This window comes from Marinomonas vaga (genome assembly GCF_055388305.1).
Genome location: NZ_AP043903.1, coordinates 1,253,464 through 1,311,134, shown reverse-complemented (window position 1 = coordinate 1,311,134; position 57,671 = coordinate 1,253,464). Strand labels below are relative to the sequence as shown.

Here is a 57,671-nt window from a genome sequence, read left to right as displayed (position 1 = left end):
CTGGGTCGCCCTTTTCGATTTTTAGGGTACCCGCTTGCTTTGCAATCACCATGCCTTCTACTCCAGGTACCGCCACATATAGCAAGGTGGCTTCCCCCAAAGACTCAATAAAAGACACTTCCCCAGCCAACATCGCCCCCTCGTCCTCAGCCACAACGTCCAGATGCTCGGGACGAACACCAAAGAAAGCCGTCTTACCCTGCTCTGAACTCTCGGTGGAAATCGGTACAGTGACAGTCTGCTCTGATGCCAAGGTCACAAGGGTTTCACTGCCCGTAGAAGCGATCTGACAAGGCAGGATATTCATGGCTGGAGAGCCAATAAACTTCGCCACAAACACGTTTTCAGGACGTTCATACAAAGCGAGCGGTGAGCCTACTTGCTCGATGTTGCCAGCGGATAACAGCACGATTCGATCCGCCAAGGTCATGGCTTCCACCTGATCATGGGTCACATAAATCATGGTGCTGTCCGGCATGCTTTCTTTTAAGTTAGCAATCTCCATACGGGTTGCCACACGCAAAGCTGCGTCTAGGTTCGACAAGGGCTCATCAAACAAAAAGACTTTAGGACGGCGCACAATCGCACGACCAATGGCCACCCGTTGACGCTGACCGCCGGATAAGGCTTTGGGTAAACGGTCCAAAAACGGCGTCAATTGCAGCATTTCTGCTGCTTTACGCACCTGTTTGTCGATTTCCGCTTTGTCTTCTTTGGCGATCTGTAAGCTGAACGCCATGTTGTCGTATACCGTCATGTGCGGATACAGGGCATAACTTTGGAACACCATAGCGATACCGCGTAGAGAAGGCGGCACATCGTTCACCACAGTCCCGTCGATCTCCAAGGTGCCACCGGAGATTTCTTCCAGACCGGAAATCATGCGCAACAAGGTGGATTTACCACAGCCAGAAGGCCCAACAAAAACGATAAATTCGCCCTGTTTAATATCTAAATTGATGTCTCGCATGACCTCCACTTGGTTTGCGTAGACCTTTTTAACATTGGTTAGCTTTACATCTGCCATGTCTATTGCCTCTTTTCGCGAGCGCTCTGGGCGCTTCGCCATTCAAATTCGACGTTATTTAACGGATCCAGCCAATAAGCCACGTACCAGATAACGCTGTAATCCAAAGAACACACATAAAGGAACTATGATGGTGATAAACGCCGAAGCGGTGAGAATCTCCCAGTTGCCACCACGGGAGCCCAACAATTCACGCAGCTGTCCCGTCATTACCAGCTGATCTTCGTTGTTCCCCAAAAACACCATCGCAATCAGCAAATCGTTCCATACCCAAAGGAATTGGAAAATGGCAAAAGACGCCAACGCAGGGAACGACAGAGGTAAAATAATTTTGCGGAAAATGTCGAAATCCGAGGCACCATCTACCCGAGCAGATTCAATAATCTCGCTCGGCAAACCAGCGATATAATTGCGTAGGAGATAAATAGCCAAGGGCAAACCAAACCCCGTATGGGCAAGCCAGATCCCCACATAGGTTTTCGCTCCTACCCCTAAAAACTCCCCGATTACATTGTAGGTTTTCAACAGGGGAATCAGAGACATTTGTAATGGCACTACCAACAGTCCCACCACCGCAGCGATCAAGAGCGCACGACCGGGGAACTTCATCCACGCCAAGGCATAAGCCGCAAACGCTGCGATCAGAATAGGGATAATGGTCGCAGGGATGGTCACCGTCAGGGAGTTAATAAACGACTTGCCTAACCCTTCTGCTCCCAACACCTCACGATAGTTATCCAGGGTGAAACGGGGTGGCACTTCTGCCGTATAGAAAATCCGCTGACCACGGCGACCACTCATTTCTTCTTCCGAAGAAATTAAATAATCCCCGTTCGCCATCACCTGTAGCTGAATACCACGCTTCAGTGCCACGGTTTCCCCTGCAGCATAAGCCTCTGGCTCTAACGAGCTGCTACCGAAGCGAGTGATTTTCGCAGAATGATCTGAGCCATCGCCAAGCACATTGCCTCGAATCACCCAAAGATTGCCTTCTTGGGTTTGCGCCTCTGCTGAGGCGGCACGCTCCACGAGACGTTGCTCTGAGGTTGCTAGCGCCGTCCACCAGCCTGATGTAGACAACTGATCTTTATCGCGAATGGAAGAGACAAACAGCCCCAAAGTAGGGATGGTCCAAATAATCACCAATAGCAATACCGTCACATGGACCACTGCGGTTAAGGCAGAGCCTTTCTTTGAGATCACCATATTAGCGGCCCTCCATTTCAGCGTTGGCACGCTTGATGTTCCAAACCATGATAGGGATGACCAGCACCATGATGACAATGGCTACGACCGCGCCACGACCAAAGTCACCGCCCCCGCGGAACATCCAATCAAACATCTGGTTCGCCAGCACCTGTGTCCCCCACTGACCGTTGGTCATGGCCAATACAATGTCGAATACCTTGAGTACCAGAATGGTTATGGTGGTCCATACCACAGCGATAGTGCCCCAGATTTGCGGCACCATGATCTTAAAGAAAATCTGCACTCCGCTGGCACCGTCCAACACCGCGGCTTCGATGGTTTCGTCAGGAATTCCCCGTAGCGCCGCAGACAAAATCACCATGGCAAATCCCGTTTGGATCCACACCAAGATGATCATCAAAAAGAAATTGTTCCAAAATGGAATCGTAATCCACGCCTGAGGCTCGCCACCAAAGGCCACCACCACAGCGTTTAACAAACCGATCTGTGGGTCATCGCCACTGCGGTAGTCGTAGATGAATTTCCAGATCACCGATGCCCCGATAAAGGAAATCGCCATAGGCATAAAGATCAAACTCTTGGCGATGTTGCCCCACCAGACGCGATCGGTCATGGTGGCGATGACTAAACCGAAGAAGGTCGCCATGGTAGGCACAAAGATCAGCCATAACATGTTGTTTTTGAACGACTCAAAAAACTCGTCACTGCCAAACAACCACACATAATTGCTAACACCGACGAAGGCTTCCCCAGTGCGATCGTAAAAAGACAAGCGAAACGAATCGATTACCGGATAAAACAAATAGAAGGTTAAGATCAGTACCGCTGGCCCAAGAAACAACCAAGGTCGAATGCGGTTACTGATACGAAGGTTACGAGCCACCACTTCTGGGGGGCGGTTCTTCCCTGGAAATATCATGTCTAATAAGGCATTAGAGCCATAAAAGTATGCTGCGCACGCAAGCACGCCTAAGATCATGGTCACTAACGCTGTCGCGAGCTGTCCCATTGTCTCTCCAATACATCGCAAAAGAGGTTGTGAAAGGGTTAATCAGAAGCTTGGAGGCTCTTCAGAGCCTCCAAGGTATGGCGTGCTATTTCAGCGCATCCCAAGTTTTCTGGATGCTATCAGCCACATCTTTAGCGTCCTCACCACCGGCATAATCGACCATGCCCGTCCAGAAGGAACCAGCGCCGATCTTACCTGGCATGAGGTCCGAGCCATCAAAACGGAAGGTCGTGGCGTCATGAAGGATTTCCCCTTGTTTACGAGCGGTTTCGGTCACGTAAATGTCTGGGTTAACCTTGCCATGGGGAGACAGGAAGCCTGTTTGCGCCATCCACAGTTCATGGGCGATGGGTGAACGTAGGAAGTCGATGAAGGCACGGGCACCTTTAGAATCCGCCGTAATGGCTGCCAAGGTACCAGCACCCAATACGGGATTACCTAGATCTTTGGCTTCATAAGATGGGAAGTAGAAGAAATCCGCATCCAAGCCCACTTCCACCTCTTCTGGGAAGAAGGCTGGAATGAAAGACGCTTGGCGATGCATGTAACATTTTGGAGGGGACGCGAATAAGCCTTTAGGGCTATCACGGAAGTCCGTAGAAGCCACAGCCCCTGCGCCACCATCCACGTAATCGTCATTGCGGGCAAACCAGCCGAACTCATTGATGGTTTCTACAATACGAGGGTCGTTGAATTTCACCTCATTGGTCACCCACTTATCGTACACATCCGCTGGCTGCAAGCGTAGTAACAAGTCTTCAACCCAGTCTGTTGCCGGCCACCCAGTAGCCGCGCCGGAACCAAGACCAATACACCAAGGAGTGCCGCCATCAGCCACAATCTGTTGCGTCAGAGCCTTCAGCTCTTCCATAGTTTCAGGCACGTCATAGCCTGCATCATCAAAGTTGTCTGGAGAGTACCAGACCAGAGATTTCAGGTCCGCACGGTAGAAGATACCGTAAAAGTCTTGCTTGCCTGATGCGTTAGTGAAGGTTGCTAAATCTACCCAGGATTGTCCCGCGGCATAGTCATCTTGAATGCCCTTCTTAACCGTATCAGACAGAGGTGTTAGGAAGCCTTTAGACGCCAAGTCAGCCGCTAACCCCGGTTGCGGGAAGATGGCAATGTTAGGGGCACTCCCAGCTTGGGAGTCGATCACAATCTGCTGTTCAAAGGAGTCCGAGCCAGCGTAACTTACGTCTGCGCCAGTGGCTTTTTCGAAGTAGGCAATGACTTTATCAAAATGCTCTTTTTCTTGGCCCATCTAAGGACCAAACACCGAGATAGACTCGCCTTTAAGGTTAGTAGATTTCAGCGCTTCATAGCTGTCCCAGTGAAAACGCGTGTCTTCACCTGGGGAAAACAGCAAGCCATGATCGGCTGCTTGTGCAAAGGGTGCAGATAGGGTCAGGGCGATGGCCGCAGACAATAGAGACTTATTCATTTCCACTCCTTGTTGGCCATGAGTGACATGACCATTATTGTTATTCTCAGCTAGGACTGAACGACTTTGGCAACTCTTAAAACGCTTCTTTAAGGATTAAGAATTGAGGAAATTATTGTCAAAGAATGAGCCCACATCAAGGTCACTTCATTCTTAAATTCGACTTAAATACAGTACAACTCTAGAACAAGTCTCAGAAAATGCGATCAAAGAAGTGATTCTTATTAACTTAAGAACTGCTTAATAAATACCCAAAATCTCTAAAATTCATCTAAAAAGATCAATTTAGTAGGACAATAAAGGAAGCGTTCGCAGCCTATAAGACCAGGAAACACGTGGCGGGAATACAAGGGGAAAACAAAAAAGCCCGCTGAGAAATCAGGCGGGCTTAGGCAGAAAGACCATCGAAGTGGCTTCTTAATCGTTTAACAATTATTTAGAGCGATGCCAATCGCGTGTTGGCCTGTTCAAGATTTGGAAGGGATGGGTAGGCACCTACTTTGGTCACCGCATCGGCACCACAAGCCACTGCAAAACGGATACAGGCTTCCAGCTCCTCTTGTGAGAAATTTTGTAGTGACCCTCGGTCTCCGCCACGCTCCGCCAATTGATACAACAAGCCCCCCACGAACGCATCACCTGCTGCCGTGGTGTCTTTCACATCCACTTTAGGTGCCACAACCTGACCTTGTCCTTGACTGCCCGCGTAGTAGCGCACTGGCTCGCCACCATCGGTTAATACGAACAAAGACACGCCTTTGGACAACAGCTCATCAATCAATGCAAAAGGATCTTCTGCCAACACAGCAAGCTCCTCTAAGCTGGCCTTGATCACGTCCCCCTGCTCCATCCAATTGATCACACGAGCCTTATCTACTACATGGTCTGGCCAAAGGTTAATACGTAGGTTTACATCAATGCTGACAATCCAATTGGCGGCTTTTGCATGTTCAATACCTGCCAAAGTGGCTTGTGTCACTGCCGCTTCCGTAAGGGTATTTGAGCAAGTGTGGAATACCCCGGTTGGCTCACTGAACCAGGCTGCTTGAAAGTCGTCCGCACGGAACAACATGTCTGCAGATGGATTACGGTAGAATTCGAAGCTGCGTTCACCTGTGCTGTCTAAGCTCACAAACGCTAATGCGGTTTTGGCTTCTTTGGTCATCAACATACTGTCAGTGGCCACACCATATTGCTCTAAAGAGGCTTTCAGGAAGTGACCAAACGCATCATCACCCACCTGACCTGCAAAGTGGCTATTGCCACCTAAACGCGCCACTGCAACCGCTACGTTGGCTGGCGCACCACCAGGAAACTTGGTAAACGTCTCAAGACCGTCAAGGCCGGTTTCGCCATTAGAAAGGAAGTCGATTAGGGCTTCACCAAAAGCCATTACCTTAGTCGTCATCGTGGATATCTCGCTATTATTGTTACGAACAATTAATCAGTATGGTCATTTAAGAGCGCTACCGCTAGCTTCTACTATTCGGTTACACTGCTCTTTTAAAACCTCAGAACTGTATTATCTACTTCATTGGTTAACAAACGGTTTCTTGCTAGACTCTTTGTTTAATCTGCTCACTTTATCGCCAGACATACGAATTATGACAAAAACCAAACGCATCTATGTCGTAGACGACGATGACGAAATCCGCACACTGCTTAAATCCTACTTGGAAAAAAACCAATATTCAGTGCTGACAGCGGATACTGGCGAAGCATTTTTAGAGAATTTTGACCCAAGCTTGGGGGTCGATCTGGTCATATTAGACGTCCGTTTGCCTGGGGCAGACGGCTTTTCTGTGTGCAGTTCATTACGTACCGTTTCCAATGTGCCAGTGATCATGTTGACCGCCAACTCCGACGAAATGGATCGTATCATTGGCCTAGAAATCGGTGCCGACGATTATTTGGCAAAGCCTTTTAACCCGAGGGAATTGCTGGCGCGTATCAAGGCCATCCACCGCCGTATGGAACACGTTGAAGCGCCGGAACCAACACCTGAGCCGATGCCTCAACCCTACCGCTATTATCGCTTTGCGCAATTTATACTGGACACCCTGACTCGAGAACTCTGGGTCGACGGGCAAAAAGAATCCTTAAGCGGCGCCGATTACAACTTACTGATGCTATTTGTCACCAATCCTGGGGCAGTTTTGAGCCGTGATTACATTGCTGAAAACACCCGTGGTCGTGACACCACACCACTGGATCGTTTTATCGATGTGCACGTGAGCCGCTTGCGCCAGCGTTTACGGGAAGACGCCCGCCAGCCGCAATTAATCAAAACCGTTCGAGGGCAAGGGTATATCCTGACGGCACAAGTCGAAGCCAGCGACCATGGCACCTTCTAAACGGATCAAACGCTGGTTACAGTCCTTAACGGGGCAAATCGTCATCATCATGACTGTGGGGGTGGCCGCGGCACAGCTCATTGGCTCGTCCATTTGGCTCCACCAAGTGGAAGCCGATACCCGCCAAAATGTACGTGAAGTGTCTAAACACATGGCGTTTCGGATTGCCGCCACGGTCAGCTACTTTACTTCTTTGCCACAAAACTACCGCCACATCGTCATCGATCAATTACAGGATATGGGGGGAACACGCTTTTTCGTCACCCTGAATCGAGAAGAGATCGCCATCAACCCGATTCCAGATTCCCCTCTTAAAGACATCGTTAAGCAAGAAGTGCAGACTACTTTGGCCCAGCAGCTGGGGATTCGTGACGCCAAGATCGCTTTTTCCAGCCCTGAAGACCTGCATGTGATCAATAACAATACCCGCTTGGTGGATTTACCTGAACGTTGGGGACACCACAGCCTGTTGGTAAAGCCTCTAACTCCCCCCATCATAGTGATTCAAATCCCTATTAATGATTCGGATTGGCTGTACTTGGCGAGCTTGATGCCAGACCCTTACTTTTTGGAAGAAACCTCCCCCCTCAGTCGCGACCGTATTTTTTCGCTGATCATTTCCGTAACAACCGTGCTATTACTGACATTGTTGATTCTACGTCGCACCACTCGCCCATTAGCGATACTCGCCCGGGCGGCGGAGCGTTTTGGTCAAGGGGACTTTAAACCCCTACGTGAGGAAGGTGCCCTAGAAGTTCGCCATACGGCTCAAGCCTTTAACGACATGCAAGCCCGTATCCAGCGCTATTTAGATGACCGAGAGCGGTTATTTGCATCCATTTCTCACGACCTTAAAACCCCCATCACCCGTTTGCGCTTACGGGCAGAAATGCTCGACGAAGAGCCTGTTAGGGATGCCATGGTAAGGGATTTAGAAGATCTGGATATGTTGGTAAAAGGGGCGATTCAGAGTGTTAAAGAAACGGACATCCACGAAAACCGTGTCGAAATAAATGTCATGCGCTACCTCAATGACATTCAGTCCAGCGCCAACCAACGCAGCGAAACAGTGCTGCTCAATGGCACCTTGAAGCACCCCTTTATTGGCAAACCCTTGGCCATACGACGTTGCTTAGGGAACTTGGTGGACAATGCTTTGTTCTACGGTAAACGTGCTCATATTTTCGTGGAAGACAGTGAAGACGAACTGAGCATTCGCATCTGTGATGATGGCCCTGGGATTCCAGAAACCAAGATCAACGACATGTTCCAACCCTATACCCGTCTTGCCTCCAGCGACAGTTCTCGTCCAGGCAGTATGGGCTTGGGGCTCAGTATCGCCCGCAACATTGCCCGAGCCCACGGTGGCGAAGTCATGCTTCGCAACCGTGAGCAAGGGGGTCTTGAGGCACGACTGTGGCTACCCCGCCACTGAAGCTTCCTTCTTTGCTAACAAAGCATTGATGTCCTGCTTCATCAGAGGCTTAGAAAACCAATACCCCTGCCCTTTGCGGCAGCCTTGTTGATAAAGATGTTTGGCTTGGGCTTCAGACTCAATGCCTTCTGCCACCAAATCAAAATGCAAACCACTGCACAAGAAGATAATCGCCTGAGTAATCATAGGATCAGAGAGCTGTTCCACATTATCTTCAGAGACAAAGCAGCGGTCGATCTTGATACGATCAATGGGCAAAGTCTTCAGATAACGCATGGACGAATAGCCGGTACCAAAATCATCAATGGCAATTTTCACCCCTAGATTTCGCAAAGCATTCAAGGAATAAAAACTGGCCACGCCACTGTCCACGAACACTTCTTCGGTCAACTCAAGAATGAGAGAACCAAGGGGCAGATCATACTGTGCTAAGAGATCAATGACCTTTTGCTCAAACTCAACATGGCGCAAATGCCGCGGGGAAATATTTACCGACATCGTCAAATCATAGCCAAGATCCAACCATTCTCTTAGTTGAGAGCAGGCTTCCTCCAGCACCCATTCCCCCAATTGCGCCGTTAGCCCCACTCGCGCTGCCTCCCCAATAAACTCATTAGGCATGATCAGCTCGCCAGTGGATAAACGCCAACGCACCAAAGCTTCGACACCAACGATTTCGCGGCTTTCTAGATCAACAATAGGCTGGTAATGGAGCTCAAACTCGTTATTACGCAGGGCTTGTTGTAAGCCATTTTCAACGCGTGTCTCCCGCTGTAACCGTGCCTGCAGCCCCTCGGTGAATACCAAATGATGGGCGGCGCCGAGCTTTTTACACTCGTACAGGGCCATATCCGCTTTACGCATTAATTCGGACACGGTTCCCCCTTGATCTGGGTAGACCGCAATACCCATGCTGGCAGAGACTTCCAAATGCTTACCGTCCAAGGCTGCCGGGCGCATGGTTTCTGCTAATACCTTTTCGGCCACGTTGTTTAAGCTGTCAATGTCGGTGACATTATCCAGCAACAAGGTGAACTCATCCCCCCCGATGCGTGCGACAAAATCACTCTTGCGAATCGCCCCTTGAATACGTTTACCCACCAAAGTCAGTAGCAAATCTCCCACATGGTGACCTAGGGTATCGTTGACGTTTTTAAAACGGTCCAGATCCAAAAAGACGATGGCAAGACGACTTTTATTACGCTTCGCCCGGGCAATCGCCAGCTCCGCATGTTCTTCAAAGATCAGACGATTGCCCAAACCTGTCAGAGGGTCACGTTTGATCAGCTGGGAAATTTGCTGTTCGGCCCGTTTGCGTTCAATGGCATGACGAATACTGCGTTCCAATAGTCCAGCGGTTAGCTCGTCTTTCGGGATAAAGTCTGATGCGCCTAATTGCATCAACACATCGTCTAGCTCACTGGCATCCCCACCGGTCAACACGACAATGGGAGACTCTAGACCGATCAGCTTCACATGTTTAAACAGGTCAGCAGCTGTGTGGCCGTTTAAGAAATAGTCCGCCAAAATGACGTCGTAGTGGCCCTCGATCAAAGCCTGTAGCGCCGCCTCAAAACTGGACACATGATGCAACTCGAACTCCGAGCGAGTTGCTCGGCTTAAGTAGGTCCGAAGTAAAATGTAGTCCTCTGGATCATCTTCAATCACCAAAACTGACAAGGTGTTTTTTTCCATAATTCCCTCTAAGCAATGGGTTTAAGCCAACGCTTATACAAAGCGTCCAATTGCTTCGCCAATTCCATCACGGTATCTGGCTTGCCCAAATGATCGTCTGCTCCCAGCATGGCGCTTCGTGCTCGATCCTCTGCCATGTTCGCGGTGGAAAAGACAACGACCGTTAGGGCATCAAACGTCGACTGCCCTCGCAGCTCTTTGAGCCAATCAGCGCCTTTCTTCCCCGGCATATTTAAGTCTAACAGTAATAAACTGCGCTGCATTCGATCTGGCAAATGTGCTAATTCCGTTAGCACGGCTTCAAATGCCACCTTATTTTGCACATGCAAAAAAGAGATTGGCACATCCAATCGGGTCAACGCGGTTTTAACGAGCAATGCATCTTCCGCATCGTCATCAAACATAATCACTTGAGCTGTGTCATCCTGACGTATATTCATAACTCACTCCCTGTTTTTAACAAACTCTATCACCATCTCGGTGCCCTCATTTTCCACCGATTTCGCGTACAGTTGGCCTCCATGACGCTGTACAATTTTACGACAGATCGCTAGCCCCATTCCCGTTCCTGGGAAGGTACGCATATCATGCAACCGTCGAAAGACTTCAAAAATCTGCTCTGCGTACTCCTGAGCAAACCCTATACCATTATCTTTTACAATAATTCGAAAGACCGATTCATCACTTTGATCGAACACATTAATAACTGGGCGTCGATCATTATGGTGATACTTTAAAGCGTTGCCGATCAAGTTTTGAAACAACTGTCGTATCTGAACCTTATCCACGGCCACCGTAGGCAACTCACCCACGTTAATGTCCGCATCACACTCTTCCACCGCTAATTGCAGGTCTTCCAGCACATCCTCTAACAAATCGTTTAAGCGGGTGTCTTTAAGCGGGTTCGCCTTCGAAGTTACTCGACTGTAGGCCAGTAAATCCGACAATAAGTCCCGCATGCGCTCCGCAGCATTTACTATGTATCCAGAGAATTCCTGCCCCTCTTGATTAAGGTGACCGTATCCCCCTTCTTGTAACAGTTTAGAAAACGAAATGATTTTCCGCAGGGGTTCACGCAAATCATGGGACGCGATAAACGCAAATTCCTGCAATTCACGGTTAGAAGCTTCCAAGGCTTTATTACGCTCTTGAATGCGTTGCTCGTAGGATTTGCGCTCACTAATATCCACCACAGCGGCAACGATCTCAGCCCCATCGTCCAGATCCACAGGATGCAAGCCCACTTCTAGGGGCACCCGTGTGTCATCAAAACGTACCCCGTATAAATCTCGACGGGCGCCCATCATGCGCTTCGATGGATGCTGTTGAAAGGCATCCCTATCATGGTGATGCTGAGCACGTAGCTCTTGGGGTACCAGTTGCTCGACAGACTTCCCTACTAAATCTTGAGGGGTACAACGAAAAATAGACGCCACCATACTATTGGCTTGGGTGATTTTGCCGGTCTTATCTACCACTAGCATGCCATTGGGTGCGGATTCAAAAATGCTGGTCATACGAGTTTTAGCCCGCTCCGTGGCCTGCACTTCACATTCTAATCTGTCTTTCACATCCTTTAATTGCTGGGTTCTAAGGTCCACCTCCTGTTCTAAGGTTTCTGATAAGGTGCTGAGTTCCTCTTCCAATCGCTGTCGCTGATCGTATTCCGCCTGCCAGCGCTGTTGGCTAATGGCAAGCTCTGCTGCTTTTGCTTTTCTGTCACGCATCATCCACAGCAACAAGATCAAGAGTAAAAAATATCCCACCCACATAAAGACACCTATCCCAACGCCGTGGCTGCTCTCCATTACGACTCCTTATCCGTTTGCCCCAGAGGTTCCTTTGATTATAGAAGAAGTTTATTGAAAGAAAGGGTGGCGATTTCGCCAGTTAGGTCTAGCTTGAATGGTGAGTCTGCAGACCTGTGTTTTGAGTCTTCAAACCCCACTTGCAAGACTTTGATACATTTGGTTGCTCTACTTTACCACTTGCGTGCATAAGGTTTGCTACATTTGACTGGTCTTAATGAGTATTCATTATGTCAACACCATAAAATGTTAGTTAATAAGTGCCATAACAATAACAAGGGTTACTAATCATGAAAAAAATTGCATTAGGTCTATCTAGTCTTGCCATCTCCGTTGCTGCAGCCACTGCACATGCAGGAGAAGTAGAAGTTCTACATTGGTGGACATCAGGTGGTGAAGCCGCTTCTATCAACGTATTGAAAGACTTGATGGAAAAAGAAGGCCACACTTGGAAAGATTTCGCTGTTGCCGGTGGCGGCGGTGAGTCTGCGATGACCGTTCTAAAATCTCGCGCAATTGCCGGCAACCCACCTTCTGCCGCGCAAATCAAAGGCCCTACTATCCAAGAATGGGGCGACCTAGGTTTCCTTACTAATCTTGACGCTGTTGCCAAACAAGGCAAATGGGACGTTGTGTTGCCACAAGTTGTGAGCGACGTTATGAAGTACGACGGCCATTACGTTGCGGCACCGGTTAACGTTCACCGCGTAAACTGGATGTGGGCAAACCCTGAAGTATTCAAAAAAGCAGGTGTTGCGATTCCTGGCACTTGGGATGAATTCTTCGAAGCAGCAGACAAAATCAAAGCAGCAGGTTTCACACCACTTGCTCACGGTGGTCAAGCTTGGCAAGACGCGACGCTATTCGAAGCAATCGCTTTGTCTAAAGGCTCTCAGTTCTACAGCGCAGCGTTCATCGGTCTAGATGAAAAAACCCTACGCAGCGACGACATGGTCGACGTTTTCAAAACGTTCAAGAAAACTCGTGACTACGTAGACACTGGTTTCTCTGGCCGTGATTGGAACATCGCAACGTCTATGGTTATCAATGGTGAAGCAGCAATGCAAATCATGGGTGACTGGGCGAAAGGCGAGTTCACTGCAGCAGGCAAAAAAGCGGGCATCGATTACGTATGTTACGCAGCGCCAGGCACAAGTGGCCAATTCACATTCAACATCGACTCTCTAGCGATGTTTGAAGTGGATAACGAAGACGCTCAAAAAGCGCAGCAAGACCTTGCTCGTTTGATGCTTGAGCCAACGTTCCAAGAAACCTTCAACCTAAACAAAGGTTCCATCCCAGCACGTTTGAACATGCCTCGTGACAAGTTCGACTCTTGTGCTCACTCTTCTATGGATGCGTTCCTTGCAAGTTCTACAACAGGCGACCTAGTACCAAGTATGGCACACGGTATGTCTGTGAACTCTATGGTTCAAGGTGCCATGTTTGACGTTGTCACAAACTTCTACAACAGCGACTCAATGACAGCAGAAGACGCTGTTGACCGTTTGGCTCGCGCTGTAAAAGCAAGCATGTACTAATAAGTGCTAACGCACTGAAAACGAGGCCAATCATGGGATTGGCCTCCCTTCTCTCCTCAAAGTAGAAGTACCCATTATGAAGACAAATGCCGCCAAAGCTGGGTCTGGATCGACTCAAGCTGGTCGTCCTGCACGCCTGAGCTTGGCAGACTGGATGCCGAAAATCGTCATGGCACCGACGGCTGTAGCAGCCATCGTGTGTATCTACGGCTACATGATATGGACGGCCGTACTCTCTTTCACAAACTCTCGTATGCTACCAACGTACAAATTCGTTGGTTTTGATCAGTACGAGCGTTTATTTATGAATGACCGCTGGATGGTGGCCCTATCGAACTTGGGCGTATTCGGTGGCTTATTCATCTTAATCTGTCTGTTTTTAGGTGTGATGCTGGCCATCTTTCTGGACCAGAAGATCCGTGCCGAAGGCGCGATCCGCACCATTTATCTTTACCCGATGGCGATCTCATTCATCGTAACCGGTACCGCATGGAAATGGCTGTTGAACCCAACCAATGGTATCGAAAAAATGATGATCGAATTGGGCTTTGAAAACTTCCGTTTTGACTGGTTAACAGACCCAGACATGGTGGTTTACTGTTTGGTCATTGCCGCCGTATGGCAAGCGTCTGGCTTCGTCATGGCCTTGTTCCTTGCGGGTCTACGTGGCGTTGACAGCGAAATGATCAAAGCCGCTCAATTGGACGGTGCGAGCACCTTTACCACTTATCGCCGCATCATTCTGCCATCTCTTAAACCGGTATTTTTCAGCGCCTTGGTGATCTTGTCCCATATTGCGATTAAGAGCTTTGACTTGGTGGCAGCCCTAACCAATGGTGGTCCAGGCTACGCCTCTGACTTACCAGCGAACTTCATGTACGCACACGCCTTTACCCGTAGCCAAATCGGCCTAGGTGCCGCGTCTGCCATGGTGATGTTGGGCTGTGTATTAGCCATTTTGATTCCGTACTTGTACTCAGAACTTCGAGGTGAGCGCCATGAGTAATGTAGCAAAACGCCAAACCTCTGCCCTAGATAAAGTCTTGCGCGTTGTACTATACGCGGGCCTATTAACTATGGCTGCTGTGTACTTGGCACCTTTTATCGTCATGTTGCTAACGTCCCTAAAAGACGTAGAAGAAATCCGTACGGGCACACTTTTGTCCCTACCAGGCTCTTTAAACTTTGATGCTTGGAGCAAAGCCTGGAATGGCGCATGTACCGGTAGCCAGTGTGAAGGTATGGCACCGTACTTCTTTAACTCATTCCAGATCGTTATCCCTGCGGTGGCCATTTCTACCTTGTTGGGTGCTCTGAATGGCTATGTTATTTCCCATTGGAAATTCAAAGGCAGCGACCTGTTCTTCGCCGCTTTGTTGGTAGGCTGTTTCATTCCTTTCCAAGTGATCTTGCTGCCTATGGCACGTACCTTGGGTTGGTTGGGCATTGCCAACACTACGACAGGCTTGGTCATGGTACACGTGGTTTACGGTGTGGCCTTTACGACCTTGTTCTTCCGTAACTTCTACCAGTCGATTCCTGTAGAGCTTGTGAAAGCAGCCCGTCTTGATGGCGCAGGCTTCTTCACCATCTTCTACCGCATTATCTTGCCGGTATCGACGCCAATCATCGTAGTAACGGTTATTTGGCAGTTCACTCAGATTTGGAACGACTTCCTATTTGGTGTGGCATTCTCTGGCTTCGACACACAACCTGTGACGGTAGCCCTCAACAACCTTGTTAACACCAGCTTCGGTGGTAAGGAATACAACGTCGACATGGCTGCTGCCATCATCGCCGCCCTACCGACCCTACTGGTTTACGTATTAGCAGGTAAGTATTTCGTTCGAGGCCTAACGGCTGGCGCAGTGAAAGGCTAAGCGAATCACAGTTGAACTCAGCGCCGGCGACGACATCCGCCGGCCCGTTACAGAATTTGGAGAAATAACATGGCAAGTCTAACCATTGATAATGTAAAAAAGCGCTACGGCCAAACAGAGATCCTAAAAGGCATTAACATCTCTATCGAAGCGGGCGAATTCCTAATCCTAGTCGGCCCATCTGGCTGTGGTAAATCCACCCTGATGAACTCGATTGCAGGCCTTGAAGACGTTTCTGAAGGTCGCATCCTAATTGGCGACAACGACGTGACTTACGCAAGCCCGAAAGACCGTGACATCGCCATGGTGTTCCAGTCCTACGCCTTGTACCCAAACATGACCGTGGCAGAAAACATCTCCTTCGGTTTGGAAATGCGCAAAGTTCCAAAAGAAGAGCGTGAAGCGGAAGTGGAACGCGTGGCAGAGATGCTACAAATCGGCCACCTACTAAAGCGTAAACCAGCGCAATTGTCTGGTGGTCAGCGCCAGCGTGTGGCCATGGGTCGTGCCCTAGCACGTCGTCCTAAAATGTACCTATTCGACGAGCCGCTATCTAACTTGGATGCCAAGCTACGTGTGGAAATGCGTACCGAAATCAAAAAGCTACACCAAAAGCTGGGCACCACCATCGTATACGTAACCCACGACCAGATCGAAGCCATGACCCTTGCGGATCGCATCGCGGTGATGAAAGACGGTGAAGTACAGCAGCTTGGCACGCCACAAGAGATCTACGACAACCCAACGAACCTATTCGTTGCAGGTTTCATGGGCTCACCAGCAATGAACTTCATCCCTGCCAAAGTGGTAGAACAAGCAGGTTCCTACGCTCTGGAATTACAGGCGAGCCAACCTACTATCGTGCCTTTCCCTAAACCAGAAAGCCTAGCGAATCATGTTGGTAAAGAGATCTTACTAGGCTTACGCCCAGAAATGATCACAGAGCCACAGCCACACAAAGAAGGGGCTGATTTCGTTGTGACTGCCGACGTGGACGTAGAAGTGACTGAACCAATGGGTGCGGACACCATGATCCTAACCCGCGTCCAAGGTGCGGAAGTAAACTGTCGCTCTAACCCAGCCTACCCTGCGAAATCTGGCGAAACCATTGCCATGATGTTCGACACCTCAAAAGCGGTTGCCTTTGATAAAGACAGCGGCGTGCGTCTTGATAACTAACGTTTTGCGGTAAGACTACTCAAAACTTTTTAGCCGGCGAAAGCCGGCTTTTTTTGGTTTGAAGGTTAGGATGCTCTAGGATTTTTCAGCGGATCGAAAAGAATTTGTACAGAAGGTCAGAATTAACCTCGAAGTTGGCATAATGTTGAGTTACATTGTTTTACAGGTGAGCGGCGAACTCGCTAGTACAACAAAATTCTTGAAAACCAATTATCCAAATCGAACCAATCTGAAAGGACACAATAATGAACGCAAAACGTTATTTTGCTCAGTTTGCCCTGTCGGGTGTCGTGGTTGCTTTGGCAGGCTGTTCTGTCATGACCACCGAACAAGAAACACCCATGTGGGAAACCGGCAAGGAATACCACCTGACTATTCTTCACACCAATGACCATCACGGTCGCTTCTGGGAAAACCGCAACGGCGAGTACGGCATGGCAGCGCGTAAGACGCTGGTGGACAACATCCGTGAAGAAGTGGCGTTAGAAGACGGCAACACCTTGTTGCTATCCGGTGGTGACATCAACACTGGCGTCCCGGAATCGGACCTACAAGATGCAGAGCCTGATTTTAAAGGCATGAACATGCTGCAATACGATGCCATGGCCCTTGGTAACCACGAGTTCGATAATCCTATTGAAGTCCTCAGACAACAACACGAGTGGGCTGGTTTCCCATTCCTATCTGCCAACATCATCGACGACAGCACTGGCGAGCCATTGTTTGATGCTTACAAGATCTTCACTGTCGATGACCTGCGCGTGGCGGTTGTGGGTTTCACCACAGACGATACCGCTAAGATTGGCAACCCAGAATACCTAACAGGCCTGACCATTAAAAAGCCCGTAGATGTGGCCACAGACCTAATCCCTGAGCTGCGCAAAAAAGCCGACCTAGTGGTCGCAGTAACACACATGGGTCACTACGATAACGGCAACTATGGTGGCAACGCACCAGGGGACGTTACCCTAGCACGCAGTGTGCCGGGCATTGATGTGATCGTCGGCGGTCACTCCCAAAACCCATTGTTTGAGCCAGACGTACAAAGCGGCACCTTAATTCTTCAAGCCCACGAATGGGGCAAATACGTTGGTCGTTTAGACATGACCATCGTTGACGGACAGATCACTGCTTCAGACTACGAGCTGATCCCAGTGAACTTGAAGAAGAAAGTGAAAAAAGCGGACGGCACCAGCGAGCGCGTTTTCATCGATAAAGAAATCGCCAAAGATCCAGCCATGCTAGCCATGCTTCAGCCTTACCAAGACATTGGCCAAGAGAAACTAAACGTAGAAATTGGCTTCACCGATGGCAAACTGATCGGCGAACGCGGCATCGTACGCTCTGAAGAGACCAACCTAGGTAACCTGATCGCTGCTGGCATGATGCAAAAGGTCAACGCTGACGTAGCCATCATGAACGCAGGCGGCATCCGTGATGACATCCCAGCAGGGGTTGTATCCTACAAGTCTGTGCTACAGGTTCAGCCATTTGGTAATGCCCTAGCCTACGTTGACCTAACAGCGGCAGAGCTAACGGATTACCTATCCGCTGCTGCCAGCAAAGAAGCCGGTTCTGGCGCATTTGCTCAGTTCCAAGGGGTTTCTCTGGTACTACAGGATGGCAAGGCCACTAACATCAAAGTGGGTGGCAAAGCCCTTGAAGAGGGCCGCACTTACCGTCTAGCGGTCAACAGCTTCACAGCGTCTGGCGGTGACGGTTACCCGAAAATCACTGATCACCCGAACTACGTGAACTCTGGTTACGTGGATGCGGATGTGTTGGTTGAGTACATCCAAGATTACTCACCCATTTCCGTATCAAATTACGCTCCAACAGGTGATGTTGTCCGTTAATTCGGAATCGACATCTGCTTTTTAAGCACCCACAAAAAAACCCACCTTAAGGTGGGTTTTTTAATGGCTAACCACTCATTGGAGGGACTTACCGAGCGTAGGTAAGCGTCCATGTAAGTGGCTTTGGTAACTTCTCTGACACCAAGGTAGCGGTGTAGGACACCTCACCGTTTTCGGTCAACTGCCATACATTGGTTCGTACACCCCGCTCCGATGCCAGAGTGGTCTCGATTCGGCCATCCGCATATTGGAAAGTGCCACGAATCTCCCTGTCATCGTCCCCTTTCAATAAGGTCTCGCCAGACAGATTGAGCGTCACAGGGTCTTGGTCATCGCATTGCCAAGTAAACTGCTGCGCATCAGATTGCAGTTGCCACTGCTGACACACCACGGTTTCCTTCTCTAATGCCCCACGGGCCAAACCTCGGATAAAGAAATTCATCTCTTTTACCACCGAGTCCACCGCCGCCTCTAACGTGGCTTGGGTATTACCTGCTTGCTGCAATTGCCAGTCACCGTCTAGGGCCGTTTGAGCGGAGACAGACGTGGCGCACAAGGCGCTAAAGGCAATGGTTAGGATTTTGTTATTGTTCATTTTTTGCTCCTCTTCCTTTGTGCATCATGTCATATCTGCCTAGATCGACCATGAACGATAACCGCCGATAACAATGACATTTGCGCTCACGTAGACTACTTTAGGCGCAAAAAAGGGAGCCGCAGCTCCCTTTGTAAAACCCTATAAACTGATTCTCTCCGGCTTAAGCCGACTCTTTGTCTTCAAACAATGCCTTGCGCTGAAGCTCAATGATCTCGCTGATGCCTTTACGAGCCACTGCCAACATGCCGACCATGTGCTCATCACTAAAGGCTTCGCCTTCTGCGGTGCCTTGAATCTCGATGAAGCCACCTTTGTCGTTCATGATCACGTTCATATCCGTTTCAGCACTGGAGTCTTCTGGGTAATCCAAATCCAACACAGGCGTACCTTTATAAACGCCAACAGAGATGGCAGCGATCTGAGACACGATTGGGTTCTCTTTGATCTTCTTGTTCGCCACCAGCTTCGCCACCGCATCCGCCAAGGCCACAAAACCACCAGAAATGGACGCAGTTCGAGTACCGCCGTCCGCTTGAATCACATCACAGTCAATGGTGATAGTGTTTTCACCCAGCTTTTTCAGGTCAATCGCCGCACGCAAAGAACGACCAATCAAACGCTGAATCTCCACCGTACGGCCAGTTTGTTTACCACGTGCCGCTTCGCGATCCACACGACTGTGGGTAGAACGTGGCAACATGCCGTATTCAGCCGTAATCCAACCTTGTCCTTTGCCTTTTAAGAAACGCGGCACACCAGGGACGACAGACGCAGTACAAATCACTTTCGTATCACCGCACTCCACCAGCACGGAACCTTCCGCATGCTTAGTAAAGTTACGAGTAAATTTCATCGGACGTAATTGATCTGCCGCTCTACCACTTGGACGCATATACAAACTCTCTGTTGTTTTACTATTTGAATGGCCGCAATTATAACGAACCTAGCCCAGATTGCCTTCCCATCTTGGTGCAAAAAATGAAAAAGGCCCAGATGTCACAAAAACCACAGAGTGTCCTGACGCAGCAATCCCACTTGCGGTACACTAGCGCCATGTTTCATTTAAGCCGCTAGGAATCTCTATGACTGCGAGTATGACCGCCTTTTCACGCCAAGAAGCCGTGTACGATTGGGGCACCATCAGCTGGGAAATCCGCTCCGTAAACCAACGCTACCTTGAGCCACACTTTCGCCTGCCTGAGCAATTCCGCGAGCTTGAATTCAGCTTCCGTGACACCCTACGTAAAAAGCTCAACCGCGGTAAAGTAGAATGCCAACTGCGCTTCTACGCCGAAGACACTGCCGCCAAAGGCCTAAACATCAACGCTGAAAACGCCCAAGCTCTTGCGAACGCCGTGAAAGAGCTAGGCACATGGTTCGATGGCATCAAGACCCCTTCACCACTGCAAATCCTGCAATGGCCGGGCATCTTAAGCGACGACAGTGCCGATGCTGATGAAATGAAAAAGGCCGTCGTAGCCTTGTTTAACAAAGCACTGGATGAAATGATCGAAGTGCGTAAACGGGAAGGCCAACAACTGAACGTCATCATCGAAGAACGCCTCGACAGCATCGACGCCATCGTCGCGGACGTAAAAGAAAAACTGCCGACCATCATCGCCGCGCAAAAACAAAACCTACTGGAAAAACTCGAAGCCGCACAAGTCGAACTCGACCCCATGCGAGTGGAAGCGGAAATCGTCATGCTGGCGCAAAAAGCCGACGTGGCCGAAGAAGTGGATCGCCTAGCCACACACACCAAAGAAGTGCGCCGCCAGCTTAAAGAAAAAGGCCCCATCGGCCGCCGCCTAGACTTCCTAATGCAAGAACTCAACCGCGAAGCAAATACGCTATCGTCTAAATCGATTGTGGTGGAGACAACCAATAGCGCAGTGGAATTGAAGGTCTTGATTGAGCAAATGAGAGAGCAGATTCAGAATATTGAGTAATTTCGATTAGTCAGTGGATAGCGATGCTATCCACTTGATCCAATCTACCCCACCGCCAGCTTCGCTGCCTGTTGCCACATAAAGTTTGGTATCGGCGTGTTCAACTGCCATGTAATGCTCATCGGTTGTGAGCCGGTGTGCGACACATATTCCACTTCTCCATAGTTCACGAAGCCCATGGTGCGGCCATATTCATCCTTGGTTTGCTCTCGGACAAATAGAAACAGGCGTTTACCGATTACTCGATGATTTACGTAGTCCTTTCCTCGACCGCGGTCAGGTCGTGCGCTGTTCTGTGATTGCCAATGAAACAACTGCTCGTTGATCGCATAGTCATGGTACATAGTCGTCGGTGAAAACTGTTTTTCGTTCTTATCTAAGGTAACAAACAACAGTTCGATATTTTGTTCTGCGATGACAAAAACACCTTCTCGTGCTGGCGGTTGTCTATCAAATGTAGTTGCACCAAATGCCGCTAATATCTGCTCTCTTGCATAGCGGGCATGCACTTTAAGAGGAACATCTGGTAGGCCACACATTTCCAATAATTCGTGTTTGATCCGTGCAAGTTGCCAGCGAATAACATCAGCAAGTTCCTGTGCTACACCTAGGTGGCTGAGCTGCTTAATACTCTGCGCTAACGACGCAAAACCTGCGTCGGGACCCGGCTTTTGCCAGAAGTCATAATGACACATCGCCGCACGGCGATCGTTGACGTGAACATCAGCGAAGTCAGTCTCACAAAGCTGCCCAAGAAAGTTTAAATAGCTATGATCGTCACAGGTGAGAATGCGATTATGAATTGCTTTGCGCACTATTTTAAAGGCATCGTCTATTCGCGCATTCTCTTTGACTTCATCTTTGGCGCTCGCCACTAACTCCGCCCAACTGCCACGTTTGTACAATTCATTTAAGTCAATGTGTGGATGCTGTGCGATAAAGTTCGTCAGCGTCAAAGGTTCCGTAGAATGCTGTGGGAATTGGCGAATCATAGCCGTCAGGCGGCTATTAGTCAGTGTTGCTTGGCGAATATTACTGAGCACCATTTCCTGAGTGCGTTTACTCAGTTCAATACGACAGCCCAGCGGTGCATGAGGAAAACCTTGCTTGATTTCATCACTGATTGCTTTCGGACTTCGCCCTACTAACGCTCTGAATTTATTAGCAAAATCATACTCTGGTTTGGAATTACCAACGAAATCCAACACAGTGCAACACTCTTTGCCTTCCGCCAAGCGCAGACCTCGACCGAGTTGTTGCAAGAAAATCGTGAGACTTTCTGTAGGACGTAAAAACAACAAGGTATCGACTTCGGGAATATCGACGCCTTCATTGAAGATATCAACCACGCACAGTACATTGATTTGGCCACTTCGTAAGACCTGTTGCTTCTGCTGACGCTGATCGCTGTTCTCACTGGTTAAAATATCCGCCTTAATACCCTTTAGGAGAAATTGCTTGGTCATGTAGTCCGCGTGTTCACGACTGACACAGAATGCTAAAGCCTTCATTTGGCTGATATCGGTTACGATCTCCTGCAAACTTAGCACGATCTTATCAACACGAGCTTGATTATGAGTATATAGGTTAGTCAGTTGCCCGATGTCATAACGTCCACGGCTCCATGCAACCTTGCGTAAGTCCGTATCATCATCGATACCAAAATACTGGAATGGCGATAAATGGCGGCGATTAATCGCTTCCGGCAAACGAATTTCAGCTGCGATCACACCACCAAAATCCGCTAAGATATCGCCACCATCGTGACGTTCGGGCGTTGCGGTCAAACCGAGTAAAAGGCTCGGCTGAAAGTACGCTAATACCGCTCGATAGCTATTTGCTTTAATGTGATGAACTTCATCAATGACGATGTAATCGTAGTAATCAGGCGTCAGGTTGAACTGTTCTAACTGATTATTCAGCGTTTGAATGGATACAAACAGCTGACGATAATGAGCAGGAGCGTGGCTGCCAACCCATAGTTCTCCAAACGAGCCATCGCGAAGCACGCCTCGATACGCCGAACGAGCTTGCTTTAGAATCTCTTCTCGGTGCGCCACAAACAAAAAGGTCGCGTTTGGTTTGTCCTTTAAAAAACGCGCGAAATCAAACGCCGAGATCAATGTTTTTCCTGTACCGGTCGCGGCGACAACCAGATTGCGAAAGCGCTGATGCAGAAGACGCTCAACGGCAAGCTGCTCCAAGATTTCGCTCTGATGGGGAAACGGTGTGATATCAAAGAAATGCGCCGCGCTTTGCTCGTCACTACCGCGCTGTTGTCGCAAGGCACGGTTCAGCTTTTCCGTACTGCTGGCATCGCCATCAAAGCGCTCAAATTCATTCGATGCCCAATAGGTCTCAAAGGTGCTGAGCGACTTATCAATTATATGAGGAATTTCTTGGGAAGTGATTTTCAAATTCCACTCAAGGCCGTTAGTGAGCGCCGAGTGAGACAGATTAGAAGAGCCAATATAGCCCGTGTGATAGCCCGTATTGCGTAAGAATAAATAGCTCTTGGCGTGCAAACGTTCACGCTCGGTGTTGTAGCTAAGCTTCACTTCTGTATTAGGTAAGCTCGCTAAATACTCCACCGCCTTAGCATCGGTAGCGCCCATGTAAGACGTGGTGATGACCTTTAGCTCACGGCCACTTGCGGTAAACGCTTCCAGCTCTTTGCGAAAGATGCGAATACCGGCCCATTTGATGAACGACACCAGCCAGTAAATTTTATCTGCGGATAAGATTTCGCGTTTTAGCTCAGACTCTAGTGACAGTCCAGCATTGCTACCGCAAAACAGCTCGCTTTGAGTAAGGCCGGTTAACGGGAAAATGTCTTCAACATACTGCTTAAGATTGGCTGCAACAGGGTTTTCCAGTTCATATAAAGCCGTTAGGATTTTACCTTGGCTATTGATTAGGTTCTCTTCGATCAGGCTATCATCCTGTAAACGCTCTTTAAGCCAAAGTAACAGTTCATTGGATAGCGCGATTTGCTGCTGCAGCTTTCCATCTCCATTCGGTACAGACCCGATAGCATATTCGAGAATATTCGACAGAAAACGCGACAGCCACAGCGAGGCTTCGTTACTAGTGAGTATTCGCTCGCCCACATAAAAACGCTCACGATCCAGACGCTTTTCAACCAGTTGTGTAATCAACTGCTCGTAAATACCCGACTGCTGCATAAAATCCCTTTAACGCCTATTCAATCAATAATGTCACTATATTCCCATATCTCAGCCGAAACCGGGAATACAGTCCCACTTTTACCAATACAGCGGTATGCTTCGTAAGTGCGTATCAATCGCTGTAATCATTGATTTGGTCAGCGGCAGATGGGCTTTCTCTTTGGCCCAAAAGACACCTTGGCGGTTTTGCGCTAACACGCCCACCGACACAATTTCGCCCGTTGAGAGAGTGCGCCCGTTGAGAGAGTGCGCCCCACATTCAACTTTTGGATGGAATTAAAGCTCATCTTTAAGCACCTCATCTATGCTGGTAGGTAAAGCAGAACGATCAAGGTTAGCTTGCGTTAGATGATAAAGCCTATCGAGCGAATCCAGCGATTGCCATAAAAGAAGCAGTTGGCGAAATGAAATTTGTCCGGTGAGTTCAAACTTTTTAATTGTCGAAGCCGGTACACAACTACGCTGGGCCAGCGCCTCTCGCGATAGCTTCTCTTGTTTTCGTAAGCCTCGCAGATAAGTAGCAAAAGCTTGGCTTACATCCGTATCATCTAAAATTGAAAAGTTCATACAAAACCAAAATAGACACAATAATATCCAAAATGAATCAGGATAATTACTACATGATTCAAGAAGAATGCTAAGCACTGATGCTTTGCGCCAGACGAGACAGGTAAATTAGGGTTATTCATGGCTCATATCTAAGAAATGAGCCATTGATAATTCAATGAGTGGTCAATAAAAATGCATCATTGGGCAATAATCAGCTTTGTACCAGATTGTTGGAACAGTGTTTCATAGGCTGGTTCAGGAGATACGTCTGTAATGCATAGATCAAACTCTGATAAATTGGCTATTTTAAGCGCACCGCGTTTACGAAACTTAGATGAATCAAGTAATAGAATGCGACATGCTGCAGATGACATCATCGCCTTTTTAACCGCAACTTTTTCAACGTCGTAATCCAGTACTGCTCCAGACTCATCCAGACCGGACGCTCCAATCAACGCAATATCTGCAAAATAGCCTTTAATCTCCTCACACGTTTTCACACCGGTCAAAGAGCCATCCGCGCCGTGCAACGTTCCCCCGGTCACAATGACATTATGTTTGCTACCCAACGCCGCAAAGGTCATGGCAGCAGATAGATTATGAGTAATGATTTGACGCCTTTCTAAAACGGCCATTGCTGAAGCGACCTGATCACAAGTGGTTCCGATGTCAATGAAACAACTCTCCACTCTATCCATGTATTGAATCGCCGTCGCAGCAATACGTGATTTAGCATCATTCATAATTTCTGACTTAAACCGGTATCCCAAGCGCACATTGTTATCCGCTTCAGTAACACCACCATGAAAGCGCTGTAACAAATTATCCTCGCACAACTTTTTAAGATCTCGGCGAATGGTCGGCTGAGAGCAACTTAACTGAGCCGCTAAAAATTCAATTGAGGCATAGCCCTGCTGGCGCACTATTTCTAATAGTTTTTGGTGTCGAACTTGAGACAAATGACGATCTCCAAATTGTCATAATGAGCAGTTACGATCAAATTAAAGAACCAAACTACCATTCTGATTTATTCTGATTAAGAGCCATAACACTAATATGAACACTCTATATTCTATTGAACCAAAAACAAACCATCTGCTTTGCAACAATAACCCAACACTTATTCGTTTGATCAATTCAGACAGCCCATTAGCAACTACGCTGACTCAGTGTCATAACCACTATGAGATACTCAAGCTTATTCGCCAGTCCCCTAATGAAGCTCAAATGCCACCAGTTGGGGTGATCGGACCAAAAGACGCCACTGACAAACAATACCAAGTAGCGGAGTCTCTAGGAGAAAACCTTGCAACTCTGGGGCTAACAGTAATTTGTGGTGGAAGAAATGGTGTTATGGAGGCCGTTTGCAAGGGGGTATTCAAGGGAAAAGGCCAATCGATCGGGCTGCTCCCTGGTGAGCACTGGCATGAAGCAAACCCTTACTTAACGGTGCCTATCGCTACTAATTTGGGTGCTGCGCGCAACTCACTTATTGCCCAAGCGGCCTTCAGCTTGATCGCAGTAGGAGGTGGATACGGTACCACCACAGAAATGGCGTATGGCCTCCATTATGGAAAAGCAGTTTTTGCCACAGCCGAGGCCCCACATATTGAAGGCGTTCAATATCATCTAAATATTGAGGAGATTGTAGAGCAAGTCGTTAACCAGCTATTTGATCAACGCTCCTTCAGCGTTCCCTCTATGCCGTAAATATTTTATTCATCGATACGTCACGAAGACGTAACACTAAAAGAACACGATCAATATAAATCAATTTGATCGTTTTTAGTCATGAAGAAAATTACGTATCTCTACATAATTTACCTACTTTTGCCCATCTTCCTTTTGGCTGTGGGTTCATTTGGCCAAAGCTGGATGAATACCCTTCTGCCAAAAGGGTTTACTTTAGATTGGTATTTAGAGCTATTGCATTCGACTTCGTATCGAAACGCTTTGCTAATGAGCCTTCAAGTTTGTGTAACCGTTTGCCTAGTGAATCTGCTCGTTGTTGCACCTTTGGTCTACACACTACAACTATTAAATGCCTCTTGGATAAAATCGCTGTTTCGTATATCAGCCCTAATGCCCATTGCCGTACCAGAGCTTGTGATTGGCTTCGGCTTTATCCTCGCATTCAGCTCTAGCACCTTACCTTGGTTAGGCAGCACCTGGTTATTAATCATTGGGCATTGGGTTCTTACGTTCCCCTATTTTTTCTTCAGCCTTTCGGCAGATATAGAAAAATCTCCCTTAAAAACACTAGATCGAGTAGCGCAATCCTTCGGCGCGAGCGCTTTAAAACGTTTTGTTACTGTGTTTCTGCCACTTGCGTCGCAATCCATACTAACCGGACTCCTAACCGTTGCCGCGATTTCGCTTGGGGAATTTCAACTTAGTAACTTAATCGCCGGCTTTATGAATCGCACATACCCTACGCTGTTACTTCAGGCATTCTATGGTGCAACAGGGCTCGCATGCGCGGCAACAATCATTCTGCTCTTATTGGCAACGTTCATCTCTTTAACTTCCAACTTTCTGAATTGGTCACACTCTAAAGGGCGCCTCCAATGATTGAATTCCGCTCTGTTTCTTTTAACTACCCAAATACTGATGTTGGTGTTCACGATATTTCGTTATCAATTAAAAGCGGGGAGCTATTGGCAATACTCGGCAAAAGCGGTTGCGGAAAATCTACTTTATTAAAGCTTCTAGCTGGATTTGAGCAGCCGCATTCTGGGCAAATAATTATTCACGGGAAAGACCAAGCTCACACACCTTGCTCGAGAAGAAAGCTAGGCATCGTTTTTCAGGACTATTCCCTATTCCCCCATTACAACGTTTTCAAGAACGTAATGTATCCGCTTAAGATCAATAACACCCCAAATGCGCGTCAAAAAGCACTTACTATGATAGAGCTAGTGGGGCTTTCTGGATTAGAAAGTCATTTACCTCATGAGCTCTCAGGAGGTCAAAAACAGCGAGTAGCATTGGCCAGGGCATTGGTTTTTGAGCCTCAGGCGCTGCTCTTAGATGAACCCCTATCAGCTCTTGACGCTTCTCTACGACACGAAATGCGTGAAGAAATAACCAAAATCCAAAAAGCACTCAATATAACAACCTTCCTCATCACACATGATCAAGAGGAGGCAATGACGATGGCCGATCAAGTGGCGGTAATGGAACAAGGCAGAATCCAACAATGCGGTTCACCTATAGATGTTTACAACAGCCCAGCCTCAGTTGAAGTAGCTCGTTTTGTTGGTCGTGCAAACGTTATCCCCGGCATCGCGGTCAGCAAAGGCATTATCAAGACAGCATTAGGAGACATTCAATCACATCAAGATAAATTAACTCCAAATCAACCAGTTACGCTTGTCATCCGTCCAGAAAGTATTCTTTGTTCCCCGGCAGAAGCCACCATTAATCGATTATCTGTTAGAGCGATTGAACACCAGCAGTTTCTGGGTCACACGATGGCATATCAGCTAAATGTATGCGGCCAATCCTTAGTTGTTTATAGCCAACCTTTAGCAGCTCCTATTACTCAAATCGCCATTCCGGCGGAATCGATTCACATCATTTAACGACGGAGAGTTTCAATGAAATCTTTTAAATCGGCGCTAACCGCGACTCTAATCATGTTAGCTCCCCTTTGCGGTGCGGCTCAATCACTGACTGGTCCTGAGTTGTACTCTGGAGAGCAAGCTCAATATGATAAGGCCATTAAAGAAGGGATTGTGGTTTCCTTTGATACTGGGCCAACTTGGGCCAACTGGGGGAACATGTTCAGTGCGTTCAAACAACGTTACCCGGGCATGGAGATCGTCTATAACGACTTGGGCTCAGCTGCGACTGTTGTCGCTCTAGAAAAATCAAAACACCGCCCTCAGGCTGATACAGCATACTACTTCGGCGCGTCTGCTATTGATGCGCAAGATAAAGATTTGTTACAAGGATTTAAACCCACTAACTTTGAGAAAATCCCTTCTGTTTTTAAAGACCCAGAAGGTAAGTGGTTTACTATCCATACATTAAATGTCGCCTTTCTAGTCAACAAGAAGCTTGTTGAAAACATCCCAACCTCTTGGGACGATCTAAAGCGCCCTGAATACAAAAATAGCATCGTCTATCAAGATCCACGCACAACGGGCCAAGGACAAGTAGTGGTCTTGGCCGCAAATGAAGCTCAGAAAGGTGACATGTCCAACATTTCTCCCGGCGCTGAATACTTCGGAGAACTACAAACTAGCGGAAATACGCTAAGAGTCGTTGGAACCACCCCATATGCGCAGTTTATTAAGGGGGAAATCCCTATTTGGATTGGTTACGAAAATGATGGTCTTAAAGCCATGGTTAAAGATGGGATGGGGGATGACATTGCGGTTATCATTCCTAAAGAAGCCTCCCTTGCTGCACCCTATGCTATTTCAATGGTGAAAAATGGGCCTAACCCTGAGTCAGCAAAATTATGGCTAAACTTCGTCATGTCCAGTAAAGGACAAGGGATTTTCGCAGAAGGGTTTGTTCGCCCTGTGTTAACAGATATGACTTTACCGAAGTCTGTCCAAGATAAACTAGTCAAAGCCCCACAGATTCGACCACTTGATTTAAAAGCGGCCGCTAAAATAAAGCCACAACTTGATAAAGAATGGGCTGAAGCAGTCTTAAACCGTTAGGGAAAACCGTATGAAGTTCGAACAATGGAGAACCCTAATAAGCATCGCTCCTGGGTTATTGGGTTACATCCTATTCTTCTGCTTTCCCGTTGCATTTGTGTTCTCGGAGGCGCTTGTAGCGCCTCTTGAGACATTCAACAGAATGATATCGGATAGCTACCTAATCGGAAGTATCCAAGGCAGCCTAATACTTGCCCTAACATCATCTATCACCTCCCTATTAGTGGCACTTTGTATTGCTCGATTTTTAAGTCAATGCAAACCTTTAACAAGACAATGGTTAAGCGTAGGCATTGCTTTACCACTGGTTTTTAGCGGGCTAATCGTTGCCTATGGCTTTATCTTAACATTCGGAAGAGCAGGCTTTGTGACTCAACTTCTGGGTTACGCAGGGATCCCAGAAGCCAGTTTTGGCACTTTGATTTTTACACCTTTTGGGCTTGCGATTGCGTACTGCTATTACTTAATCCCCAGAGCTGTATTTATTTTGCTGCCTGTTATGCTGAACTTTAACTGGCAACAAATGAAAGTCTCAGAAAGCCTAGGGGCCTCAAAATGGCAAAGCTATCGCTATATATTTCTCCCACAGCTTTACCCTGCCATGATTACCTCAGTCTGTGTAATGATATCCGTTGCACTAGGTGCCTACGGTACAGCATTAGCTCTATCCGGAACCCAGCTCAATATTTTACCTCTTACTCTGTATAGTAAAATCTCAGATGGCGGCACTGACTTCCCAGTTGTAGGCATGCTCTCAATTCTGCTGGTGACCCTATGCGTTGCTTTCACCCTATTAGCCGAATGGTTCAGACATAAATACCAGTTTGGAATAAAACCTTCTTGAATTCTGACGCAGTCAGCTGGCACCAGATACCTATCTGTAATAGCTACAACAGCAAGGTTTTAGACAAAAAAGAGTCGGCATTTGCCGACTCTTTAGATACAAACTGGGATACGCTCTAAAGCGAGGGCTTACGCCTTCGTCTCGATATAATCCAGTGCCGCTTGCAGAGCCTCTTCTCGAGAAGCGCAATCATCGTTGCCCGCTGAGATGAGATGCATCATTTGGAACTTGTCTAACTGCTCCCGGGTGCGCTTATTAGGACACAACAGGAAGACTTCACAGTTGGCGTCATTGGCATCTTTGATGGCGTTTTCTAACGCTAAGCCGACGGTAACATCGATCATGGGGACGTCGCTGAGGTCGAGGATCATCACATCATAATCTGCAATACTGGCGTGCTGGCGCGAGATGGCTTTGGAGACACTGAAAATCATAGGACCCGACAAGTAGAAAAACAGCACCTTGCCTTGGGCTTTGTCGAGCATGGCACGCTCTTCATCCGTAAGGGGCACACTGTTGTTATCCGAGTCACTGATGGCTTTTACTTGGCGCGTTTGCTCGCGGCTCAACTTCTCGATAATGATGATATTGGAGATGAAAACCCCCAACCCCACCGCAGCGATCAAGTCGACGAAAACCGTCAATAACATCACCCCGTACATGATTGCCATGCCAGATAAGCTGACCTTGTGAGCACGCTGTAAGAAGCTCCAATCCAAAATATTAAAGCCCACATACACAGCAATACCGGCCAACACTGCCATGGGAATAGGCTCAGTCAAACCGCCTGCAATCAAGACCACCAGCGCCAAAACTAAGGCACGAACAATCCCTGAAACAGGAGAACGTGCTCCCACTTGAATATTGGTCACAGTGCCCATGGTGGCACCCGCACCCGGTAGAGCGCCAAACAAACCAGAGATCATGTTGGCTAACCCTTGGCCACGCAGCTCCTTATCGGAGTCGTGTTCTTCACGGGTCAAAGAGTCACCGATGACAGCCGTTAACAAGGTATCAATACACCCCAAGGTGCCGAGCACTAAGGCATCGACCACCATTTTGGTGAAGATTTCAGCGTTAAAGTGGGGCAGATTTAAAGAAGGCAAACCGGAAGGAATCTCGCCAATGCGGCGAATGCTATCGGTATCGAACAGAATCACTGAGATCAAAGTCACCGCAACCAATGCCACCAACTGAGCGGGAACGTACTTACGGTATTTTTTCGGGAAGAAAAACAGAGTCCCCAGGGTGAGTAGCCCCAATAGCAGCTCACTCCACTTCATATTGGCAAGAATGTCAGGGATGGCCGCCAAGGTACCACCGACACCCCCCGGCGGTGCGGGCAAGCCTAACAGCGGCGACAGCTGTAAGATAATCAAGATCACGCCAATGCCGGACATAAAGCCAGACACTACGCTATAGGGCATCAAGGTGACGTACTTACCCAGCTTTAACCAGCCCAACAGCATTTGGAAAGCACCAGCCATCATCACCACGGTAAAGGCCATGGCCATGCCTGTTTCGGGGTACTCGGCCATCATGTTGGTGAGTACTGCCGTCATGATCACCGTCATCGGGCCGGTTGGTTCAGAGATTAGCGTGGTGGAGCCACCAAACAGCGCAGCAAAAAAGCCCACCATGATCGCGCCCCAAAGGCCAGCTTCCGCCCCTGCCCCAGAAGCCACACCAAACGCCAGCGCCAATGGCAAAGAGATAATTGCGGTGGTCACCCCTCCAAATACATCCCCTTTCAAATCAAACGCGGCAAAACGCTGAGAATCTAACAACGAAACCCCCCAATGGTCGTGATCATGAGTCTTTTAGAATACGGCTTAAAACCTTGTAAGGATAACATATTACTGGCGGTTTCAGGCAGACAAAGTCACGGTAATTCGCCACACGAACCCTGAAGAAGTCAGAAACTTAGCGCTTTTTCAGGACCAGATAGCAAAAGAGGAAGAAGCCATGCGGGCAAAAAAAAGGCTCTTATGAAAAGAGCCTGATACAAGGGTGTTGTCTTTAAAAGGCCCGTTTAACGCGAGTCACCTTATAAATAACATCTTCTGCATTTTGGACACCTGCTTTTAATTGCTCCTGCGCCCAACGACGCTGGATGGCAGGGTAGTTGGTCAAGCGACCCCATTGGTCTACTTCTTCATCAGTCATTATTCGGATCTCGGCCCCCTCTGCACGCAACTTGCTGACCATGGTATCGAACTCTTCATCCATGTTACGCCCTTGCTGGCGGTAGGCGCGTGATGCGGCACGTTTGATGGCATCCTTGTCAATTTGCTCTAAGGCGTCGTAGGCGGTTTTGTTCATCGCTACCACATACAAATGCCCGAGCCACATGCTTTTGGACACCAATGCATAAGGTGCTTTCTCATGGAGCTTTAGGTTATAGGCGCTGTCAATATTGACGTATATACCGTCCAAGCGACCATCTTCCAGCATATCGTATATTTCAGGACTCCAATGGGTACGAACTGGCTCAGCCCCTGCTTCTCGTAAATAATCTAAATGCCAGAAGCTCGCGGAGCGCCATTTTTGACCTTGAATATCGTTGATGTCATTAACGGGTTTGGTGCTAAAAAAACCAACTGGGTAACCGGTACTGAGGAAGATGGGCTCAAGGTTGTTGTCACGAAACTCCTGCTCAAATTCGGGAACACTTTCAAAAATATCACGAAATAAAGTGACCTGATCTTGTCCACTTGGCCCTGTTGGGTAGCTCTTAAATATTTGTGACAGGGGCAATTCTTTTGCCGTGTACTCAGGCACTATGGTGCTGATGTTGACCGTCTTGCCCTCTTTTAACGTCGGCAAGGCTTCATAGGCAATGGCCAGCTCTCCATTCCAATGATCGTCAATGTTAAGACGGCCGTTGGATTCTTGTTCAATGGCCGGGAACAAGACTTCTTTTAGGAAGGTCGTTCGCATTTGTCCTAATGGTTGATGATCGCTATAGATTAGATCTTCGCCCATGGCACCAACACTCGCCACACTCAATGCCGCCCACAGGGATGACTGTAATAATGGTTTTTTCCAATGACTCATTTAAAGGTTCCTATCGTTTGATTTTAAATAAATGAACGTTCATTTATTTAAAATAACAGCCAAATTTAAACCTGACAATTTTGAGTTATGTAAATACTGAGTAAATTTTAATCAGGAATTAGTTGGTGATGGCATCCCACGCCACGGTAAAGGCTTGGTCCATATTGTGTTGGGCGTTGTCGGCACTCACCCCTAGACGAGAACGAGCTAAAAACACCACTGGGGCCAAAATAAATGACAGCAGCATGGGTTTGGGAATGTTCTTAATAATGCCCTGCTCTATGCCTGCTTGTAGGGCTTGGTGAAACGCTTGATAAGGCACTTCCAAGCTTTGGGTATCCACTTGATGAATCAAAGGCGAGTTGGAAAATTGGTCCATATATTGGTAGTCATCTGGGTAGCTGGTCACGTATTCGTACAGCCTAGACCAAAAAGCATGTACGTTGTCCTTCAGCGGTTGATCAGGGTTGAAGTCGCGCATAACGAAGTTGCTCAGCTCGGCTTTAGAAACCATAAAGGTAGACGCCAGTAGGTCATCTTTATTGCTGAAATAGACATATAAGGTCGCTGCTGCCACCCCCGCCTGTTTCGCGATCTTGTTGACCGATGCAGAGGCGAAGCCCTCTTCTTTCACGACTTGTATGGTCGCCTTATACAGTGCTTGCTTCTTCGTCTCGTCTCTATGTCTCATTGCTTACTCAGATTTAATCGTCAGCTGATGCCCAGTGCTGAGGATACTACTGGGTCTGCAAGCAAATGAAAACCAAGACCGTTAGCGCTAACCAACGATCTTATCGCGACCTTCGTGTTTCGCCCGATAGAGCTTGGTGTCCACTTCTTGGATCAGTATTTCTAGAGGGGTATCCACAGGCGGATCTAGATGGGTGACACCAAAGCTTAGGGTGATTCTTCGTTCCGGTAAATCCGGATGATCACACAAGGCTTGGCGCACCAGGTTTAAGCGTTTCATCACATCCCCACGGGTCATGCCCACTATGATCAGCATAAATTCTTCGCCGCCATAGCGCACACAGATGTCCTCGGACCGGAAATGCTCTTTCAAGACACTCGCCACTACCGCTAGGGCTTGGTCACCGACACTGTGCCCGAGGGAGTCATTAACCATTTTAAAATGGTCAATGTCACACAACACCATGGTCAAAGAGAGGTCCTGATCTTGCGCCTGCTTCAAGGCCTGTTCAGATAGCAATTTAAAGCCACGGCGATTATATAACCCTGTCAGTTCGTCCGTGGTGCTTTGCTCCATGAGGGTTTCATTTTCGTCTTTAAGATCCGAGGTGCGCTGGGCGACTTTTTGCTCAAGGTTTTGCATGGCGTCAGACAGACGGTATGCCATGTTTTGTAGGCGTCGCCCTAGGGAGTTAATCTCCCGCACTCGGCTAAAGGGTCGAGGCAGGTTTCGGATTTGCTCAAGAGAATGGGAGGTCGCCGCCTGATTAAGCTGCAGAATAGGACGTGCAATAAAGCGCGCCACAAAAGACCCCGCCAAGGCGATGCTCAAAAACATCAATAATACGATCCACATTAAAGCTTCTGAGTAATCCGATAGGATGTTTTTGTAGTAGGACTCAGGAATGAGCACCCCTACATACCAAGTCTGGCCGTAGGGCAAAGGCACTGGGCGCACATGGTAAAGGTACCCTTTCCCATCCATTTCTATTTGACGCGTCCCCTCCGCCAATTGAGTGCCCGCCAATTGAAACAATGGGTCTTGATAAGTACTAAGGGATACCCGTTTCATGGCACCCGCTTCTTCACTGAACAAGGCTTGATCACGTGACGTAGCAATCAGATCCCCATTGGCTTCCGCAAGAAACACATAGGAGTCGTCCACCAGCTCAATAGACTGCAAAAACTTATCCAATGACACCAAAGCCACGCTCGTGGCGGTCACCCCTAGCAGGGTGCCATCTTGGGCGTAAATGGGTGCAGACAGGCCCACGCCGAGAGACTCATAACCAAAGTAAGGCTCAATGGCGCTCCAGGTCATACCGTCTTGCTGCAAGGCATCTTGGTAAAATGGGCGGGTACGCGGGTCATAACCTTTAAAAGTGGGCTCAGATTCAATATGGGTGCCTACAAAATCCACTGGATCATAGTTGAAAGCATCTAAGAAGTTTGGCCCACGAGTGTAATTAGTCGCCACATGATGGGACGAACCAAATGGATCTCGTGTCGAGTTCACATAGCGTCCATCCGCTGTTGCGAAGGACACAAAGGTCATATAAGGGTATGCAACGGCCTGCTCATAAAAGCGTCCGGCCAGCACATCAAGATCATCAAGGTATTCAGGATGGTAGCTGATGGCGTCACGATTGACTTGTACGACCGTGTCCAAGGGAGCCATGAATTCTGTCACCCGATCATACACCCGTGATTCAATTTCACGCATGTAATGCCAGCCGACATTATCGGAGACATTGGCAAGTGTCACCGTAGATAATATATAAACCGTTGCGCCACCTAGGATGGCGAGCAATGCAAAGGGAACGACAATCAGTCCCCATAACGAAATCCGCTTCATTTAAGCACCAACTTTCACGTGTACCGCTGCTTGTTAGTATTATTAGTCGCTAAATAGATGGATTTTAAAGTCACATCTAAAGGGCACTCAGGTATTAATCCATTTAATGCTTACAAATTAACACACTTATTCACCGGACAATGTAAACAAGTGTAAGCGAAATTGTCAGAACTTTTGGGGATAAAAAGGCCGCCCATGATTGGCCGGCCGATTCTAAAAGAAAGGATGCGCGATCAGCGCTGACGCTCGTAAACACTGAGGTTTACAGCAGTGGCTAGATTTAGGGATTCAATAAGCCCTACCCCAGGGATGGTGAAGGCTTTAGCCTTTAAGCGACCAAGCTGATCTCGGGGCACCCCCCGCGCTTCATTACCAAAGATGTAGCAGTCACACTGCTTAAAGCTTGGGGCACTTAATGGCTCTCCTTGCATGTCCAAACAGCCAATGGCTTGAAACCGCTCGGGCAAGGTCTCAATATCCACCTCTAGTTCCATAGGAACATGAAATAAGGCTCCCATGCTCGAGCGAATCACCTTGGGATTAAAGGGGTCTACACTACCCGCACTGAGCAATAGGCGAAAACCACCAAACCAAGCCAGTGTGCGCAAAATGGTCCCTAGATTACCTGGGTCCTGAATTTCATGGAGATAAATCCCCGTCAGCTCTTCCCCTGAAACAGGGGAAATAGCATCCATGGGCACCACCGCTAAAATACCTTGGGGGGTTTTGGTGTCCGACATAGAAGCCATTTGCTTGGCACTGACTTCGATCTTTTCAAACGACGTGGACCAATCGGCGTATTGCGCCGTCACATACAACTTGGCGGCCGCCAATTTAGGGTTGTGTTTCGCCGCGTTCTCCAGCTCCAATACAAGATGTTCACCTTCTACCAGACAATGGCCCAGCTCTTGGCGATATTTCTTCTGATGAAGTTTTTTGACCTGATCAATCTTCATGGGTTAAGCGCCCTGTTGCTTCAAGATATCTAGAGCCACCGCTTCCGCTACCTTGATGCCATCAATACCCGCCGACAAGATGCCGCCAGCATAACCAGCCCCTTCGCCTGCTGGGTACAGACCTTGGGTATTCAGGCTCTGTAAGGTTTGATTGTCACGGGTAATACGGATCGGCGAAGAGGTACGCGTTTCGATGCCCGTAAGGATGGCATCGTCACGGTCAAAGCCACGGATCTTCTTACCAAACGCAGGCAGCGCCTCGCGTACGGCTTCGATAATAAAGCTCGGTAAGGCGTCCGCCAAATCACACAGCTGAATACCAGGCTTGTAAGAAGGCTCTACTTCGCCAAGCTGAGTCGACGCCTGCCCCTTGATAAAATCCCCCACCAATTGAGCAGGTGCTTTGTAATCTGAGCCACCAAGCTTGTAGGCTACTTCTTCAAGACGCTCTTGCAGTTCAACTCCAGCCAAAACGCCCTCAGGGTAATCTTGCTCTGGGTTAATGCCCACGACGATACCTGAGTTGGCATTGCGTTCGTTACGGGAGTATTGACTCATACCATTGGTCACCACACGGCCTTCCTCTGACGTGGCCGCTACCACAGTGCCCCCCGGACACATACAGAAGCTATACACCGCACGACCATTTTTCGCATGGTGGATTAACTTGTAATCCGCTGCCCCAAGCTCTGGGTGACCGGCATATTTACCCAAACGGGCACGGTCGATCAATGACTGTGGGTGCTCGATACGAAAACCAATGGCAAACGGCTTCGGTTCAATAAATACGTCTTTTTTGTGCAGCATTCGGAAGGTGTCTCGAGCACTGTGACCGAGGGCTAATACCACATGTCGGCTGTGCAATTCTGTACCATCCGCCAAGCCCACACCCGTGACCTGCTGATGGTCATCCAGCATTAGATCGGTGACTTTCGATTCAAAGCGAATCTCACCTCCCAGCTCGATGATTTCCTCCCGCATTTTGGCTACAACCCCCGTAAGACGGAAGGTACCAATGTGGGGTTTACTCACGTACAGAATTTCACTGGGTGCCCCTGCGCGTACAAATTCGTGCATGACCTTACGGCCGTAAAATTTCGGGTCTTTCACTTGGCTATAAAGCTTACCGTCTGAGAACAAGCCTGCACCGCCTTCACCGTACTGAACGTTCGATTCGGTATTCAGCTTATGATTACGCCATAAGCCCCAAGTGTCCTTGGTACGCTGTCGAACATTGCGACCACGCTCTAATACGATCGGTTTAAACCCCATCTGCGCCAATGTCAGTGCTGCAAACAAACCACAGGGACCAAAGCCAATCACGATCGGACGCTCCATAAGGTCCGCCGGTGCTTGCGCCACGGGATGATAGTCAATGTCTGGGGCGGCCTTCACATGAACGTCATCCTCAAATCGCGCCAATACAGCGTCATCATCACTGGTGTGTAAATGAATGATGTACACGAATGTGATTTCGGTGTTTTTCTTGCGAGCGTCATAACTGCGCTTAAACACAAAGAAATCCAGCAGGTTTTCGTCCACCAAATTCAAACGCTGCACGATGGCATCGCGCAAAGCGTCTTCTGGATGATCAAGAGGTAAGGAAAGTTCGGATAAACGTATCATGAAGGGTCCCGGCCGATTGACTCGGCAAAAGATAAAATGAAGACATGATTATACGTTGGCGGAGGCCATAAGTCAGTGAATTAACATGGTCTGATTCAGGTAAAAGCTGGTATCTTGGTGCTCCCAATCATGAACTGAGGTTGAGCATGGCCAAACACGTCAATCTGAATCTGATGCGATCCCTTCAGGTCTTGCTAGAAGAGCGTCATGTCAGCCATGCAGCGGAAAAACTCCACATCACTCAATCTGCGGCCAGCCGACATCTAAGTCAGCTGCGGCAATTGTTCGATGATCCATTATTGGTTCGGGACGGCAACACTTTGCTCCCCACCCCCAAAGCCCTGCAACTGCAGGCCAAGTTAGAAAACTGGTTTCTCGGGTTAGATGACCTATTGTTTGACGCTGCCTTTGATCCTCTGCGCTGGCAAGAAGAATTTGTCCTCTCTTCCAGTGATTATGTGGCCCAATACATCTTGCCCCATATTATTGATGCGTTCGCAGAACAAGCGCCCAGCGCTACCCTCAGCTACCGCCTATGGAACCCACAACTGATTGATGAATTGGCCACTAGTGACATTCATTTGGCTTCCAGCATGTCTCAAGAAAAGCCCCAAGGTTTGTGTTCCGAGCAAATTGGCGAAGACTTCCCTGTCTGTATTATGGGTGCCCAACACCCCCTCGCCAGCAAAGATCAACTGACCGTAGAGGACTTACTCCAATATGGCCATATCAAGGTCATCGGCGGCGGAGACAAAGACAGCTATGTGGATACCGCCTTGCGAGAGCTGGGACAGCAACGGCGAGTGGTACTCAATGTGCCCTTCTTCTATGCTGCCACTCCGCCCCTGTGTAAACATAACCTGTTGATGGTCACACCAGAACACATTGCCCGTAATTTTGCTCGGCAGTTTCCATTGGTTTATAAACCCTTGCCGGTGAAGACTCCTTGTTATCGCTATTGGCTCATATGGCACGAGCGCTATGACCAAACTCCGTCACACCAATGGGCGCGCTCTGTGGTACTCAATGCCATGACGCAATCTGAGTATTCCATTGGTTATGATTTAAAGTTATAGCCATCTTGATAAATCATGATTTCAATTAATATCGCGCCATCGTTATAGTGCCTTCAATACTTTTGGAGACCCATGTTATGACGCTTTCCCTTTGGCTATCCCTATTTACCATCTGTTTGCTGGGCGCCATGTCACCCGGCCCTAGTTTGATCACTGTGACCAAACACAGTCTTGCTGGCGGCAAGATCAATGGCTTTGCTGCTGCGTGGGCCCACGCCTTCGGTATTGGTGTCTATGCCTTGATTTCCATGCTGGGGCTAGCGGTGATTTTCCACCAGTTACCTTGGTTGTTTAATCTCATCAGCTACGCTGGGGCGGCGTATTTACTCTATTTGGGGCTAGGCGCTCTCCGCTCCACAGGAGGCATTGCCGCAAAGCTCAATGCAGGGGAGCCCGTCACCCCATTAAAGTCCGCTAAAGAAGGCCTATTGATCTCCCTTTTAAGCCCTAAAATCGCCTTATTTTTTGCCGCCTTGTTTAGCCCTTTCGTGGCGGCAGTTCATGGGCTAGAAGGTAAAATGTTGATCGTTGCCACCCCGTTCGTGGTCGATGGTCTGTGGTACACACTCATCACCCTTATGCTGTCTAACGCTCGTCTATTAGACAAACTGCGCCACAACGCCGTCTGGATTGATCGGCTATCGGGCTTAGTCTTGATCGCCCTAGCAGGGAAAATTGTTCTATCCGTCTAATACGCTCTGTGCCTTTGCTGATCCGCTGCCGAAAGGTACAATAGCGCCTTTCAAACCAAACAAATGGCACCCGATACCATGGCTCGATCCAAAAGCAGCAACCGTTGGCTAGACGAACACGTCAACGACCCTTACGTCAAAAAAGCACAGGCGGACGGCTACCGTTCCAGAGCCAGCTACAAGCTGCTCGCGCTCAATGACAAAGACAAGCTGATCAAACCTGGTAATCTGGTGCTGGATCTTGGCTCTGCCCCCGGGGGCTGGTCACAGGTGGCCTCTAAGCTGGTGGGCGATAAAGGCAAGGTCATCGCATCTGACATCCTGCCCATGGACAGCATTGCAGGCGTGGAATTCATTCAAGGGGACTTTACTGAACAAGACGTATTCGACCAAATCATGACAGCGGTGAACGGTGCCCCCGTAGATGTGGTGGTATCGGACATGGCGCCTAACATGAGTGGCGTGGCGGCGGTGGATCAAGCCTCCTCCATGTACCTAGTGGAATTAGCGTTAGACATGGCGATCCAAACCCTGAAGCCAAAAGGTTTATTCGCTGTAAAAGTTTTCCACGGGGAAGGCTACGAAGAATTCGTAAAAATGGTACGGGAGCATTTCGACAGTGTGGTCGTGCGCAAACCCGACTCCTCCCGTGCTCGCTCTCGGGAAGTGTATCTCGTTGGCCGTGGCTTTAAAGGGTAACCCCATGGAACTCAAAACCTCCACTCGCCTTAACAAATACATCAGTGAAAGCGGCCTCTGCTCCCGCCGAGAAGCGGATCGTTTTATCGAGCAAGGCAATGTTTTCATCAATGGCAAACGGGCCGGCATTGGCGATCAGGTGTCACCAGGGGATCTGGTCAAGGTAAACGGCCAGACCATTGAACCTCAAGAAGCGGAAGACCTGATCTTTATCGCTTTGAACAAACCCGTAGGCATTGTCAGCACCACAGAGTCCAGCGAGCCGAATAACATTGTCAGTTTTGTTAAACACGGGGCCCGTATTTTCCCCATTGGCCGCTTGGACAAAGACTCCCAAGGTCTAATCTTTTTAACCAACAATGGCGATTTAGTTAATAAGATCCTTCGTGCCTCTAATAACCACGAAAAAGAATACCTTGTAACGGTCAACAAGCCCATCACCGACGCTTTCATCGATGGCATGAGCAATGGTGTGCCGATTCTTGGGCAAATGACCAAGAAATGTCAGGTTAAAAAAGAGTCCACCTTCGTCTTTAACATTACCTTGGTGCAGGGATTAAATCGCCAAATTCGCCGCATGGCGGAACATTTTGGCTATGAAGTGGTGCAGCTTGAACGCATCCGCATCATGAATGTGTCTCTCAAAGGCCTCGCCTTAGGTGATTGGCGCGATCTCACTCCCAAAGAAGTGGCTGGCATCGCCGAGTTAACCAAAGATTCCGATGGCAACGCCGCCCCCAAAGCCACCAACCCACGCAAACCTAAACCCAATCCTAATCGCAATAAGTCTGGTGGTCGCCCGGATGCCCGGGGCAATAAACCTGCTAGAGCGGGTGGCAAGCCCGGTTCAGGCGGCAAACCCAATGCCAATGGCAAAAACAAACCTACGGACAAACGCGGAGGCAAACCCGCAGGACGGGGCAAAGCCAATGACCAAGGCAAACCGCAAACTGGGCGAGGCAAACCTGCAGCAGGTCGTCCTAATGGCAAAAACGGCCCATCCAACGGTCGAGGTAAACCTGCAAACGGCGGCCCTCGCAAGCCAAAAGGACGCTAGCGGGTCCAGCGCTTTTGATGATATTGCTTAGGGGTGCAGCCAAAGTGTTTTTTGAAGAAGGTGATGAAGGCGCCAACTGATTCATACCCTAGCTCTTCTGAAATACGCTGCACGGGACGGTCTTGGGCCAACTTTTCCAACGCCAGCACTATGTGTAACCTTGCTCGCCATTGACCAAACGTCAAGGCCACCTGTTGACGAATCAAACGAGCCAAGGTGCGCTCGCTCATAGCGTAGTCTTTAGCCCATTCCGCTAAGGTGCGACGATCATCTGGCTGGGACATCAACCGCTGGGCTAAGTCCCTTAACCGTGCTTCTTCAGGGATAGGAAAGTCAAAGGACTCATGGGGCGCCTGCTCTAATAAATCCATCAAAACATGCACCATTTTCTCTGTGGCGCTGCCAGGCTCATGACGTAATGGTTGATCGGCGATGTGCAGCATCAGCTCACGCATCAAGGGCGTCACCGTCAAGGTACAAACCCGTTCGGGTAAACGAGTCGCCGCAACATCCACAAACACCATGCAGACATCTGAGTCCGGTCCATACACATTACGGTGCACATGCTGACTGGGGATCCAAACCGCACACTGGGGCGGGATCAACCACATGCCCTGCTCCACATAGCTGGTCACTGTGCCCTTTAGGGCGAGAAGCAATTGGCCTTTTTTATGCTGATGCCACGGGGTTTCCGCATGATAGCTTTCCCGCTGTAATATCACCGGCTGGGCCAAGGTATCGGCTGGACCAAGGTCGGTAATGATGGTTCTTTGATCTTGTCTGGATTTCGTCATTTATTGTCTTAATTCCACAATACAGCAAGACACGCTATCCCATATACTCCTCAGCTGACAAGTCTTTAACCAATCGGAAGTCCTTTCATGCCAACTAAGTACAGTCGTGACGCATTGCTATTGCTGGGTTTCATCATGTTGATGTCGCTCAGCTTGCGCGGTCCAGTTGTCGGCATTGCGCCCCTTATTGAATTCATCGAGCAGGACTTGCATCTAAGCAGCTCCCAATCGGGCTTGTTAACTGCGTTACCCTTGTTAGCCTTTGCTATTTTCGCGCCTGCTGCCGCTTGGTTGAGTCGTCATCAAGGCATTGAGAAGACGCTTTTTATAGGCGCTATCAGTATTGCCGTGGGGATGATTCTGCGCTCCATGGGGGTATTACCGCCCATGTACCTTGGGGTCGTGTTTATTGGTGCAGGGATCGCCGTAGGCAACGTGCTCTTGCCGGTTTTATTGAAGCGCGATTTTTCTACACAGATTGTCCAGCTAACCGCCATTTACGTGTTAATGATGAACGTTGGCGGCACCGTTATGACAGGCTCCGCCGTACCTCTGAGCTTTTTGTCAGAACGCCTTTTTGGTGACCTTTGGCCAAGTTGGTCATTTGCTCTGGGGGCTCAGTTATTGATCATCGCCTTGCCGTTAGCCCTATGGATTTGGTTACCTAAAAAGGAAAGAGGAGGCGCTGCACCAACCCCAAGCAGCACGGAATCCTCCGTTTGGCGCTCTCCTGTTGCATGGTTACTGGCAATGTTTTTGGCGATGGATTCCGTTATCAACTACATCGTCAATGCTTGGGCCCCCACTATTATGATTGATAATGGGTTTGCGCCCGTGACCGCTGGGCTGTATCACAGCTATATTCAAGCGGCGGGGACAGTACCAGCTTTGATCCTGCCATTTCTGCAGCGCATCTTGCCAAGCAAGCGCCAGTTGTCTTGTTTGTCTACGTTTGCCACATTGATCAGCTTATTAGGATTCGTCTTCTTACCAGCGCTGTCTGCCGTCTGGTCCTTTATATTTGGCTTTGGGGTCACCATGGGCTATGTGGTGGGACTGTCCTTAATCAGTATTCGCACCAGCAGCTTGAAGCAAGCGGCGGCGCTATCCGGTATGGCGCAATTGATCGGTTACCTATTAGCGGCCGCTGGCCCTGTTGCTATGGGTGCCCTGCACGACTGGCAGGGCAACTGGCAAATGGTGCTTTATTGTTTGATTGGCATGAGCCTAATCTGGGTTCTGTTGGGCTGGTATTCCAGTGCCGAAGACTCATAAGCCGCTTGGCTTTTTTATTTAGAGTGAATGGGTATTTTAATGACAAACCGGGTGCCGTGGGGAGCATTGGGGCCCACTGTTATTTGACCGTTTAGAAGTTCGTTTACCCATTGGCTCACCATAAACAAGCCTAAACCTGAGTGTTTTTCACCACGCCCAGTGGTGAAAAAGGGCTCCCATATTTTGGATAAGTCAGCTTCATTAATCCCCCGACCATTATCACGCACCTCAATCACGTACTCTTCTTCTTTATTAAAGGCGATGGCGATCTCTCCTTCACTATGATCAGGAAAAGCATGGTCTAGAGCATTAGTAATCAGGCTTTGGAGCACTTGAGAGACAACCCCTGCCGCCGCGCAAAATTCTAATTCCGGGTCACCCTGCAGTACGATGTCAACTTTTGGATGCAGCTTACGCAGGGGCTTCAAGGCTGCCAAGGTGTCTTCTAGCATCAAGCCTACTTTAAAGTTCGTCAGTGCTTGTCGGGTACGCCCATCGGTGATGCGTTTGAATTGCTGCACAACGGCCACCGCACGCTCAAGGTTATTATCCGCAATGGCCAATGCTTGATGCACCATGTCCATATGCTTCGCTTGACGCTCAGTCAAAGAATCCGCCTCTTGCTTCATACGTTTCATATGACTCGCAACGGACGATAGGGTCATACGTAACCCCCCCAAAGGCGTATTCAGCTCATGGCCAACCCCCGCCACTAACATGCCAAGGGCCGATAGCTTGCTCTGCTCAACCAATTCCTTTTGCATCATGACAAGATTTTGGTTGTTTTCTTTTAGGCGTGTATGGGCTTTTTCAATACGCGCTTTATCGTGTCGGATGCGTTCTACATAGACTGCTTTTTGAGTAGCTAAGCGCCATCGGAACCAAACCAAAGCGACGAGTGCGCCATAAAGCAAAATAGCGACCATTCCGGTGACACCGTAAACGATCAATTGATTTTTAAACCACACATCCGGACGCACCTTAGCAATCAAATAGGTCCTTGGAGCGCTTTGTGGGTCCAAATTAATGGCACTCGGGGAAACCAAGGTCGGCAGACCGTCTAAGGACTCTTTTGTGAGGGTTCGATAGGTTTGAATGCGTTGCCAAGCATCAGGGTAAAGCTGGGGAAGTGCCATGGTGTAATCCCCATACATGTGTCGCCATTCCCTTTCTGGAATATAGGACAGCAGCCAATTCCCTTGGTTATCAATCACCTGTAATGTGTTCTCTGGGGTCTGGAGCAATCTAATCTGCTCCAACACAGAGGACACGTTAAAGTTCACCACCAAGAGCCCCTGCCACTCACCTTGGGGTCCCTTAAGCTTGGTCACTGACCGAGTGGTGGGCTCATAGGGCACTACGATAAGACCATGTTCTACGTTCAAATCCGTAGGAGTAATCAGAGTTTGCCCCTGGGCTAATTGGCTCCCCTTGATGTAGTAATAGCGCCCTGATTTATCTTGTAACTCACTTTTGGGAATGGCTTGCGTCGTCCCATTTGGGCGCACATCTACCCGGACTAGCTCTTGGCCATCCGGAGACAACCAACGCAATTGAGCAATAATGCTAGATAAGTGGCGTGTTTGCTTAAGCTGAGTTTCAACGGCCCGCCGCCACGCGTCTTCCGAGTCAAAGGATTGCGGCACAATGCTTTCTAACTCTTCACGCATGTAGTTGGTTATTTGCTCCATCAACCCAAGCTCTTTAGATATCAGAACACTGGCTCGGTTAATCAACTGCCCCTGCTCCTCACCATAGGTATCAGCAAGGGTCTTTTTCCAAACATGAATCGTGACCAAACCGAGAGCGATGACCATCACCAGAGGTACAGCAAAGATCCAGACTGGCGGTTTTTTCATAGATTAAGACTCGTCTGTTCGGGCTCGACACCAGTCTATGGCTTTTTCTAATGGCATGGGCTTTGCCATAAAATAACCCTGACCTGTATCGCAACCCATTTCTTTGAGGGCATTGTATTGCTCTTGGGTTTCAATGCCTTCCGCTAAGACTTCCATATTTAAGGTATGGCCGAGCTCGATAATCATGCGAACTACCTGACGATCTTCTTTGGTTTCAAGCATTCGATTGATAAATTGACGGTCTATTTTTAACACTTCGGTATTCAAGGTAGAGAGGTAAGCAAGAGAAGAATACCCAGCACCGAAGTCATCGATGCTAACTCGGATCCCTAGTTCTTTAAACCGTTTCAGATGCTTAAGCACGGCTTTACGCTCCACTATCAGCTGAGTCTCGGTTACTTCAACATCTAGACTTTGAGGAGCAACCGCCTCGGTTTGTAATAGCTCAACAAAGTTATCGACAAAGTCCGGTCTAGAAAGCTCGACCCCGGACACATTGACCGATAAGGGCACTCGCACATTGTGCTCTGCTAAGACAGTCTGAGCACGGCAAGCCAAGCGCGTTACCCGACGATCCAGTCGATCTATCAGACCGGACGTCTCAGCCATTTTGACAAACTGATCAGGGGGGATCATGTCCCCATTTTTATGGTGCCAGCGCACCAAGACTTCAAACCCAACCAAGCCCCCGTCAGACAGACGTATTTTGGGCTGCATGTGAATAAACATTTGCTCGGTCGGGATGGCCTCCCGCAGATCTTTTAGTAACGAATAGCGATTTTGATTTTGTAGCAGCTGTTGGGTACTGAAGACTCCAAAATCCACATTGTCATGCTTAACTTGCTCAAGGGCACTTTTGGCAATCCCAATGACTTGGGCAGGAGTGTTATCGGGCACATCCGACAAGCGCACCATACACCCTAACAAATCAATCACATGGAGACTGTCGTCGATCTGCAAGCGCGGGTGAAGCACATGTTCAAGGTCTTCTCTTTCATAGTCTTGGCGATCATAGACAAGCAGTACCAGGGTATCCCTCTCATACAAAGCAATGTCAATGGAGCGAACAAAGCAGGCCTTAAGGTGAGCATGCAGGTATTTCATTAAGTTGCGGCCATATTGCACCCCGAACAAGACTTCACTGTAGGCAAGCTCTTCAACAAACAGCATCAATACTTTGCAGTCTTTGCGCTCCTCTGGAGACAAACCAGCAATCTGGCGAAACAACCAGTTTTTGTTGTGCAGTCCAGTAGAGGTGTCATAGTAAGCAAGCTCCGCTAAACGGCTGTGCAAGGCAATATTTTTGAACCCAAGGTTGACGTTTTCACAAAACACCTTGAGCATCTCCACCTGATAGTCTCGCAGGGGATTTTCATGCTTCACTAGCACCACATAATCTCGCTGATCCAGCTCCTCGCTGGAAAAATACAAGGCAGACACTGCTGTGCCAATCATATGCTCTTGTTGGTGAAAGCTATTCATTAAAGCGTGGCTGAATTCTTCATCCACTGTAATACTGCCAAGATATTGATTGGACCAGTCGCTGAATTCCCCAGTCGCTGCAAACACCAAGGCTTTATCAGGTATCTCTTCATGCTGGTGCGCCATACAGACCACACCGCCTTTTTCGAATTCAAACAGTTTCACCAGCTCTTGGAGGATCGCTTGGGTATAGCTACGAAGATCCATTTTGCTGCTGATACGCTGGCTGGATTCGATCAGAAGCTGCATGCCTTGGCGGGCTTTTTGGATAACGGTTAAATGCTCCCAAGTACGCAAATTAGATATAACGATGGTTTGCAGATGATCGTGGGTTAGGTCACTTTTATTCCAGTAATCGTCAATGTCGTAGCTGGCCATCAAGTCATCTAATGGCATCATTCCCGGCTGCCCCGTGAGCAACACGATACGGACTAAGTGGTTACCAATACTTTCACGGATACTTTGCACTAGGCGCAAGCCCGCATCATCTGTTTCCATAACCACATCAAGCAAGATCACGCCAATGTCTGGGTTCTGCGCCAACACACTGCCGGCCTCTTGGGCAGAGTTGGCGGTCAAAAACTCTACATTTTTAGTACCGTAATCTAGCGACTGCAGGCCGTTTAGCAGGGCACTCTGGTAACCTGCATCGTCCTCCACAGACAATACTTTCCAGGTGGTCTCTGTTTTTGATAAATAATCAAGCTTTCCTTGTGACCTCATACATCAAAACCTATCTATGTAGATGACCTAATTCGGTTTTGTGAGCATTTTGACCGTTACTCACATCTCGTAAATACGAGTATAGTCGTAATTTTTAAAATACCGAGAATTGGTAACCAAAATCATGACGTAAAGCTGACAATTAGCCTCAGGAAATATGCTACACTGGCGCACTTATGTTTATTTTCAGACGAGCCTAAAACGGAACCCTCAATGACACAGAAAAAAGGCAACCTTTTCATTTTATCGGCCCCTTCTGGCGCGGGGAAATCTTCCCTTTACAAAGCGCTGTTAAAAGCCGACGAAAACGTTCGCATCTCGGTATCCCACACCACTCGCGCCCCTAGAACAGGCGAAGAGCACGGCCGAGAGTACTTTTTTGTTGATGTGGACTCCTTCCTAGATATGATCGCGGAAGATGCGTTTTTTGAGCACGCCCAAGTGTTTGACAACTTCTACGGCACCTCCAAACAAGCCATTTTCGACATGCTCGACCAAGGCTTAGACGTGATCTTAGAAATAGACTGGCAAGGGGCCCAACAAGTACGTGCCCAATACCCTGATGCCATTGGTATTTTTATCTTACCACCATCGGTTGAAGCCCTAGGAGAGCGTTTGAAAGGTCGTGGCACCGACGCCGAAGACGTAATCGCCCGCCGTATGGCCAAAGCCGTCAATGAAATGTCACACTACAACGAATACGAATATGTCATCATCAACGATGATTTTGATGAAGCATTTCAACAATTGCAGGCCATTTTCGTGGCCATGCGTACCAGAATGCCATTAATACGTGAGATTCACACAGATCTCATCAATGATCTCTTGTCATAGTGACAGGCGGTTCAGTAAAATTGGCGATTACTAATTAGTGATTAAATCTTACCCAGAGGTTACCCCATGGCTCGAGTTACAGTTGAAGATTGCCTAGAAAACGTAGACAACCGTTTTGAATTGGTTATGGTTGCGGCGAAACGCGCACGTCAACTAGCAACCGGTGGCGCAGAAGCAAAGCTACCACTTGAAGAAGACAAAATGACTGTTGTTGCGCTACGTGAAATCGCCGATGACCTAATCAACGCGAAAAACGTAGACTTCCAGAATAAGCCAGCGCCAACAGAGTTTTAATCTCTATGGTATGCATCGCTCAGCACACGTATTTCTGGTTTTGCTTTTCCTGATGTGAGGTGAGCGGTGTCTACTATTGAGAAATTAGCGGAAAACCTTGGCCAATATCTGCCCTACGAGCAGATCGCCACGGTAAAACGCGCCTACTACTACGCTGAACAAGCCCACGATGGACAAAAGCGTAAAAGTGGTGAGCATTATGTCACCCATCCATTGGCAGTGGCATTTGTCCTAGCTGAGCTTCGAATGGATTGCGAAGGCCTAACGGCCGCGCTACTCCACGATGTAATCGAAGACACAGGCATTTCCCGAGAGGCCCTCGCGGAGCAATTTGGTGAAGGCGTTGCTAGCCTAGTTGATGGTGTCAGTAAGCTGACCCACCTTGAGTTCAACAGCCAAATCGAAAAACAAGCTCATAACTTCCAAAAAATGGCCATGGCCATGGCGGATGACATTCGCGACATCATGGTGAAGCTGGCGGACCGACTCCATAACATGCGCACCCTCGATGCCATGCCAGCCCATAAAAAACGCCGTATCGCGAAAGAAACCCTCGACATTTACGCACCGATAGCGAACCGCTTAGGTATGTATAATATGCGTGTGGATCTTGAGTCCTTGGCCTTTCAAGCTTACTACCCACTTCGTTCACGGATGCTCGAGCGCGCTATTAACAAGCGCTATGGACAACGGGACAAGTCCATGGAAAAGCTTGAAGACTTCATTCGCTCTGAGCTGGCTGCTGACTACATTGATGCAGCCATCAGCGTGCGCGAAAAGCATACCTACAGCATCTACCAAAAGATGCGTAAAAAGCGCCGCTCCTTGGAAGAAGTCATGGACGTACTGGGTGTGCGTATTGTCACCGATCGCCATGACAGCTGTTATCGCATTTTGGGGGTAATTCACGCCCTCTTTAAGCCGATTGAAGGTCGCTTTAAAGATTACATCGCGGTGCCTAAGTCCAACGGTTATCAGTCGTTGCACACCACTGTGGTGGGTACCAATGGCTTACCATTGGAAGTACAGATTCGTACTAATGAAATGGATGTTGTCGCGGTTAATGGTATCGCTGCCCATTGGACCTACAAGTCCCAGGGGCAAACGTCTGGTGCTCCGGCCAGCAACCATGAACGTGCTACCAAATGGGTTAAAAGCTTGCTTGAGATTCAAGAAAAAGCCCACAACCCAATGGAGTTCATTGATAACGTTAAGAGCGACCTCTTCCCTGACGAGGTGTACGTCTTTACACCTAAAGGCGAGATCATTGAACTACCGTCTGGTGCAACGCCTGTAGACTTCGCTTATGGGGTCCATACGGAAATCGGCAACACCTGTATTTCCTGTCGTATCAACCGTCGTTTAGCGCCGTTGAGCACCCAGTTAGAAAGTGGCCAGACCGTCGAAGTCATCACGGCCAAAAGCGCCCAGCCAAATGTGGCTTGGTTAAGCTTCGCCATCACAGGTAAAGCCCGCACCAACATTCGCCATTACCTGAAGACCAAACAACGGGAGAATGCCATTTCATTTGGCTACCGCCTACTGACCCGCTCCCTCAATGCCTTCAGAACCACTATTGAAGAATTGCCCGAAGATCGCGTCAACGCGGTCTTAGAGCACTACCAGCTTGAGGCCTTAGATGACTTACTTGAATCCATCGGTAAGGGTCGTCATGTGGGCTATGTGGTCGCCCGTCAGTTATTCCCTGACTTTAATGAAGATGAATTGATTTCACCGAAATCGTTTAAAGTGAATGGCTCTGAAGGGATGCTAATCTCCTATGCGAAATGCTGTTCACCGATTCCGGGTGATCCGATTGTCGGATATGTGCAAGTAGACAAAGGCATTATCATTCATCATCGTAGCTGCCCAAATATTCAAGACCACTTATCTAGCCCAGAGCGTTATATTCGCATGAGCTGGAGTAAAGAGATTGAAGAAGAGCTCAACGTCAGCCTGATCGTCACCTATGTGAACGAGCGAGGCGCCGTGGCCAAGATTGCCAGCTCCATCAGTGACACAGATTTCCAAGTGTCTAACTTGGACATCATTGAACGGGGCAAGATCTCTCGTCTTCGTCTGAATATTGCTATATCAAGTCGTGTGGGCTTAGCAGATGTTATGCGACGCATTAAAGCCGTGCGTTGCGTTGAAAAAGTATCCCGTGAGAACCTCGTCGGACGTTAATCACGTAGCATTTAGAATTTGATCACTCATAAAGGATTGAGACCATGGCAAAGCAAGTAATCTTCTCTGAAAACGCTCCTGCAGCAATCGGCCCATACTCACAAGCTGTTCGCGCTGGCAACACAGTTTACCTTTCCGGCCAGATTCCATTGGTACCAGCCACCATGGAAATCGTCAGCGATGACGTAGCAGAGCAAACAAAGCAAGTCTTCACTAACCTACAAGCGGTTTGTGAAGCAGCAGGCGGCTCACTAAAAGACATCGTTAAGCTAAACATCTACATGACCGACCTAGGCAACTTCGCCACAGTGAACGAAGTCATGACACAGTTTTTCGAGCAACCTTACCCAGCTCGTGCAGCCTTGGGTGTGCGTGCACTGCCGAAAGACGTTGCCGTTGAAATCGAAGGCGTGATGGTATTAGAAGACTAATCCCTGATCCCCGATCTCTGATACAAATAAAAAAGAGGCCCTAGTGGCCTCTTTTTTTATTTCGATTTAGCAATGCTTAGGCACGCTCAGCAGGGGGTACATAGCGTTTTAACACGCTGCCATAGCCAGTAACATAGCCTGAATAGTGTGGACGCCAACCTAAGGTGCGCAATTTAGTGGCCACGATACGCTTACCCTTAGTTGGAAAGTATTCCGCAAAGGTAATATCAGAGGGCAAAGATGGCAGCACATCCAAGGCGCTGGCTAACCATAACTTAACTTCCCACATGGACACAGGCTGCTCATCAGTGGCAATCACTGTCTCTGGTAAGGTCTGTCCTTTGACAACACGCTCCCCTAGGAAACACAACGCACCCACTACATCATCTCGGTGAATACGATTAGTCCAGCTGTTTTCTGCCCAAGGCTCAGCCTCATACACACCGTCTATTAAGCGAAACCGCCCAGGACCGTAAATACCAGAACAACGGACACTTGTGGTGGGCAACGCCTGTATTAACACCTGCTCTGCCTCCAGCAGCTTGTTAGCAGTGGGCTTGGCCGCCACAGCAAGGGAGTCGTCGGTAATTAACTGGCCTTGGTTCTGGCCATAAACACTGGTACTGGAGACAAAGATCACATGGGGCTTCTGCTCCCGTTCTTGGTAAGCTTGGGCCACAGCTTCGGCCGCCCCCACATAAGCCTTGCCATAAGCCTCTTCCGTGCGCCCCTGTGGGGTAACAATCAAATACACCAGGTCCACATCGGGCCACGCATCTTGATTCAGCTCGGTTAAATCTCCCGTAATCCCCAACACCCCTTCAGGAAATTCGATACCTTGGCGGCGCATGCCTGTCACTTGCGCACCCAGCGCCACAAAATGAGACGCCACTGAACGTCCTAAGTCACCACAGCCCGCTACCAGTACTTTTGTCATATTTGCCCCAATGATTGCAAAAAAAGCGTATCTTCCAAGTTCCGGTACACTTTATCAAAATATGTATTATCATAGTTATTACCAATTATAAGGGTAATGACCATGACGCTAACAGAACTCAAATACATCGTTATGCTAGCAGAAGAGAAACATTTTGGCCGTGCAGCAGATCGCAGCAATGTTTCTCAGCCAACACTCAGTGTGGCAGTTAAAAAGCTAGAAGACGAACTTGGCGCTGCGATTTTCGAGCGTAGCAAAAGCTCTGTCTACATTACCCCCATTGGCGAACAAATCATCAGTCAGGCGCGCCGTGTATTAGAGCAAGCCAACATGATTAAAGAATTGGCGTCTTCTGGCAAAAACCAACTTCGAGGCCCGTTGAAGGTAGGTGCTATCTTTACCATTGCGCCGTACCTATTTCCTTACATGATCCCAGAGCTTAAAAAACATGCCCAAGGCATGCCCTTGGTGATCGAGGAAGACCTGACTGAAAACCTGCGTCCGAAACTGCGTAACGGCGAGTTAGATGCCATCATTGTCGCTCTCCCTTTTCGCGAACCAGACGTGGTCACTCAACCCATTTACGAAGAAGAGTTCGTCGTACTGATGCCCAAAGAACACCCTTGGGCAAACCTTGACAGTATTACCACGGACCAACTCACCACAGATAACTTACTGCTGCTAGGCAAGGGCCACTGCTTTAGTGACCAAGTCATGGAAGCCTGCCCTATTATTGGCGAGGAAGAGCTCAACGAAGGACGTACCGTTGTAAATGGTAGCTCCCTAGAAACCATCCGCTATATGGTGTCATCAGGATTAGGTGTGACGGTACTGCCAAAGTCCGCGGTCAATAACATTGATGAAGATGTATTGGCGGTGAGACCTTTTAGCGCCCCTGTTCCCAAACGTACTGTGGCCTTGGCATGGCGGGCCAGTTTCCCGCGTCCAAAAGCCATCGAATCTCTCAGCCAATCCATCCGTGAGGCATGCCAAAAGCTGAATCTGGACTAGTATGGTCGATGCATTAGAAACACAAGATATTCAAGAACTTAAAGGTGTTGGAGTCGCCATGGCTGAGAAGCTGGCGAAGCTCAATCTGCATACAGTTCAAGACTTGCTGTTTCATCTGCCCATTCGCTATCAGGACCGCACTCGTGTCGTCCCAATTGGACAACTACGCTTCGGGGATGAAGCAGTCATTGAAGCCGACGTTGTCGGCTGTGAGATTAAAATGGGCAAGCGCCGTAGCCTGATCTGCCGTGTACGTGATCACTCTGGCTCCCTATGCCTGCGCTTTTTTCACTTTTCTGCCGCACAAAAGAAACAACTTGAGCAAGGCAAAAGAGTCCGCTGCTTTGGCGAAATACGCCGGGGCAGCACGGGGTTTGAAATCTATCACCCAGAATACTCCATACTCAAAGACGATGAACCTCTGGATGGCTCGGACCAACTCACGCCCATCTATCCATTGACGGAGGGTTTAACACAAACCAAAATCCGCCAGCTGTGTGAACAAGCCCTAGAGCGTCTTACCCCATACAATCTGCGGGAGTGGCTGCCGGATTCCATCAGAGAGGCATTCAGCTTACCGTCCTTGGCCGATGCCATTAAATTTCTACATCATCCCACTCAAGGGACCAACTTAGAACAACTTAAGCTCGGTAACCATCCGGCACAATATCGCCTGTCGTTTGAAGAACTCATGGCCCACCAGCTCTCCTTGATAAACAAGCGCCAGCTATCCAAAGAAGACCGAGCGATTGCCATTACCGAACAGGGAGCCTTATACCAGGCATTGTTGCAGCAGCTGCCTTTTTCTCCAACGGGCGCACAACAGCGGGTTTCCCAAGAAATTTTGCAAGATATGGCAACTGGGCACCCTATGCTGCGCCTAGTGCAAGGGGATGTGGGTTCAGGTAAAACGCTAGTGGCCGCTCTAGCCGCCGCCAGCGTGGTGCAACAAGGTCGCCAAGTAGCGGTCATGGCACCTACAGAGATTCTCGCAGAACAACACTACCTTAACTTCAAAGCTTGGTTTGAGCCTTTGGGCATCAAGGTGGCATGGATGATCGGAAAGTTAAAGGGAAAACAGCGGGAAGCCGAAATGGCGGCCATAGCTTCCGGTGACGCTGCCATCGTCGTTGGCACCCATGCCCTTTTCCAAGAGAGCGTCACCTTCCATGGCATGGCCCTCGCCATCATTGATGAGCAGCACCGATTCGGGGTGCATCAGCGTATGGCCCTAAGGGAAAAAGGCTTACAAGCTGGATTCCAGCCCCACCAGCTGATCATGACGGCTACCCCGATACCACGCACCTTAGCCATGTCTGCTTATGCGGATTTAGATTGTTCCATTATTGATGAGCTCCCCCCTGGGCGAACGCCAGTGAATACCATTGCGGTTTCAGACCAACGGCGGGAAGAAGTGATTCAAAGAGTCCGCCACGCTTGCGAAGAAGGCAAGCAAGCCTATTGGGTCTGTACCTTGATCGAAGAATCCGAGGCCTTACAGTGCCAAGCGGCGGAGGACACTGCCACGCTACTCATGGAACAGCTACAAGGCATTCAAGTAGGCTTGGTACACGGCCGGATGAAAGCCCAAGAAAAAGCCGACATCATGGCGCGGTTTAAAGCCGGTGACATTCAGCTGCTCGTCGCCACCACCGTGATTGAAGTGGGCGTCGACGTGCCCAACGCAAGCCTTATGGTGATCGAAAACCCAGAACGCTTAGGTTTAGCGCAATTACACCAGCTAAGAGGGCGTGTGGGTCGTGGCCAAGCAGCTAGCCACTGTGTGTTGCTGTATCGTTCGCCACTAGGGCAACAGGGCCGCGCACGCCTTTCCATCATGCGCGAGACCACCGATGGCTTTAAGATTGCTGAGAAAGATTTGGAGCTTCGAGGCCCTGGAGAACTGCTCGGCTCCCGCCAGACAGGTTTGCTGGAATTTAAAGTGGCGGATCTACAACGAGACAAGGCACTTTTAGACGGCGTACAAAGCGCCGCAGCACAATTATATCGTGACTACCCAGAGCATGTTTCTCCCCTACTCTCACGTTGGTTACCGAAACATAATCAATATCTCAATGTGTAGCTTTGCGTAATAGAGAGCATTCACGATATTGATCAGTATTTAATCAAAAATTCATATATCCATTTCACTATTTAGGCTATCTTCCCTCCCAACGGAACCCCCTAAATCAGAGGAATGACCCATGTCGGCAATCGCCCACTCTCTAACGCTTAAAAAAGACTTATCATTCAATGGCTCATACGGCTTTCGCGTCCATGGCGATCGTATTACCTTGACGATTCAACAGATCAATAACCACAGAAGTTTTGATAATCTAAGTGGCACAGTAGCCATCGAACTGCGTGGCTACCGTCAAGATGGTGCCGAAGCGGTACTGGCTAGCACAACGATTGGCCAGCTCTCTGGACAACACTATTTATCTAACTGCGAATATGACTTGATTTTCACGGCACCGGAAGCCGGTCAATGGCAGCTAGCCTTAGAATTACGCGAGTGGAATGGCTCTGACTACGAGTTAATTGATAGCCAGCCTTTTGATGTACCCTATGTGGTGGCATGGCAGCCAACGGTCGTCGAACCTACAGTGACTCCCACCACTAAAGAAAAAGTGGTCAGCATCGAAGAAGCACCAGCCACTCCAGTCTCAAAACCGGTAAAAAGTAAAAAGCCAACGGAGCAAGACAAAGCACCTAAGGCCAAGAAAACAGCCCCAGAAAAAGAAGGCAGCGGCCTCATCAGCATTAATCAAAGCTCTTTAGAAGAGCTGGCAAGTGTCAAAGGTATGCCAAAGAAAGTCGCGAAAGAAATCGTAGAAAAGCGCCCTCACACCTCTTGGGAAGCCTTGCTTAAAATCAAGGGAATGGGGCCACGCATGTTGAAGAAGTTAAAAAAAGCACTAAAACTGGATTGATTCAAATTCAGAGACAAAAAAACCACGCCTTTGCGTGGTTTTTTATTATGTGGGAGACAGCATTAAGGAATCTTCACCACTGTGGTGTTCTTCACTTCTTCCATAGCCACGTAGGTACGAGACTCACGCACGTGAGGCAGAGTCAGAAGGGTTTCACCTAAAAGATGACGATAGGCGTCCATGTTTGATACCCGAGCTTTCAGTAGGTACTCAAAGTCACCTGCGATCAAGTGACACTCTAAGACTTCAGGGATCTCAGACACAGCCTCTTTAAATTCGTTAAAGCCCTCTGGAGACGTAGCTTTTAGACGAATCTCAACAAACACCAACAACCCGGCGTCCACCTTACGAGGGTCAACCAACGCGCAGTAACCCGTAATGTAACCATTGCGCTCAAGTCGGCGTACACGCTCCAAACAAGGGGTGGCACTCAGCCCTACTCGGCTAGCAAGCTCAACATTCGATAGACGACCGTTAATTTGCAGCTCCCGAAGGATCTTTTTATCCAATCTGTCTAAAGGCTTTGCAGACGTTTCCATTAACATGATGCTCCGAAGATAACTGACTCCTAATTTAGCGTGATTCTATCACGTGGCAAATACCTTAGGAAAAATAAGCTAAACTCAACCATTTGGTCAGGTGGCCCTATATCATCGCACCAAATAATTACAAAGAGCATCAAATAGCACCAAATCTATTCAAATGGTGCTAAAAATCACCTATATCCACCAGAAACTACCGGTTTATTGCGTCAAATTGGAGCAAAAAAAATAATATACGCACCAATCGTAAACAAAATAAATGATAGCTATTAGATATAAAGTACTTATTGCCAAATAGTTATCAAGATGTACAAAAAAAGGAAAAAAAACGTACAGATGCAGTGATTTCGCCTTGACGAGAGGGGGGTAACAGTAATTCTATAGGGTGGTAGGGTGTAAATTTAGAAGATTGCACTGGAC

50 protein-coding genes (1 of these 50 running past the window's edge) are annotated in these 57,671 nt (G+C 48.6%); 25 read left to right on the top strand and 25 right to left on the bottom strand.

The features are described 5' to 3' along the window. From ACZ5DR_RS06085 to ACZ5DR_RS06060, 6 genes are all read right to left on the bottom strand, one after another. Positions 1 to 1,027, bottom strand: partial view of an ABC transporter ATP-binding protein gene (locus ACZ5DR_RS06085; RefSeq protein ID WP_377366008.1) — the 5' portion only. Its footprint begins 71 nt before the window's first position; 1,027 of the gene's 1,098 nt are visible here — the first part of the coding sequence; its start codon is at positions 1,025 to 1,027; its stop codon lies off the left edge, out of view. Positions 1,028 to 1,081: 54 nt separating this feature from the next. Then, the gene (locus ACZ5DR_RS06080) at positions 1,082 to 2,233 is read right to left on the bottom strand and encodes a carbohydrate ABC transporter permease (protein WP_377366010.1); all 1,152 of its coding nucleotides are present in this window, start codon (positions 2,231 to 2,233) and stop codon (positions 1,082 to 1,084) included. A gap of 1 nt (position 2,234) precedes the next feature. Beyond that, positions 2,235 to 3,245 (bottom strand): carbohydrate ABC transporter permease, encoded by a 1,011-nt coding sequence (locus ACZ5DR_RS06075; protein WP_377366011.1) that lies wholly within the window; start codon positions 3,243 to 3,245, stop codon positions 2,235 to 2,237. Between the two features lie 85 nt (positions 3,246 to 3,330). After that, positions 3,331 to 4,509, bottom strand: coding sequence for an ABC transporter substrate-binding protein (locus ACZ5DR_RS06070; protein WP_464543879.1), 1,179 nt, complete (start codon positions 4,507 to 4,509; stop codon positions 3,331 to 3,333). Beyond that, positions 4,510 to 4,689: a hypothetical protein gene (locus ACZ5DR_RS06065; protein WP_464543878.1), complete on the bottom strand. Its 180-nt coding sequence runs from the start codon at positions 4,687 to 4,689 to the stop codon at positions 4,510 to 4,512. It lies immediately after the preceding gene. Between the two features lie 436 nt (positions 4,690 to 5,125). Continuing rightward, positions 5,126 to 6,097: a carbohydrate kinase family protein gene (locus ACZ5DR_RS06060; RefSeq protein ID WP_377366013.1), complete on the bottom strand. Its 972-nt coding sequence runs from the start codon at positions 6,095 to 6,097 to the stop codon at positions 5,126 to 5,128. A gap of 196 nt (positions 6,098 to 6,293) precedes the next feature. On the opposite strand from ACZ5DR_RS06060, the gene ACZ5DR_RS06055 reads away from it, so the two are divergent. Both ACZ5DR_RS06055 and ACZ5DR_RS06050 read left to right on the top strand, forming a co-directional pair. Continuing rightward, positions 6,294 to 7,043 carry a response regulator gene (locus ACZ5DR_RS06055; RefSeq protein ID WP_377366014.1) on the top strand — a complete coding sequence of 250 codons (750 nt, stop codon included), beginning with the start codon at positions 6,294 to 6,296 and terminating at the stop codon, positions 7,041 to 7,043. Next, positions 7,030 to 8,478 carry an ATP-binding protein gene (locus ACZ5DR_RS06050; protein ID WP_377366015.1) on the top strand — a complete coding sequence of 483 codons (1,449 nt, stop codon included), beginning with the start codon at positions 7,030 to 7,032 and terminating at the stop codon, positions 8,476 to 8,478. The genes ACZ5DR_RS06055 and ACZ5DR_RS06050 overlap by 14 nt, the downstream gene beginning before the upstream one ends. On the opposite strand, the gene ACZ5DR_RS06045 is transcribed toward ACZ5DR_RS06050, so the two are convergent. From ACZ5DR_RS06045 to ACZ5DR_RS06035, 3 genes are read right to left on the bottom strand one after another with little or no spacing between them, the layout of a single operon-like run. Next, positions 8,464 to 10,173 (bottom strand): EAL domain-containing response regulator, encoded by a 1,710-nt coding sequence (locus ACZ5DR_RS06045; RefSeq protein ID WP_377366016.1) that lies wholly within the window; start codon positions 10,171 to 10,173, stop codon positions 8,464 to 8,466. The genes ACZ5DR_RS06050 and ACZ5DR_RS06045 overlap by 15 nt on opposite strands. An 8-nt stretch (positions 10,174 to 10,181) precedes the next feature. Next, on the bottom strand, positions 10,182 to 10,613 hold the full coding sequence (locus ACZ5DR_RS06040) for a response regulator (protein ID WP_377366017.1): 432 nt from the start codon (positions 10,611 to 10,613) through the stop codon (positions 10,182 to 10,184). A gap of 3 nt (positions 10,614 to 10,616) precedes the next feature. After that, positions 10,617 to 11,981, bottom strand: coding sequence for a sensor histidine kinase (locus ACZ5DR_RS06035; protein ID WP_377366018.1), 1,365 nt, complete (start codon positions 11,979 to 11,981; stop codon positions 10,617 to 10,619). A 290-nt stretch (positions 11,982 to 12,271) separates the two neighbouring features. Here ACZ5DR_RS06035 and ACZ5DR_RS06030 point away from each other — a divergent pair, with 290 nt between their 5' ends. From ACZ5DR_RS06030 to ushA, 5 genes are all read left to right on the top strand, one after another. Next, complete coding sequence (locus ACZ5DR_RS06030; protein WP_377366019.1) at positions 12,272 to 13,522, top strand: ABC transporter substrate-binding protein; 1,251 nt, start codon at positions 12,272 to 12,274, stop codon at positions 13,520 to 13,522. 76 nt (positions 13,523 to 13,598) lie between these two features. Then, entirely contained in the window at positions 13,599 to 14,528 is a 930-nt protein-coding gene (locus tag ACZ5DR_RS06025) for a carbohydrate ABC transporter permease (protein ID WP_377366020.1), read from the top strand. Then, positions 14,521 to 15,402, top strand: a complete 882-nt coding sequence (locus ACZ5DR_RS06020) for a carbohydrate ABC transporter permease (RefSeq protein WP_377366021.1) — start codon at positions 14,521 to 14,523, stop codon at positions 15,400 to 15,402. Before ACZ5DR_RS06025 ends, ACZ5DR_RS06020 begins: the two co-directional genes overlap by 8 nt. 69 nt (positions 15,403 to 15,471) lie before the next feature. After that, on the top strand, positions 15,472 to 16,581 hold the full coding sequence (locus ACZ5DR_RS06015) for an ABC transporter ATP-binding protein (RefSeq protein ID WP_377366022.1): 1,110 nt from the start codon (positions 15,472 to 15,474) through the stop codon (positions 16,579 to 16,581). Between the two features lie 245 nt (positions 16,582 to 16,826). Then, positions 16,827 to 18,437: a bifunctional UDP-sugar hydrolase/5'-nucleotidase UshA gene (gene ushA, locus ACZ5DR_RS06010; protein WP_377366023.1), complete on the top strand. Its 1,611-nt coding sequence runs from the start codon at positions 16,827 to 16,829 to the stop codon at positions 18,435 to 18,437. A gap of 88 nt (positions 18,438 to 18,525) precedes the next feature. Here ushA and ACZ5DR_RS06005 read toward each other — a convergent pair whose 3' ends face one another. Together ACZ5DR_RS06005 and rph are read right to left on the bottom strand one after the other, a co-directional pair. Next, positions 18,526 to 19,032, bottom strand: coding sequence for a hypothetical protein (locus ACZ5DR_RS06005; protein ID WP_377366024.1), 507 nt, complete (start codon positions 19,030 to 19,032; stop codon positions 18,526 to 18,528). Positions 19,033 to 19,195: 163 nt separating this feature from the next. Continuing rightward, a complete protein-coding gene (gene rph / locus ACZ5DR_RS06000) occupies positions 19,196 to 19,927 on the bottom strand; it encodes a ribonuclease PH (RefSeq protein WP_377366025.1) in 732 nt (243 codons plus the stop codon). A 190-nt stretch (positions 19,928 to 20,117) separates the two neighbouring features. Between rph and ACZ5DR_RS05995 the strand changes: the two genes are divergently transcribed. Further along, the gene (locus ACZ5DR_RS05995) at positions 20,118 to 20,984 is read left to right on the top strand and encodes a YicC/YloC family endoribonuclease (protein ID WP_377366026.1); all 867 of its coding nucleotides are present in this window, start codon (positions 20,118 to 20,120) and stop codon (positions 20,982 to 20,984) included. A 44-nt stretch (positions 20,985 to 21,028) separates the two neighbouring features. On the opposite strand, the gene ACZ5DR_RS05990 is transcribed toward ACZ5DR_RS05995, so the two are convergent. The 3 genes from ACZ5DR_RS05990 to ACZ5DR_RS05980 all read right to left on the bottom strand — a co-directional run bounded on the left by ACZ5DR_RS05990 (position 21,029) and on the right by ACZ5DR_RS05980 (position 25,680). Beyond that, on the bottom strand, positions 21,029 to 24,169 hold the full coding sequence (locus tag ACZ5DR_RS05990; RefSeq protein ID WP_377366027.1) for a DEAD/DEAH box helicase: 3,141 nt from the start codon (positions 24,167 to 24,169) through the stop codon (positions 21,029 to 21,031). A gap of 279 nt (positions 24,170 to 24,448) precedes the next feature. Further along, on the bottom strand, positions 24,449 to 24,739 hold the full coding sequence (locus ACZ5DR_RS05985) for a helix-turn-helix domain-containing protein (protein ID WP_377366028.1): 291 nt from the start codon (positions 24,737 to 24,739) through the stop codon (positions 24,449 to 24,451). 179 nt (positions 24,740 to 24,918) lie between these two features. Continuing rightward, positions 24,919 to 25,680, bottom strand: coding sequence for a DeoR/GlpR family DNA-binding transcription regulator (locus ACZ5DR_RS05980; protein WP_377366030.1), 762 nt, complete (start codon positions 25,678 to 25,680; stop codon positions 24,919 to 24,921). Positions 25,681 to 25,777: 97 nt separating this feature from the next. On the opposite strand from ACZ5DR_RS05980, the gene ACZ5DR_RS05975 reads away from it, so the two are divergent. From ACZ5DR_RS05975 to ACZ5DR_RS05955, 5 genes are all read left to right on the top strand, one after another. Beyond that, positions 25,778 to 26,431 (top strand): TIGR00725 family protein, encoded by a 654-nt coding sequence (locus tag ACZ5DR_RS05975; RefSeq protein ID WP_377366031.1) that lies wholly within the window; start codon positions 25,778 to 25,780, stop codon positions 26,429 to 26,431. Between the two features lie 81 nt (positions 26,432 to 26,512). Continuing rightward, positions 26,513 to 27,292 carry an ABC transporter permease gene (locus ACZ5DR_RS05970; protein ID WP_377366032.1) on the top strand — a complete coding sequence of 260 codons (780 nt, stop codon included), beginning with the start codon at positions 26,513 to 26,515 and terminating at the stop codon, positions 27,290 to 27,292. Then, the gene (locus tag ACZ5DR_RS05965; RefSeq protein WP_377366033.1) at positions 27,289 to 28,305 is read left to right on the top strand and encodes an ABC transporter ATP-binding protein; all 1,017 of its coding nucleotides are present in this window, start codon (positions 27,289 to 27,291) and stop codon (positions 28,303 to 28,305) included. Before ACZ5DR_RS05970 ends, ACZ5DR_RS05965 begins: the two co-directional genes overlap by 4 nt. A 15-nt stretch (positions 28,306 to 28,320) precedes the next feature. Continuing rightward, entirely contained in the window at positions 28,321 to 29,397 is a 1,077-nt protein-coding gene (locus tag ACZ5DR_RS05960; RefSeq protein ID WP_377366035.1) for an extracellular solute-binding protein, read from the top strand. Positions 29,398 to 29,407: 10 nt separating this feature from the next. After that, positions 29,408 to 30,241 carry an ABC transporter permease gene (locus ACZ5DR_RS05955; RefSeq protein WP_377366036.1) on the top strand — a complete coding sequence of 278 codons (834 nt, stop codon included), beginning with the start codon at positions 29,408 to 29,410 and terminating at the stop codon, positions 30,239 to 30,241. Between the two features lie 128 nt (positions 30,242 to 30,369). On the opposite strand, the gene ACZ5DR_RS05950 is transcribed toward ACZ5DR_RS05955, so the two are convergent. From ACZ5DR_RS05950 to ACZ5DR_RS05925, 6 genes are all read right to left on the bottom strand, one after another. Then, positions 30,370 to 32,028, bottom strand: a complete 1,659-nt coding sequence (locus ACZ5DR_RS05950) for a SulP family inorganic anion transporter (RefSeq protein ID WP_377366038.1) — start codon at positions 32,026 to 32,028, stop codon at positions 30,370 to 30,372. Positions 32,029 to 32,260: 232 nt separating this feature from the next. Next, entirely contained in the window at positions 32,261 to 33,298 is a 1,038-nt protein-coding gene (gene dctP / locus ACZ5DR_RS05945; protein ID WP_377366039.1) for a TRAP transporter substrate-binding protein DctP, read from the bottom strand. 118 nt (positions 33,299 to 33,416) lie between these two features. Next, positions 33,417 to 33,989 carry a TetR/AcrR family transcriptional regulator gene (locus tag ACZ5DR_RS05940; protein ID WP_377366040.1) on the bottom strand — a complete coding sequence of 191 codons (573 nt, stop codon included), beginning with the start codon at positions 33,987 to 33,989 and terminating at the stop codon, positions 33,417 to 33,419. A gap of 87 nt (positions 33,990 to 34,076) precedes the next feature. Then, entirely contained in the window at positions 34,077 to 35,843 is a 1,767-nt protein-coding gene (locus ACZ5DR_RS05935; RefSeq protein WP_377366041.1) for a sensor domain-containing diguanylate cyclase, read from the bottom strand. Between the two features lie 233 nt (positions 35,844 to 36,076). Continuing rightward, positions 36,077 to 36,799, bottom strand: coding sequence for a TrmH family RNA methyltransferase (locus tag ACZ5DR_RS05930; RefSeq protein ID WP_377366042.1), 723 nt, complete (start codon positions 36,797 to 36,799; stop codon positions 36,077 to 36,079). Positions 36,800 to 36,802: 3 nt separating this feature from the next. Next, positions 36,803 to 38,425: an NAD(P)/FAD-dependent oxidoreductase gene (locus tag ACZ5DR_RS05925; protein ID WP_377366043.1), complete on the bottom strand. Its 1,623-nt coding sequence runs from the start codon at positions 38,423 to 38,425 to the stop codon at positions 36,803 to 36,805. Positions 38,426 to 38,571: 146 nt separating this feature from the next. On the opposite strand from ACZ5DR_RS05925, the gene ACZ5DR_RS05920 reads away from it, so the two are divergent. The 4 genes from ACZ5DR_RS05920 to rluF all read left to right on the top strand — a co-directional run bounded on the left by ACZ5DR_RS05920 (position 38,572) and on the right by rluF (position 41,949). Continuing rightward, positions 38,572 to 39,501 (top strand): LysR family transcriptional regulator, encoded by a 930-nt coding sequence (locus ACZ5DR_RS05920; RefSeq protein WP_377366044.1) that lies wholly within the window; start codon positions 38,572 to 38,574, stop codon positions 39,499 to 39,501. Positions 39,502 to 39,578: 77 nt separating this feature from the next. After that, positions 39,579 to 40,193, top strand: coding sequence for a LysE family translocator (locus ACZ5DR_RS05915; RefSeq protein WP_377366045.1), 615 nt, complete (start codon positions 39,579 to 39,581; stop codon positions 40,191 to 40,193). Positions 40,194 to 40,271: 78 nt separating this feature from the next. Continuing rightward, positions 40,272 to 40,892: a 23S rRNA (uridine(2552)-2'-O)-methyltransferase RlmE gene (gene rlmE / locus ACZ5DR_RS05910; RefSeq protein ID WP_377366046.1), complete on the top strand. Its 621-nt coding sequence runs from the start codon at positions 40,272 to 40,274 to the stop codon at positions 40,890 to 40,892. A gap of 4 nt (positions 40,893 to 40,896) precedes the next feature. Further along, on the top strand, positions 40,897 to 41,949 hold the full coding sequence (gene rluF, locus ACZ5DR_RS05905) for a 23S rRNA pseudouridine(2604) synthase RluF (protein WP_377366047.1): 1,053 nt from the start codon (positions 40,897 to 40,899) through the stop codon (positions 41,947 to 41,949). Here rluF and ACZ5DR_RS05900 read toward each other — a convergent pair. Continuing rightward, positions 41,946 to 42,743 carry an AraC family transcriptional regulator gene (locus tag ACZ5DR_RS05900; protein ID WP_377366048.1) on the bottom strand — a complete coding sequence of 266 codons (798 nt, stop codon included), beginning with the start codon at positions 42,741 to 42,743 and terminating at the stop codon, positions 41,946 to 41,948. The two genes, rluF and ACZ5DR_RS05900, sit on opposite strands and share 4 nt — an antisense overlap. Before the next feature lie 87 nt (positions 42,744 to 42,830). Here ACZ5DR_RS05900 and ACZ5DR_RS05895 point away from each other — a divergent pair, with 87 nt between their 5' ends. Then, positions 42,831 to 44,018, top strand: a complete 1,188-nt coding sequence (locus ACZ5DR_RS05895) for an MFS transporter (RefSeq protein ID WP_377366049.1) — start codon at positions 42,831 to 42,833, stop codon at positions 44,016 to 44,018. Between the two features lie 14 nt (positions 44,019 to 44,032). On the opposite strand, the gene ACZ5DR_RS05890 is transcribed toward ACZ5DR_RS05895, so the two are convergent. Then, positions 44,033 to 45,877: a sensor histidine kinase gene (locus ACZ5DR_RS05890; RefSeq protein WP_377366050.1), complete on the bottom strand. Its 1,845-nt coding sequence runs from the start codon at positions 45,875 to 45,877 to the stop codon at positions 44,033 to 44,035. Between the two features lie 3 nt (positions 45,878 to 45,880). Next, positions 45,881 to 48,082, bottom strand: coding sequence for a putative bifunctional diguanylate cyclase/phosphodiesterase (locus ACZ5DR_RS05885; protein WP_377366052.1), 2,202 nt, complete (start codon positions 48,080 to 48,082; stop codon positions 45,881 to 45,883). A 213-nt stretch (positions 48,083 to 48,295) separates the two neighbouring features. On the opposite strand from ACZ5DR_RS05885, the gene gmk reads away from it, so the two are divergent. From gmk to ACZ5DR_RS05865, 4 genes are all read left to right on the top strand, one after another. Next, a complete protein-coding gene (gene gmk / locus ACZ5DR_RS05880; protein ID WP_377366053.1) occupies positions 48,296 to 48,916 on the top strand; it encodes a guanylate kinase in 621 nt (206 codons plus the stop codon). Positions 48,917 to 48,982: 66 nt separating this feature from the next. Next, the gene (rpoZ, locus tag ACZ5DR_RS05875; protein ID WP_377366054.1) at positions 48,983 to 49,210 is read left to right on the top strand and encodes a DNA-directed RNA polymerase subunit omega; all 228 of its coding nucleotides are present in this window, start codon (positions 48,983 to 48,985) and stop codon (positions 49,208 to 49,210) included. A gap of 66 nt (positions 49,211 to 49,276) precedes the next feature. Continuing rightward, the gene (locus ACZ5DR_RS05870) at positions 49,277 to 51,397 is read left to right on the top strand and encodes a RelA/SpoT family protein (RefSeq protein WP_377366055.1); all 2,121 of its coding nucleotides are present in this window, start codon (positions 49,277 to 49,279) and stop codon (positions 51,395 to 51,397) included. A gap of 44 nt (positions 51,398 to 51,441) precedes the next feature. Further along, positions 51,442 to 51,828 (top strand): RidA family protein, encoded by a 387-nt coding sequence (locus tag ACZ5DR_RS05865; protein WP_377366056.1) that lies wholly within the window; start codon positions 51,442 to 51,444, stop codon positions 51,826 to 51,828. A gap of 76 nt (positions 51,829 to 51,904) precedes the next feature. Here ACZ5DR_RS05865 and ACZ5DR_RS05860 read toward each other — a convergent pair whose 3' ends face one another. After that, complete coding sequence (locus ACZ5DR_RS05860) at positions 51,905 to 52,765, bottom strand: NAD-dependent epimerase/dehydratase family protein (RefSeq protein ID WP_377366057.1); 861 nt, start codon at positions 52,763 to 52,765, stop codon at positions 51,905 to 51,907. 102 nt (positions 52,766 to 52,867) lie between these two features. Between ACZ5DR_RS05860 and ACZ5DR_RS05855 the strand changes: the two genes are divergently transcribed. The 3 genes from ACZ5DR_RS05855 (at position 52,868) to ACZ5DR_RS05845 (ending at position 56,709) form a co-directional block, all read left to right on the top strand. Beyond that, positions 52,868 to 53,776, top strand: a complete 909-nt coding sequence (locus ACZ5DR_RS05855; protein WP_377366058.1) for a hydrogen peroxide-inducible genes activator — start codon at positions 52,868 to 52,870, stop codon at positions 53,774 to 53,776. Position 53,777: 1 nt separating this feature from the next. Then, the gene (gene recG, locus ACZ5DR_RS05850; RefSeq protein ID WP_377366059.1) at positions 53,778 to 55,859 is read left to right on the top strand and encodes an ATP-dependent DNA helicase RecG; all 2,082 of its coding nucleotides are present in this window, start codon (positions 53,778 to 53,780) and stop codon (positions 55,857 to 55,859) included. A gap of 121 nt (positions 55,860 to 55,980) precedes the next feature. Beyond that, positions 55,981 to 56,709 (top strand): helix-hairpin-helix domain-containing protein, encoded by a 729-nt coding sequence (locus ACZ5DR_RS05845; protein WP_377366060.1) that lies wholly within the window; start codon positions 55,981 to 55,983, stop codon positions 56,707 to 56,709. Positions 56,710 to 56,771: 62 nt separating this feature from the next. Here ACZ5DR_RS05845 and lrp read toward each other — a convergent pair whose 3' ends face one another. Continuing rightward, positions 56,772 to 57,248 carry a leucine-responsive transcriptional regulator Lrp gene (lrp, locus tag ACZ5DR_RS05840; RefSeq protein WP_055462571.1) on the bottom strand — a complete coding sequence of 159 codons (477 nt, stop codon included), beginning with the start codon at positions 57,246 to 57,248 and terminating at the stop codon, positions 56,772 to 56,774. Between the last annotated feature and the right edge of the window lie 423 nt (positions 57,249 to 57,671).

Excerpts from the sequence above, each read along its gene's own strand:
- ACZ5DR_RS06080 (WP_377366010.1), bottom strand. The coding sequence starts at position 2,233 with ATGGTGATCTCAAAGAAAGGCTCTGCCTTAACCGCAGTGGTCCATGTG.
- ACZ5DR_RS06075 (WP_377366011.1), bottom strand. The coding sequence starts at position 3,245 with ATGGGACAGCTCGCGACAGCGTTAGTGACCATGATCTTAGGCGTGCTT.
- ACZ5DR_RS06070 (WP_464543879.1), bottom strand. The coding sequence starts at position 4,509 with ATGGGCCAAGAAAAAGAGCATTTTGATAAAGTCATTGCCTACTTCGAA.
- ACZ5DR_RS06065 (WP_464543878.1), bottom strand. The coding sequence starts at position 4,689 with ATGAATAAGTCTCTATTGTCTGCGGCCATCGCCCTGACCCTATCTGCA.
- ACZ5DR_RS06060 (WP_377366013.1), bottom strand. The coding sequence starts at position 6,097 with ATGACGACTAAGGTAATGGCTTTTGGTGAAGCCCTAATCGACTTCCTT.
- ACZ5DR_RS06055 (WP_377366014.1), top strand. The coding sequence starts at position 6,294 with ATGACAAAAACCAAACGCATCTATGTCGTAGACGACGATGACGAAATC.
- ACZ5DR_RS06050 (WP_377366015.1), top strand. The coding sequence starts at position 7,030 with ATGGCACCTTCTAAACGGATCAAACGCTGGTTACAGTCCTTAACGGGG.
- ACZ5DR_RS06045 (WP_377366016.1), bottom strand. The coding sequence starts at position 10,173 with ATGGAAAAAAACACCTTGTCAGTTTTGGTGATTGAAGATGATCCAGAG.
- ACZ5DR_RS06040 (WP_377366017.1), bottom strand. The coding sequence starts at position 10,613 with ATGAATATACGTCAGGATGACACAGCTCAAGTGATTATGTTTGATGAC.
- ACZ5DR_RS06035 (WP_377366018.1), bottom strand. The coding sequence starts at position 11,981 with ATGGAGAGCAGCCACGGCGTTGGGATAGGTGTCTTTATGTGGGTGGGA.
- ACZ5DR_RS06030 (WP_377366019.1), top strand. The coding sequence starts at position 12,272 with ATGAAAAAAATTGCATTAGGTCTATCTAGTCTTGCCATCTCCGTTGCT.
- ACZ5DR_RS06025 (WP_377366020.1), top strand. The coding sequence starts at position 13,599 with ATGAAGACAAATGCCGCCAAAGCTGGGTCTGGATCGACTCAAGCTGGT.
- ACZ5DR_RS06020 (WP_377366021.1), top strand. The coding sequence starts at position 14,521 with ATGAGTAATGTAGCAAAACGCCAAACCTCTGCCCTAGATAAAGTCTTG.
- ACZ5DR_RS06015 (WP_377366022.1), top strand. The coding sequence starts at position 15,472 with ATGGCAAGTCTAACCATTGATAATGTAAAAAAGCGCTACGGCCAAACA.
- ushA (WP_377366023.1), top strand. The coding sequence starts at position 16,827 with ATGAACGCAAAACGTTATTTTGCTCAGTTTGCCCTGTCGGGTGTCGTG.
- ACZ5DR_RS06005 (WP_377366024.1), bottom strand. The coding sequence starts at position 19,032 with ATGAACAATAACAAAATCCTAACCATTGCCTTTAGCGCCTTGTGCGCC.
- rph (WP_377366025.1), bottom strand. The coding sequence starts at position 19,927 with ATGCGTCCAAGTGGTAGAGCGGCAGATCAATTACGTCCGATGAAATTT.
- ACZ5DR_RS05995 (WP_377366026.1), top strand. The coding sequence starts at position 20,118 with ATGACTGCGAGTATGACCGCCTTTTCACGCCAAGAAGCCGTGTACGAT.
- ACZ5DR_RS05990 (WP_377366027.1), bottom strand. The coding sequence starts at position 24,169 with ATGCAGCAGTCGGGTATTTACGAGCAGTTGATTACACAACTGGTTGAA.
- ACZ5DR_RS05985 (WP_377366028.1), bottom strand. The coding sequence starts at position 24,739 with ATGAACTTTTCAATTTTAGATGATACGGATGTAAGCCAAGCTTTTGCT.
- ACZ5DR_RS05975 (WP_377366031.1), top strand. The coding sequence starts at position 25,778 with ATGAACACTCTATATTCTATTGAACCAAAAACAAACCATCTGCTTTGC.
- ACZ5DR_RS05970 (WP_377366032.1), top strand. The coding sequence starts at position 26,513 with ATGAAGAAAATTACGTATCTCTACATAATTTACCTACTTTTGCCCATC.
- ACZ5DR_RS05965 (WP_377366033.1), top strand. The coding sequence starts at position 27,289 with ATGATTGAATTCCGCTCTGTTTCTTTTAACTACCCAAATACTGATGTT.
- ACZ5DR_RS05960 (WP_377366035.1), top strand. The coding sequence starts at position 28,321 with ATGAAATCTTTTAAATCGGCGCTAACCGCGACTCTAATCATGTTAGCT.
- ACZ5DR_RS05955 (WP_377366036.1), top strand. The coding sequence starts at position 29,408 with ATGAAGTTCGAACAATGGAGAACCCTAATAAGCATCGCTCCTGGGTTA.
- dctP (WP_377366039.1), bottom strand. The coding sequence starts at position 33,298 with ATGAGTCATTGGAAAAAACCATTATTACAGTCATCCCTGTGGGCGGCA.
- ACZ5DR_RS05940 (WP_377366040.1), bottom strand. The coding sequence starts at position 33,989 with ATGAGACATAGAGACGAGACGAAGAAGCAAGCACTGTATAAGGCGACC.
- ACZ5DR_RS05935 (WP_377366041.1), bottom strand. The coding sequence starts at position 35,843 with ATGAAGCGGATTTCGTTATGGGGACTGATTGTCGTTCCCTTTGCATTG.
- ACZ5DR_RS05930 (WP_377366042.1), bottom strand. The coding sequence starts at position 36,799 with ATGAAGATTGATCAGGTCAAAAAACTTCATCAGAAGAAATATCGCCAA.
- ACZ5DR_RS05925 (WP_377366043.1), bottom strand. The coding sequence starts at position 38,425 with ATGATACGTTTATCCGAACTTTCCTTACCTCTTGATCATCCAGAAGAC.
- ACZ5DR_RS05920 (WP_377366044.1), top strand. The coding sequence starts at position 38,572 with ATGGCCAAACACGTCAATCTGAATCTGATGCGATCCCTTCAGGTCTTG.
- ACZ5DR_RS05915 (WP_377366045.1), top strand. The coding sequence starts at position 39,579 with ATGACGCTTTCCCTTTGGCTATCCCTATTTACCATCTGTTTGCTGGGC.
- rlmE (WP_377366046.1), top strand. The coding sequence starts at position 40,272 with ATGGCTCGATCCAAAAGCAGCAACCGTTGGCTAGACGAACACGTCAAC.
- rluF (WP_377366047.1), top strand. The coding sequence starts at position 40,897 with ATGGAACTCAAAACCTCCACTCGCCTTAACAAATACATCAGTGAAAGC.
- ACZ5DR_RS05900 (WP_377366048.1), bottom strand. The coding sequence starts at position 42,743 with ATGACGAAATCCAGACAAGATCAAAGAACCATCATTACCGACCTTGGT.
- ACZ5DR_RS05895 (WP_377366049.1), top strand. The coding sequence starts at position 42,831 with ATGCCAACTAAGTACAGTCGTGACGCATTGCTATTGCTGGGTTTCATC.
- ACZ5DR_RS05890 (WP_377366050.1), bottom strand. The coding sequence starts at position 45,877 with ATGAAAAAACCGCCAGTCTGGATCTTTGCTGTACCTCTGGTGATGGTC.
- ACZ5DR_RS05885 (WP_377366052.1), bottom strand. The coding sequence starts at position 48,082 with ATGAGGTCACAAGGAAAGCTTGATTATTTATCAAAAACAGAGACCACC.
- gmk (WP_377366053.1), top strand. The coding sequence starts at position 48,296 with ATGACACAGAAAAAAGGCAACCTTTTCATTTTATCGGCCCCTTCTGGC.
- rpoZ (WP_377366054.1), top strand. The coding sequence starts at position 48,983 with ATGGCTCGAGTTACAGTTGAAGATTGCCTAGAAAACGTAGACAACCGT.
- ACZ5DR_RS05865 (WP_377366056.1), top strand. The coding sequence starts at position 51,442 with ATGGCAAAGCAAGTAATCTTCTCTGAAAACGCTCCTGCAGCAATCGGC.
- ACZ5DR_RS05860 (WP_377366057.1), bottom strand. The coding sequence starts at position 52,765 with ATGACAAAAGTACTGGTAGCGGGCTGTGGTGACTTAGGACGTTCAGTG.
- ACZ5DR_RS05855 (WP_377366058.1), top strand. The coding sequence starts at position 52,868 with ATGACGCTAACAGAACTCAAATACATCGTTATGCTAGCAGAAGAGAAA.
- recG (WP_377366059.1), top strand. The coding sequence starts at position 53,778 with ATGGTCGATGCATTAGAAACACAAGATATTCAAGAACTTAAAGGTGTT.
- ACZ5DR_RS05845 (WP_377366060.1), top strand. The coding sequence starts at position 55,981 with ATGTCGGCAATCGCCCACTCTCTAACGCTTAAAAAAGACTTATCATTC.
- lrp (WP_055462571.1), bottom strand. The coding sequence starts at position 57,248 with ATGGAAACGTCTGCAAAGCCTTTAGACAGATTGGATAAAAAGATCCTT.